This is a genomic window from Streptomyces inusitatus, from assembly GCF_014651115.1.
Taxonomy (GTDB): domain Bacteria; phylum Actinomycetota; class Actinomycetes; order Streptomycetales; family Streptomycetaceae; genus Streptomyces; species Streptomyces amakusaensis.
This window is the reverse complement of the sequence record NZ_BMWG01000016.1, coordinates 51,468-109,138: the sequence shown is the minus strand read 5'-3', so window position 1 is coordinate 109,138 and position 57,671 is coordinate 51,468. Positions and strand designations below refer to the sequence as shown.

Genomic DNA, 57,671 nt, shown 5'->3' with positions numbered 1-57,671 from the left:
CCTCGGGGAGCAGGGTGAGCGCGGCGGAGAAGGTCTGTCCGCTCTCGATGTCCAGGAGCTGGTGGGAGAGCGCGTCGCGGATGGAGGTCAGCCGGACGTCGATCCGGCCCTGCGGGACCTCGCGCAGATCGTGCACGGTCAGCAGCGCGGGGGCGGCGGGCAGCACGGTCTGGCGGCCGTCGGGGGTGACCCGTGAGCGCAGTGTCTCGTGCCGTACGACGAGCGCGTCGAGCGCCGTCTGCAAGGGGGCGGCCTCCAGGCCGCCGCCGTCGAACTCGGCGTAGAGATGGGCCGCGACCCCGCCGAGGCAGTGGTCGGTGGAGCGGCCCGCCCAGTAGGCGTGCTGCATCGGGGCGAGCGGGAAGTCCTCGCCGGCCGGAGGTGCGAGAAGGGGGGCCGAGGGCTCCGGCTCGGCCGCTCCCTCCTCCAGGAGTCCGTACCACTCGCCGACGGTGGGCCGGCCCGCGAGACCGGCGAAGTCGACGTCGGCACCGGCCTTGCGCCACCGCGTGACCAGCCTCATCAGCAGGATGGAGTCGAGGCCCGCCTCGAACAGGTTGGCCTCGTCGGCCAGCCCTGCGGGCTCCTCCTCCAGCAGGACCGCGACGGTCTCGCGCAGCTCGTCCACGGTCGCGTACAGCGCGGTCATCGGTGTATGTGCCCTTCGGTCGGTACGGGTACGGGTTCGGGTACGGGTGTGGCGGACGCGGCGGCGGCCGTCCGGCGGCGGATCAGTTCGGCTCGCAGCCGTGCGGCGACGGACTCCACCTCGCCCAGCTCGATCCGGAAGCCCCGGATCCTGACCTGGTCGTCGGCGCGGCCCACGAAGTCGAGCCCCCCGGCGGTTCCGCGGGCGAGGTCGCCCGTGCGGTAGAGGCGCTGTCCGCCCCCCGCCGGGTCGGCCACGAAGCGGGCGGCGGTGAGCGCGGGGCGGCCGAGATAGCCCCGGGCGACCTGGGGGCCGCTGACGTACAGCTCCCCGGTCTCGCCGTCGGGCACCGCGGACAGGTCCGGGCCGAGCAGTCGCACGGCGGAGCCCGGCAGGCCCTCGCCGACGGGGCTCTCTCCGGCCGCCGCCCGGGCCGGGTCGAGCGGACGGCCGGTGACATGCACGGTCGTCTCGGCGGTCCCGTACCTATTGACCAGCGGCGGTCCCTCCGGGTGCCGTTCGTACCACTCGGCGAGCCGGGACACGTCCAGCGCCTCACCGCCGAGGACCACCAGCCGCAGCGCGGTCGGGGGGTGCCCTTCGGCGGCGCCGGCGAGCCGGAGGAACGCGGACGGGGTGACGCCCTCGGCCGCGAGGAGATCGAGGAAGTCCCCGGCGGACCGGGGCGCCCCGGCGGGGACGACGACCGTGCGGCCTCCGCTGGTGAGCGGTCCCCAGATCTCCCAGACGGAGAAGTCGAAGGCGAAGGAGTGGAAGAAGCTCCAGATGCCCTCGGGGCCGAAGCGGTAGCGCGGTCCCACCGCGTCGAAGAGCGCGGTGACGGCGGAGTGCGGGACGACGACGCCCTTGGGCGCGCCCGTGGAGCCCGAGGTGTAGACGACGTACGCGGGGTGGCCCGGGAGCAGGGGCGCGACGCGCTCCCCATCGGTGACCGGCCCGGCGTCGTCGGCGTCCGGGGCTTCGGTCTCCGCGCCGGGGTCCATCCAGCGGATTCCGGCCTGCTCGGCGGCGGAGCGCGGGCCCGTCGGGTCGGACTCGGCGAGGAGTACGGCGGGCCGGGCGTCGCCCAGGACGTACGCGATCCTCCCGGGCGGGTGACCGGGGTCGACGGGGAGGCAGGCCGCGCCCGACTTCAGCACCGCGAGCAGGGCGACGACGAGTGCGGCGGAGTGGGGCAGCGCGACGCCGACCAGGCGTTCCGGGCCCGCGCCCGCCGCGATGAGCCGTCGGGCGAGACGGTCGGCGCGGCGCTCCAGCGCTCCGTAGGTGAGCCGTTCGCCGTCGGCGACGACCGCGACGGCCGAGGGGTCCCGGCGGGCCGCCGCCTCGAAGCGGGCGACCAGGGTATCCGGGGTATCCGGGGTATCCGGGGTATCCGGGGCGGTCATCGTTCCTCGCCCTCGGTCCCGGGCACCGGGAAGCGGCTGACGCCGCGCGGCTTCTCGCAGGTCTCCTCGAACTCCCTCTCGAACAGGGAGTTCTCCACGATTCCGGCTCCGGCCCCGGCCCCGGCCCCGAGCCAGGTGCGGCCGTCCCGCTGGAACCCGGCCTCCCGTTCGGAGACGATCGGATGCGGCGGACACCCCGGTTCGAACGCGGCCCAGCCGTGGGCCCGCCATTCGGCGATGCCGATTTCCCCCGACAACTCGTGGACCCGTTGGAGCGGTTGGTCCCCGAGCGGCTCCGCGGCCCCTTCGCCCGCGCGCTCGTAGAGCATGTACGAGGCCGGTTCCCTTCGCGCCAGTCCGCCGGTGGGGAGGGTCTCGCGGTGGTACCCGGTGAGTACGGTCATCGTGATACGGCACTCCACTGGTCGTGTGGTCGTGTCCATCCGGCACGGTCCGGTCGGGGTGAGCACACCCCACCCCGACCGGGGGACTTAGGCAAGGCTAACCTAACTCACCCTTGAGGGGCTGGCAACGCCCCGCCTCTTGACACACCCTCAACTCCTTTGTCCCCTCACCTGCTTCAGGCGTGCGAAAGCCCCGGACCGCCGCCAACGGGACGACGGCGGTCCGGGGCCGGAGCCTGCCCGATGGATCCCGGGGCGCGGCCTCAGCCTCGCTCGGCCCCGGTCGCCACCGGCCTCGCCGCGTCCCTCGACCACTCCGACCAGGACCCCGCGTACAGCACCGGCACAAACCCCGCCAGCTCCAGCGCCACCGCCTGCTGGGCGGCGGAGACCCCCGAACCGCAGTACACCCCGACCTCGCCGCCGGGGCGCGCGCCCAGCCCCGCGAACCTCTCGGCGAGCCGCGCCGCGGGCAGGAACCGCCCCCGCTCGTCGAGGTTCTCCCCGGTGGGCGCGGAGACCGCACCCGGAATGTGCCCGGCCACCGCGTCGATCGGCTCGACCTCGCCCCGGTACCGCTCCCCCGCCCGCGCGTCCAGCAGCAGCCCCGAACGGGCCAGCTCCGCCGCCCCGTCCGCGCCGAGCAGCGGCAGCGCGCCGGGCTCGGGCGTGAAATCGCCCTCCGCCGGATCGGGGCTCGCCGTCTCCAGCGGCCCGGTCCACTCCGCGAGACCTCCGTCCAGCACCCGTACCTCACGGTGTCCCGCCCACCGCAGCAGCCACCAGGCCCGCGCCGCCGCCCAGCCCTGGGACCCGTCGTAGACGACGACGGAGGAGTCCGCCGACACCCCGGCCCGCCGCATCGCCGCGCCGAACACCGCCGGATCCGGGAGCGGATGACGGCCGCCGTCCCCCGGCGGGGCCGCCAACTCCGCGTCCAGGTCGACGAAGACGGCCCCGGGGATATGACCGGCGTCGTACTCGGGCCGACCGTGCGGGCCGCCGAGCCGGTAGCGGATGTCGAGGAGGACGGGCGGGCGGGGCCCGGCGAGCGCTTCGGCCAGCCCGGCCGCGGTGATGATCGGCCCATGGCCGCTCAAGGAGGTCATGAGGCCCATCCTCGCGCACGCCCCGCCGCCCGGCAGGGCCGTCGGCACGGATCCGGGAGGGGGCCGGAACCGGATTCACCCCCCGGAAACGGGCTTCGGCCCGTGGGAACCCGCCAATTACGGCGCGGCCGGGGCGCGTGGAACGCCGGGCGCATGGAAGCATTCACACGGGGCGCACGGCCTCCCAAGGGCACGCGCTCCGTCCCCCCGGTACGGCCACCACGATGGTCCGAGGAGAGAGTGACGATGACCGAGGCGACTCGGCACACGCCCGGCACACCCTGCTGGGTGAGTTTGATGGTGCACGGTCTTGACGCGACGCAGATGTTCTACGGCGAGCTGTTCGGCTGGGAGTTCTGTCCAGGGCCGCGACAGCTCGGCCCATATGTCCGCGCGCTGCTCGACGGCAAGGAGGTCGCCGGACTGGGGCGATTGCCCGCCGACCGGCATCTGTCCATCGCGTGGACGCCCTATCTGGCGACCGACGACGCGGACGCCACCGCCGAGACGATCCGGTGCAGCGGCGGCACCGTCGGCGTCGGCCCGCTGGACGCGGGCGACGCCGGCCGGATGGCGATCGTGACCGACCCGGCGGGCGCCGTCTTCGGCCTCTGGCAGCCCGCCGCCCACGCGGGCACCGCCGTCCGCGGCACCCACGGCACCCCGGTCTGGCACGAGCTGCGGACGGCCGACACCTCGGCCGTGAGCAAGTTCTACGAGACCGTCTTCGGCTGCGAGACCGACCCGGTCGACCCGGCCGGCCCCGATCTCACGACCCTGCGGCTGAACGGACGCCCGGTGGCCGAACTGCGGGGCGTCGGCCGGAAACTGCACAGCCAGGCCGGTGCGCACTGGCTGACCTCCTTCGAGGTCGAGGACGCCGACCGGGCGGCGCGCCGGGTGACCGAGCTGGGCGGGGAGGTCCTGACGCCCCCGTCGGACGGCCCCCGGGGGCGGAGCGCGACGGTGGCGGATCCGGAGGGAGCGGTCTTCACGATCGTGCGCTCGCACCGGTGACCGACCGGAAGTGATCGCGCGGGGCGGCCCGTACGCAGTACGTTCCCGGACACCGGTACACCGGACACCGGGGACGTACTGGGTCCGGCGTCCGGCGTACCGCTCAAGGGCTCAGTGGCGTACGGCCGTACCCCGGTCGTCCACCGGCAGGACGTCCGGGGACAGGACCGCCGCCCGGGCGCTGGCGGCGGTCGTCCGCCTGCGGTGGTGACGCCGGCAGAGCACCTCGTAGCCGATCTGGTCCCCCGCGTCGACATCGCCCACCACGACCTGGGCGCCTTCGACCACCATCACTCCGCCGACCGTACGGGCGTTGTGGGTGGCGCGGGCGCCGCACCAGCAGAGAGCCTCGACCTGGAGCACCTCGATGCGGTCGGCGAGTTCCACCAGCCGCTGGGAGCCGGGGAAGAGCTTGGAGCGGAAGTCGGTGGTGATGCCGAAGGCGAAGACGTCCAGTTCGAGATCGTCCACGACGCGGGCCAGTTGGTCGATCTGCTCGGGGGCGAGGAACTGCGCCTCGTCGGCGATGACGTAGTCGCAGCGCCCGCCCTGGGAGAGACGGTCGACCAGATGCCCGTAGAGGTCGAAGCCCTCACCGGCCTCGACCGCGTTGGTGACGAGCCCGAGCCGGGAGGACAGCTTGCCCTCGCCCGCGCGGTCGTCCCGGGTGAAGATGATGCCCTGGAGGCCGCGCGCGGAGCGGTTGTGCTCGATCTGAAGAGCGAGGGTGCTCTTTCCGCAGTCCATGGTTCCGGAGAAGAACACCAGCTCGGGCATGGGAGGTCGGGGGCCTTTCGATGGCGGGACGCTGTCGGGTGGATCGGATGAACATACTGCCGCGAGCGAGCGGACAAGCCGGCGGGCGGGCGCGGCGGCCGTCGGGCGGAGCGGGGCTTACCGGCGCGGTGTCACGTACGCGCGCATCACGCACGCATCATGTACGCACTTCGAGCAGCGGGACCAGCTGCTCGACAGCGGTCATGGAGCCGTGCAGGCCGACCATCGCCGACTCGTGCCGCTCCTGGACGGAGGCGGTGATCGCGACCTCGTCGTGGGCGGCGGCGATCACATCGCCGATCCGTCCCAGGACCCGCTCGTCGACCGAGGGCCCGAACCAGCCGGCGGCGACGGCCTCCGCGCGGCTCGCGACCCAGAATCTGTCGCCCAGCACCTCGCGCCAGACGGCGAGCACATCGGCCTCGGCCCCGGGGACCGCGTAGACATGACGGGCTCTGCCCTCGCCGCCCAGCAGGGCGACCCCGGCCCGCAGCTCCCAGTCCTCGTCGAAGTCGATGCGCGACTCCTCGTCGAAGGGGATGTCGATCATGCCGTGGTCGGCGGTGACATAGAGCGCGGCGCGCGGCGGGAGCTGCTCCGCGAGACGCTGCACCAGCCGGTCCACGTACATCAGCTGGCCGCGCCAGGCGTCGGAGTCCACGCCGAAGCCGTGGCCCTTGCCGTCGACCTCGCTGTAGTACGTGTAGACGAGGGAGCGGTCACCGGCGGCGAGCTGCTCGGCCGCCAGATCCATCCGCTCCTCGCCGCCGAGCCTGCCGTGAAACGTTCCGCCGCTGAGCGCGATCTTGGTCAGCGGGGTCTGCTCGAACATCGGGGACGAGACCTGGGCGGTGTGCACCCCGGCGTCGTGGGCGCGCCCGAAGACGGTCGGGTACGGCTGCCAGGCGCGCGGGTCGGTGTACGGCTTCCAGCGGAGCTGGTTCATCAGCGCGCCGGTGGCGGGGTCGCGGACGGTGTAGCCGGGGAGGCCGTGGGCGCCCGGGGGGAGGCCGGTGCCGACCGAGGCGAGCGAGGTCGCGGTGGTGGCGGGGAAACCGGCGGTGATCGGCCGGCCGGTGCCGCCGCGCGAGGTGGGGAGGAGCGAGGTGAGGTAGGGCGCCTCGTCCGGGTGGTTTCTGATCTGCTCCCAGCCGAGCCCGTCGATCAGGAAGACGCAGTTGCGGTCGGCGGGGGTGAGCTCCTCGATGAGCGGGGTGAAACCCGGCACACCCTGGCCGGCCGCGAGGGTCGGCAGCAGATCGGCGAGCGAGCCCCTGCCGTACTCGGGCACCGGGGCGCTCTCGACGGTGAGGAGTTCGGGTTCGTCGGGCCAGAGGGCCGAGGCGGCGGGCTGGACCATCAGCGGGCGGTGCCGGTGGCCGCGGTCGCCTCGGAGAGCGCCTGGGCGAAGACGAGGGTCTGCCGGACGGTGTCCGGGCCGTCGCCGGCCTCGCTGACCCGGAGGCTGAGATCGTCGGCGGTGGAGTTGCCGGTGTAGCCGTGGTCGGCCTCGCAGTTGGGGTCGCCGCAGGCGGCGGGCTCCAGATCCAGCCGGGAGACCGCGCCCCAGCCGATGGTGAGGACGACCTCGCGGGGCAGGGTGCCGGGGGTGTACGACTCCGGATTGGCGACCACACGGCTGACCACGACCGACGAGATCCGGTCGAGCTTCACCGACTCGGTGGAGGTGGTGGCGTACGGCGTGGGCGAGCTGGAGTCGGCCGTCTGCTCGTCGGTGTGGCTGACGATGAAGCGGTTGCCGGTGAGAACGAGGACCGTGACATGGCGGCGCACTTCATTGGCGTCGAACGTGGTCTCCTGGTGGACCAGGTACGACGAGATCTGCTCTCCGCCGACAGCGGCCTCCACCGCCTCTGCCACGAGAGCCGGGTAGTAGCCGCTGCGCTCGATCGCCGCGCGCAGCCCCTGGGTCGTCGTACCGGTCTTCGCCATGCGGTCCATCCTACGGGGCCTGAGCGGCGCCGAGCGCTCAGTCCGCTCAGTAGCTGGGGAGTCGGCGCGGCCCCAGGTCGGTGAAGGTGGCGGGGGGCGCGAGACGGACGGACGCGCCGAGCACGGAGAGTCCGTGCTGAGCCACGACGACGGGTTCAAGACTGATTCCGACCACTTCCGGGTGGTCGTCCACCAGTCGTGATACTCGCAGCAGCAGCTCTTCGAGGGCCGGGGTGTCCACGGGGGCCGAGCCTCGCCAGCCGAAGAGGAGGGGAGCGGTCCGGATGGCTCTGATCAATTCCGCGGCATCGCGGTCGGTGGCCGGAATGAGCCGGTGGGAGGTGTCCCCGAGCAGTTCGGACGCCGCTCCGGCGAGCCCGAAGGAGAGGACCGCGCCGACGGCGGGGTCGATCACGGCCCGGACGACGGTGTCGACGCCCCGCGCGGCCATCGACTGGACGACGGGCCGCAGCTCGGCCGGTCTGCCGAGCAGCTCGGTCAGTTCGCGGTAGGCGTGGCGCAGCTGCGCCTCGTCCGCGAGGTCGAGCCGTACGCCGCCGAGGTCGGGGCGGTGGCGCAGATGGGGCGCGGTGGTCTTGAGCGCCACGGGGTAGCCGAGGCGGGCCGCCGCGGCGGCGGCCGCTTCGGGCTCGGGGGCGGGGAGGGTGGGCCGGACCGCGATTCCGTACCGCGCGAGCAGCTCGTGCGCGTCGGCGGCGGGGAGGGTGCCGCTGCCGCCCTCGGCGAGCAGCCGCTCGATCCGGTCGGCGGCTCCGCCCTCGTCGATGTCGTCGTACTGCGGAACCTTGCCGGGCTCGGCCGCGCCGCGCCGCCACTGCGCGTATCCGACCGCCTGCGACAGCGCCCGTACGGCCCGCTCGGCGGCGGGGTACGCGGGGATACGGCCCCGGCCGTTGCCGCCGGGGCCCGGATCCGGGGAGCCTGTGCCATCGGGCGGGCCCGGTGGGGTCGGGTTCCCGGCGGTGGACGCGCCGGTTTCCGGGGCGGCCGTCCGGCCGGTCCCGTCACCGGTCCCAAGGGCGGCGCGGCCGGGGGCCCGCGTACCGGGGCGGGGGTCCGCGTGCGCGGACGCGCCGGGGGTGTCGGTGTGCCCGGCCCCCGCCCCGGCGCGCGCGCCCGTGGCGCGGTCCGGTGCGGACGGACTTCCCGCGCCGGACGCTCCGGGCTCAGGGGCCGACGACGTACGGGAACGGGCGTCGGCGGGCTCGGACGGGCCGTCGGGACGGCCGTGGTCGGCGGTGGGCGGGCGGGGGCGGGCGCGGGTCGCGGCGAGGGCGCCGGAGAGGCCGCCCAGCTCCACATGGACCACCGCCACCGGCTTCGCCGGGGCGGGGGCCGCGGCGGCTGCCTCCCGGAGGGCCGCCGCCAGCACCTCGCCGTCGCCGGACTCGGACTCCCCGTTCTCCCCCACCCACGGGATCGCCGTCACCACCACGGCGTCGCAGCCGTCGTCGGCGAGCGCCCGGGCGAGGGCGGCGCGGAAGTCCGCCGGGGTGGCGTCCGTCGTCAGATCGAGCGGGGGCAGCGGGCGGAGCCCCTCCGTCAGGCACGCGTCGTACGTCAGCAGCCCCAGCGACTCGGAGTTCCCGAGGATCGCCACCCGGGGTCCGGCGGGCAGCGGCTGGCCCGCGAGCAGCAGCCCGGCGTCGATCAGCTCGGTGACGGTGTCGACGCGGATCACTCCGGCCTGCCGCAGCAGCGCCCCCACCGCCGCGTCCGGGATCCGGGTCGCCCGGACGGCGTGGCCGGGCGGCTCGCTGCCGCTGTGCCGGGCCCCCTTCACGACGACCACGGGCTTGACGGCGGCCGTGCGCCGGGCGAGCCGGGTGAATTTGCGCGGGTTGCCGATCGACTCCAGATAGAGGAGGACGACATCGGTGTCCGGGTCCTCGTACCAGTACTGGAGGAAGTCGTTGCCGGAGACGTCCGCCCGGTTCCCGGAGGAGATGAAGGTGGAGAGCCCGGCTCCCCTTCGGTGCAGCCCCGACAGCAGCGCGATGCCGATCGCGCCGGACTGGGTGAAGAGCCCGATCCGCCCGGGCTCGGGCATCTGCGGCGCGAGCGAGGCGTTGAGCCGGGCCGGGGCGGCGGTGCTGATGATCCCGAACGAGTTCGGGCCGATGATCCGCATGCCGTACGAGCGGGCCTGGCGGACCAGCTCCCGCTGGCGGCGTCTGCCGTCCACCCCGCTCTCGGCGTATCCGGCGGAGAGCACGACGAGCCCGCGCACTCCGTGCTCGCCGCAGTCGGCGACCGCCTCGGGCACCCGCTCGGCCGGGACCGCGACGATCGCGAGGTCGACCGTCTCCCCGGGCCCGCCGGTGATCCCGCCGGTGATCTCGCCGACGGAGCGGACCGCGGGCACCCCGTCGACCTCGTGCCACGAGGCGGGAAAGGCGCTGTTCACCGCGTAGACGCGGCCCGCGTACCCGCTGGCGACGAGATTGCGGAGCACACTCCGGCCGACCCCGCCCGGGGTGCGTCCGGCGCCGATCACGGCCACCGAGCCGGGTGCGAGGAGCCGCTGTACAGAGCGGGCCTCGGCGCGCTGCTCACGGGCGCGCTGCACGGCGAGGGACTTCTCGGTGGGTTCGAGATCGAGGGTGAGATGGACGGAGCCGTCCTCGAAGCTGCGCCGCTGGGTGAATCCGGCGTCCCGGAACACCTTGATCATCTTGGTGTTCGCGGGCAGCACCTCGGCGGCGAACCGCCGGATCCCGCGCTCCCGGGCCACCGCGGCGATGTGTTCGAGCAGCGCGGAGGCGACCCCGCGCCCCTGGTGGGCGTCCTGGACGAGGAAGGCGACCTCGGCCTGGTCGGCGGGGGCGCTCGCGGGGCGGCCCGCGGCGTCGATCCGGTCGTAGCGGACGGTCGCGATGAACTCCCCGCCCACGGTGACGGCGAGCCCGACCCGGTCCACATAGTCGTGGTGGGTGAAGCGGTGGACGTCCTTGGCGGAGAGCTGGGGGTAGGGCGCGAAGAAGCGGTAGTACTTGGACTCGTCCGAGACCTGTTCGTAGAAGCTGACCAGCCGCCCGGCGTCCTCGGTGGTGATGGGCCTGATGCGCGCGGTGCCCCCGTCGCGCAGCACCACATCTGCTTCCCAGTGATCGGGATAGGTCTGCTCAGCCGCGCTCCGCATGCCGAAAGCGTACGGCGGCCTGCTGGTCCCGTACCATGGCACACTGGTCTAGACAACCGATTTACCCCGAAGGGCAACACTATGGCTGAGCGCCGCGTCACCGTCGGCTGGGCCGAGGGCCTGCACGCCCGACCCGCCTCCATCTTCGTCCGGGCCACGACGGCCTCCGGCGTTCCGGTCACGATCGCCAAGGCCGACGGCAACCCGGTCAACGCGGCCTCCATGCTCGCGGTGCTGGGTCTGGGCGCCCAGGGCGGCGAGGAGATCGTGCTGGCCTCCGACGCCGAGGGCGCCGACGCCGCGCTGGACCGGCTGGCGAAGCTGGTCGCCGAGGGCCTCGAAGAGCTTCCCGAGACGGTCTGACCCGACCCTGACCGCCCCGGGGCGGAGCGAAGCCGTGGTGTCCCGTTCGCGGGACACCACGGCTTCGCTTTTTGTCAGAGGGAGACGCCCCGGGCGCGGAGATAGGCGACCGGGTTGACGTCCGAGCCGTACTCGGAGCCGGTGCGGGCCTCGAAGTGGAGATGCGTCCCGGTGGAGTTGCCGGTGGAGCCCGCGAGGCCTATCTGCTGGCCCGGCACGACGGCCTGGCCCACGGCCACACCGACGGAGGCGAGATGGCCGTACTGGGTGTAGGTGCCGTCGTTCATCCGGATCACGACGTTGTTCCCGTACGCGCCGCCCCAGCCGGCCTCCACGACGGTGCCCGAGCCGACGGAGACCACGGAGGTGCCGTAGGAGGCGTGGAAGTCGATGCCGGAGTGGCTGCCGGAGGACCAGAGCGAGCCGCCGGTCTGGTAGCCGGTGGAGATGTGGGAACCGGCGATGGGGAGCTGGAAGGCGTTGAGCCGCTTGCGCTCGGCCTCACGCTCGGCACGGGCCTCGGCCTCGCGGATCTCCAGGGCGCGGGCCACCGCGCGGCGCTCGGCCTCCTCGGCGGCCTCGACCCGGGCGACGGCCGCGCGCTGCTGGGTGGCGGCCTGGTCGGCGACCTCGTCGGCGAGGGAGTCGGCCTCGGCGTCGGCGGCGAGGATCAGGGTGGTCCCGGTGTCCTCCATGGACGCTGTGGTGCCGGTCTCGGCGGCGACCGCCGGGGTGGCGAGGGTTCCGCAGACCCCGGTGGTGGCGATGGTGGCGGCTCCGGCGATGGTCGCGCTCCGGCGCGTCATACGGCTCGGGGCACGGTGTTTCCCGGTGGGGCGGGTCAACGCCATGGAGAGGCTGATCCTTTCCTTCCTTCTCGCCTACCGGGTTAGCTGACGGGTTCGGAGCAGGAAGGTCTCCTACGCGTCCCTCCGCACGGACGCGAAGGCACACGATTCACCCCTGGGGACGGTGGGTCCCCGGCTCCCCGGGCTCGCGCCCTGTGGGGATTCGGCGATGGCTGCCCGTGCCACGAGTGCGGCGTACAGCGGGCGAACAGCCGGACCGACGCTATGCGCGCGGGCTTTCCTTCGCCAAACAGAGAGCGATTTTTGTTGCACATGCCACAGGGCAGACGGCTAGCTTCCACCTGATCAGCCATCAAAAGGGGCATTTAACTATCAAACGGCGGAACCCCGGCGGGCCGTCACCGCCGGGGTTCCCTCCGCGACCTCAATCAGCCGGTGACAACGGTCACTTCGCCGATGCCGAGCGCCTTGACGGACTCGGCGATCTGCCCGGCGTCCCCGACGAGCACCGTGACCAGCCGGTCCTCGGGGAAGGCGTTGACGACCGCGGCCGTCGCCTCCACGGTGCCGGTCTCGGCCAGCCGGACGTACAACTGGGCCTGGTAGTCGTCGGGGAGGTACTGCTCGACCTGGTCGGCCAGCGTCCCCGCGACGGAGGCGGCCGTCTCGAACCGCAGCGGGGCCACGCCCACCAGATTCTGTACGGCGACATCCCGCTCGGCGTCGGTGAGCCCCTCGGCCGCGAGCGTCCGCAGCACCTTCCAGAGGTCCTCCAGCGCCGGGCCGGTGTTGGGCGTGTCCACCGAGCCGCTGATGCCGAGCAGCGCCGTGCCCGAGCCGTCGGGGGCCGAGCGCAGCACCTGGCCGAAGGCGCGCACACCGTAGGTGTAGCCCTTCTCCTCGCGCAGCACCCGGTCGAGCCGGGAGGTGAGGGTGCCGCCGAGGCAGTACGCGCCGAGCACCTGGGCGGGCCAGACCCGGTCGTGGCGGTCCGCGCCGACCCGGCCGATCAGCAGCTGGGTCTGGACCGCGCCGGGGCGGTCCACGATGACCACCCGGCCGGTGTCGTCGGCGACGGCCGCGGGCACCGGGCGGAGGGCGGCGGTGTCGCCCGTCCACTCGCCGAGGGTCTCGGCGAGCACGGCGTCGAGGTCGACCCCGGTCAGATCGCCGACGATCACGGCGGTGCCGGTGGCGGGCCGGACATGCGCGTCGAAGAAGGCGCGCACGGCGGCGGAGTCGATCCGGGCGACGGTCTCCTCGGTGCCCTGCCGGGGGCGGGAGATCCGCAGGGAGGCCGGGAAGAGCTGGCGGTACAGCTCCTTGGCGGCGCGGCGGCCCGGGTTGGCGCTCTCGTGCGGGATCTCGTCCAGCCGGTTGCGCACCAGCCGCTCGATCTCGCTGTCGAGGAAGGCGGGTGCGCGCAGGGCCTCGGCGAGCAGCCCGAGCGCCTTGGTCAGCCGGGAGACCGGCACCTCCAGCGAGACCCGGACGCCGGCATGGTCGGCGTGGGCGTCGAGGGTGGCCCCGCAGCGCTCCAGCTCGGCCGCGAACTCCTCGGCGGAGCGCTTGTCGGTGCCCTCGGAGAGGGCGCGCGCCATGATGGTCGCGACCCCGTCGAGCCCCTCGGGCTCGGCGTCGAGCGGGGCGTCGAGATTCAGCTCGACGGCCACCACCTGCTGTCCTGGGCGGTGACAGCGCAGCACGGTCAGGCCGTTGTCCAGAGTGCCCCGGTCGGGGGCGGGGAACGCCCAGGGCCTGGCCTGTCCCGCCTGCGGCTGCGGGTGGAACTCCATGGTGGTCAGCGGCTCGGCGGTGTCGGTCACTGGCGCGCCCCTTCCTCGTCGTCGCTCTGCTCGGTCGTGTCGGAGTCCGCCGGGGCCTCCTGGTCGGGCCGGTCGCCCTCGGCGGCGGCGACCGGTTCGTACACCAGCACCGCGCGGTTGTCCGGGCGCAGCCGGGCGGCGGCGACCGCCCTGACCTCGTCGGCGGTGACGTCGAGCACGCGCTCGACCGCGGTCAGCGCGAGCTGGGGGTCGCCGAAGAGCACCGCGTAACGGCACAGTTCGTCGGCGCGGCCGGCGACGGTGGAGAGCCTGTCCAGCCATTCGCGCTCAAGCTGGGCCTGGGCGCGCTCCATCTCCTCGGAGGTGGGGCCCTCCTGGGCGAAGCGGGCCAGCTCCTCGTCGACGGCGGTCTCGATCTGCGGGACCTCGACGCCGCCTGAGGTCTTCACGTCCAGCCAGCCCAGCGAGGGGGCCCCGGCGAGCCGCAGCAGCCCGAACCCGGCGGCCACGGCCGTCCGGTCCCGGCGTACCAGCCGGTTGTGGAGCCGGGAGGACTCGCCGCCGCCGAGGACGGTGAGCGCCAGGTCGACGGCGTCGCACTCGCGGGTGCCGTCCTCGGGCAGCCGGTAGACGGCCATCAGGGCCCTGGCCGGCACGTCCTCCTCGACGACCTCGCGGAGCTGCTCGCCGATGTTCTCCGGGAGGGAGCCGTCGCGCGGGGGCTGCTTGCCGTCGTGGGAGGGGATGGAGCCGAAGTACTTCTCGATCCAGGCGAGCGTCTTCTCCGGGTCGATGTCGCCGACGACCGACAGCACCGCGTTGTTCGGCGCGTAGTAGGTCCTGAAGAAGGCGCGGGCGTCCTCCAGGGTGGCGGCGTCCAGGTCGGCCATGGAGCCGATGGGGGTGTGGTGGTACGGGTGGCCCTCGGGGTAGGCGAGGGCGGTGAGCTTCTCGAACGCGGTGCCGTAAGGAACGTTGTCGTAGCGCTGGCGGCGCTCGTTCTTGACGACGTCGCGCTGGTTCTCCATCGACTCGTCGTCGAGCGCGGCGAGGAGGGAGCCCATCCGGTCCGCCTCCAGCCAGAGTGCCAGCTCCAGCTGATGGGTGGGCATGGTCTCGAAGTAGTTGGTGCGCTCGAAGCTGGTGGTGCCGTTGAGCGAACCACCGGCGCCCTGCACCAGCTCGAAGTGGCCGTTGCCGTGGACCTGCTTGGAGCCCTGGAACATCAGGTGCTCGAAGAGGTGGGCGAGTCCGGTACGGCCCTTGACCTCGTGGCGCGAGCCCACGTCGTACCAGAGGCAGACCGCGGCGACCGGCGTCAGATGGTCTTCGGAGAGCACCACGCGCAGGCCGTTGGCCAGCCGGTGCTCCGTGGCTGTCAGGCCGCCCGATCCGGCCTGCGCTGTGGCCGTGTGACCCATGGGCATGTACGTCCCTTCGATCGCGATGCTTGGGGTGTTGTTTTCCCAGCACCGCCACTGTATGCACGCGGGCTGACAGCTGGCGAAGTTCCCGGGTTCCGGCCGGTCCCTTTCGGCGGCCCGCGGGACCCGTCCGGGCACGTCCGCCCGGGTCGCGTCGGGTGTTGTCAGTGGGACGGGACACAATGGTCCGCGTCAGTTCCCGATCCGGTACGTGAAGGAGCAGCAGCCGCGATGGCCCGCCGCAGCACGAAAACCCCGCCGCCCGAAGATTTCGAGGAGCGGATCCTCGACATCGACGTCGTCGACGAGATGCAGGGCTCCTTCCTTGAGTACGCCTACTCGGTGATCTACTCCCGTGCCCTGCCCGACGCCCGTGACGGTCTGAAGCCGGTGCAGCGCCGGATCGTCTACCAGATGAACGAGATGGGGCTCCGGCCCGACCGGGGCTATGTGAAGTGCGCCCGGGTCGTGGGCGAGGTCATGGGCAAGCTGCATCCGCACGGTGACGCGTCGATCTATGACGCGCTGGTGCGGATGGCCCAGCCGTTCTCGATGCGCGTCCCGCTCGTCGACGGCCACGGCAACTTCGGTTCGCTGGGCAATGACGACCCGCCGGCCGCCATGCGGTACACCGAGTGCCGGATGGCGGACGCCACCTCGCTGATGACCGAGTCGATCGACGAGGACACGGTCGATTTCTCGCCGAACTACGACGGCCAGGAGCGGGAGCCCGTCGCACTCCCCGCCGCCTATCCGAATCTGCTGGTCAACGGCTCGTCCGGGATCGCGGTCGGCATGGCGACCAATATGCCGCCGCACAATCTGGGCGAGGTCGTCGCCGCGGCCCGCCATCTGATCAGGCACCCGGGCGCGGACCTGGAGACGCTGATGCGTTTCATCCCGGGTCCCGATCTGCCGACCGGTGGCCGGATCGTGGGCCTGTCCGGCATCAAGGACGCGTACGCCTCGGGCCGGGGCACCTTCAAGATCCGTGCCACGGTGGCGGTGGAGGACGTCACCGCCCGCCGCAAGGGCCTGGTCGTCACCGAACTGCCGTTCTCGGTGGGCCCCGAGAAGGTGATCGCCAAGATCAAGGACCTGGTCGGCTCGAAGAAGCTCCAGGGCATCGCCGATGTGAAGGACCTCACCGACCGGTCCCACGGGCTCCGTCTGGTCATCGAGATCAAGAACGGCTTCGTGCCGGAGGCCGTGCTGGAGCAGCTCTACAAGCTGACGCCGATGGAGGAGTCCTTCGGCATCAACAATGTGGCGCTGGTGGACGGCCAGCCGCTGACCCTGGGGCTCAAGGAGCTGCTGGAGGTCTATCTCGACCACCGCTTCACCGTGGTCCGCCGCCGCAGCGAGTTCCGGCGCGGCAAGCGTCGCGACCGGCTGCATCTGGTGGAGGGCCTGCTCGTCGCGCTGATCGACATCGACGAGGTGATCCGGCTCATCCGCTCCAGCGAGAATTCGGCGCAGGCCAAGGAGCGGCTGATCGAGCGCTTCTCCCTCAGCGACATCCAGACCCAGTACATCCTGGACACCCCGCTGCGCCGGCTGACCCGGTTCGACCGGATCGAGCTGGAGAGCGAGCGCGACCGGCTGACCGAGGAGATCGAGGCGCTGACCCGGATCCTGGAGTCGGACGCCGAGCTGCGCAAGCTGGTCTCGGGGGAACTGGCGGCGGTCGCGAAGAAGTTCGCCACCGAGCGGCGCACCGTGCTGCTGGAGTCGGGGGCGGCCCCGGTCGCCGCGGTGGCCCTGGAGGTCGCGGACGACCCGTGCCGGGTGCTGCTCTCCTCGACCGGGCTGCTGGCGCGCACGGCGACGGGCGAGCCCCTCCCGGAGCCCGGGGCCGGGCGCGCCAAGCACGATCTGATCGTCTCGGCGGTGCTGGCGACCGCGCGGGCCGATGTGGGCGCGGTGACCTCGGCCGGGCGGCTGCTGCGGCTGGCGGTGATCGACCTTCCTCAGCTGCCCCAGACCGCGACCGCGCCGAATCTCTCCGGCGGCGCGCCGCTCTCCGAGTTCCTCTCGCTGGAGGCGGGCGAGAGCGTGATCTGTCTGACCACGCTCTCCGAGACCTCGCCCGGGCTGGCGCTCGGCACGCTCCAGGGTGTGGTGAAGCGGGTGGTGCCGGACTATCCGGCGAACAAGGAGGAGCTGGAGGTCATCACCCTCAAGGACGGTGACCGGATCGTCGGCGGCGCGGAGCTGCGCACCGGCGAGGAGGATCTGGTCTTCATCACCTCCGACGCCCAGTTGCTGCGCTATCCGGCCTCGCAGGTCCGGCCGCAGGGCCGGGCGGCGGGCGGCATGGCGGGCATCAAGCTGGCCGACGGGGCCCGGGTGCTCTCGTTCACTGCGGTGGATCCGGCGGCGGACGCGGCGGTGTTCACCGCGGCGGGCTCGACGGGCGCGCTTGACGCCTCGGTGACCTCGGTGAAGCTCACTCCCTTCGATCAGTATCCGCGCAAGGGCCGGGCCACCGGCGGGGTGCGCTGCCAGCGCTTCCTGAAGGGCGAGGACATCCTGCTGCTGGCCTGGGCGGGTCCCGCCCCGGCCCGCGCGGCACAGAAGAACGGCACCCCCTCGCGGCTCCCCGAGCCGGATCCGCGCCGGGACGGCTCGGGCACACCGCCGCTGTCGGACGTGGCGGTGCTGGCGGGGCCGGCGAGCTGAGTCCCGTACCACCGGTGCGCGCCCGACGGCGGCGCGCACCGGCGTACCGGGGTGGCGTACCGGCGTACCGGGGTGGGACGGCTAGAAAGCCTCGGGGTCCATGTCGTTCTCGGGATCCTCGGCGTCCGCGCCGTCCCCCGGTCGGGGCACATACCGCAGGACGCCCCAGAGGCTCCGTTCGTCGGGCTGGTCCGCCGGGGAGGTGACCCGGGCGGCGTCGAGGCCTTTGAGCAGGCCGGGGCCGTCGATCCCGGAGCCGATCAGCACCAGCCGGGAGAGGCGTTCGGCACCGGCCGGCCAGGGCTCGGGGTAGAAGCGCAGAAACCGCCCGACGGCGTGGACGGCGTACCGGTTGCGCGGATCGGCCGGGCCGAAGCCGACGAATCCCTTGATCCGGTAGAGCCCTTCGGGGCGGGCGTCGAGGAACTCCAGCAGCCGCCGCGGATGCAGCGGTTCCGGCGTGGTGAAGGAGACGCTCTCGTATCCGGTGTGCAGGTGGGAAGCGTGGCTGCCGCGGACCCCGCAGCCGTCGCCCTCGCCGTCACCGCCGTTGTCGTCCTCGTCCAGCAGATCTTCTTCGAAGGCGAGCTGTCCCACCCGCTCGGCGGCCGGTCTGCGGTCGAAGAACAGTTCAGGGTCGACCCGGCCGTGGACGGCCTCGACGACCGCCGTCCCGGTGCCGAGCGCCGTGCGCAGCCGGTCGAGTCCGGCCGCGCCGACCCGGTCGGTCTTGTTGAGGACGATCAGATCGGCGACGGCGAGATGGCGGTCGATCTCGGGGTGCCGCTCGCGGGTGGACTCGTACTCGGCCGCGTCGACGACCTCGACGAGCCCGCCGTACACGATCCGCTCGTTCTCGCTGGCGAGCACCATCCGGACGAGTTCCTGCGGCTCGGCGAGTCCGCTCGCCTCGATCACGATCACATCGAGGCGGGCGGCGGGGCGGGCGAGCTTCTCCAGGAAGACGTCGAGTTCACTGGCGTCGACGGCGCAGCACAGACAGCCGTTGCCGAGGGAGACCGTGGAGTCGCCGAGCTGTCCGGCCACGGTCATGGCGTCGATCTCGATGGAGCCGAAGTCATTGACGATCGCGCCGATCCGGGTGCCGCGGGAGGCCCTCAGGAGATGGTTGAGCAAGGTGGTCTTGCCCGATCCGAGGAAGCCCGTCAGGACGATGACGGGGATCTGGTCGCTCGGCGCGGGGACGGGGCTCACCTGTGGCCTCTCTCAGACTGCGGGTACGGGCTGCGGCGGGGGCGGTCCGCTGTAGCGGGCCGCCGGACGGATGATCTTCGAGTCCGCCGACTGCTCCAGGATATGGGCGCTCCAGCCGACCGTGCGGGCCGCGCAGAAGGTGGGGGTGAACATCTGGCGCGGCAGTCCGCACAGCTCCATGACCACCCCGGCGTAGAACTCCACATTGGTGTGCAGCTCCCGGCCCGGCTTGAGTTCCGCGAGGATCGCGACGACCTCCCGCTCCACCTGGACGGCCAGCTCCACCAGCGGGCCGCCGAAGCTCTCGGCGATGGAGCGCAGCATCCGTGAGCGCGGGTCCTCGGTGCGGTAGACGGGGTGGCCGAAGCCCATGATCCGCTCGCCCGCGAGGACGCGTTCGGTGATCCAGGGCCGGATCCGGTCGGGGGTGCCGATGGCGTCGAGGGTGTCCAGGGCGCGGCTGGGCGCGCCGCCGTGCAGGGGCCCGGAGAGCGCCCCGATCGCGCCGGTCAGCGCGGCGGCGACGTCCGCGCCGGTGGAGGCGATCACCCGTGCGGTGAAGGTGGAGGCGTTGAAGCCGTGGTCGACGGTGGAGATGAGGTACCGCTCGATCGCCCGGGCCCGGTCGGGGTCCGGCTCGGCGCCGGTGAGCATGTACAGGTAGTTGGCGGCGTACGGCAGGTCCTCGCGGGGACGGACCGGCTCCAGGCCCCGGCCGAGCCGGTGGAGCGCGGTGAGCAGGGTGGGTACGAGGGCGCAGAGGGCGAGGGCGTCGGCGCCGCGGGCCTCGGCGTCGAGGTCGTACACGGGGCGCATCCCGGCGGAGGCCCCGAGCAGCGAGAGGGCTGTCCGCAGCCCGGCGAGCGGGCCGGAGGGGGCGCTCGCCCGGGCGATGGCGGGGAGGGCGTCGCGGATCTCCGCCGGGGCCTCGCGCAGGGCGGCGGTGCGGGCGAGGAAGGCGTCGCGCTCGGCCGCGTCCGGGAGCCGTCCGTGGTGCATCAGATGCCAGACGTCCTCGAATCCCCTGCTCCGCGCGAGGTCGACGGCCGAGTACTGGCGGTAGTGGTAGAAGCCCTCACGGCCCCTGACGTCCCCCAGGGCGGTGTCGGTGACGACGACGCCGGCGAGCCCCCGGGGCACGGCGGCCACGGCGGTGGCCACGGCGGTGCTGCTGTCGATGGCGTTCACGGAGTTCTCCTCACTCAAAAGTTGATTCGACTCTCCACTCTTGACTCATGGAGTGTCAATATTGATTGAATCAATATGAAGAGGGAGTGTGTACGGTGTGCACATGACGGATCATGGTGCGGCGGCGGGCGGCACGGAGCGGCTGACCACCCGCGAGGCGGCCGAACGGCTGGGGGTGAAGCCCGCGACGCTGTACGCCTATGTCAGCCGGGGGCAGCTCACCAGCCACCGCGAGCCGGGCGGGCGGGGCAGCACCTTCGACGGCCGGGAGGTCGACGCGCTCGCCCGCAGGGGCCGCCGGGAGCCCCCGGCGGGCGGCGAGGCCGGCGGCCGGATCCGTACGGGCATCACGCTGATCGACCGGGACCGGTACTACTTCCGCGGGGTGGACGCCACCGAGCTGGCCCGGCGGCACCACTACGAGGAGATCGCCGACTGGCTCTGGACCGGCACGCTGACACCCGGCACCCGCTTCACCGCCCCTCCGGAGGCGCTCGCGGCGGCCCGCCGCGCGATGGCCGCGCTGCCCCGGGGCAGCGGCTCGGCCGACCGGCTGCGGGCGGCGGTGATCGCCGCCGCGATCACCGATCCGGTCCGCTTCGACCTCGGCCGGGACGCGGTGCTCGGCAGCGCCAGAATGCTGATCCCGACGCTCGTCGACGCGCTCCCGGAGGCCGTCGGCCGCCCGGGCGCCCCCGAGCCCGGCGACGACAGGGAGCGGCTCATCGCCTTCCGCCTCTGGCCCCGGCTGACCGCCGAGGACCCCGACGAGGCCTCCCTGGCGGCGCTCGACATGGCGCTGGCCCTGCTCATCGACCACGACCTGGCCGCGTCGACGCTGGCCGTCCGGGTGGCGGCGTCCACCAGGGCCCATCCGTACGCCGTGGTCTCGGCCGGGCTCGGCGCGCTCGACGGACCCCTGCACGGAGCCGCCAGCGGACTGGCGCACCGAATGCTCGCGGAGGTGCTGGAGCGGGGCGGCGCGGGCCCCGTGGTCGCGGACCATCTGCGGGCCGGACGGCGGGTGCCGGGGCTCGGGCACGGCCTCTATCCGGGCCGGGACCCGCGCGCGGAGGCCCTCTTCACCGTGCTGGAGCGGATCCCGTCCGCCCGGGCCGCGCTGGAGGCCGCCCGCGAGGTGGAGGCGGTGGCCGCACGCCAGACGGAGCTGAACGCCAATGTGGATCTGGCGCTCGCGGTGCTGTCGGCCGCCTCGGGGATGAAGCCCGAGGCCGGCGAGACGATCTTCGCCGTCGCGCGCACGGCGGGCTGGATCGCCCACGCCCTGGAGGAGTACGGGGAACGCTCCCTCCGCCTCCGGGTCAGCGGCCACTACACCGGCCGCCGCCCCCCGGTGCCGCCGCCCTCCGGCACGGATCCCCGCCCCTGATTCGAAGACATCTTCGAAGGTCGAATTTCGGAAAGGCCTCGGAGCCGTTTACCGTTCTTAAGCATGAGACCCGAACCCACAGCCCCGCCCAGACGCCTGCGCCTGGGCTGGCCCCAGCGGGTCTTCTCGCAGGTCCTGCTGATGCAGCTGGCCATCGCCACCGGGGTCACCGTGCTGGCGACCGGCTTCTTCCTCGCGCCGCTCAGCGCCCAGCTGGACGATCAGGCCATGCGCCGGGCGCTCGCCATCGCCCAGACCGCCTCCTCCCCGGAGATCGTCAACGGGCTCACCCACACCCGTCCCACCGCCACGGGCCCCGTCCAGGCCGAGGCCGAACGGATCCGCCGGGCCACCGACGCCGAGTATGTCGTGGTCATGGACACCAGCGGAGTCCGCTGGTCGCACACCTCCCTGGACCAGATCGGCAAGGTGGTCTCCACCGACCCCAGCGCCGCTCTCGCGGGCCGCGAGGTGATGGAGATCGACAGCGGCACCCTCGGCCGCTCCGCCCGGGGGAAGGTCCCGCTCCACGACGACGAGGGCCGGATCATCGGCGCGGTCTCCGTCGGCATCGAGTACGACAGCGTCCGCGACCGGCTGTTCTCCGCCATCCCCGGACTGCTGCTGTACGCGGGCGGCGCACTGGCCGCCGGCGCGATCGCCGCCTATCTGATCTCCCGCCGACTCCAGCGGCAGACCCATGACCTGGCGTTCTCCGATATCTCCGCACTGCTCGCCGAGCGTGAGGCGATGCTGCACGGGATCCGCGAGGGCGTCGTCGCGCTCGACCCCAAGGGCCGGATCCGGCTGATGAACGACGAGGCGCAGCGGCTGCTCGGGCTGGAGTCCAACGGCCGGGGGCTGCCGCTCGAACAGCTGCTGGGCGAGGGCCGCACCACCGACGTACTGACGGGCCGGGTCACCGGCGAGGACCTGGTGACCGTGCGCGGCCACCGGGTGCTGATCGCCAACCGGATGCCCACGCACGACGGCGGCGCGGTCGCCACCCTGCGCGACCGCACCGAGCTGGAGCAGCTCGGCCGGGAGCTGGACTCCACCCACGGCCTGATCGACGCCCTGCGCGCCCAGGACCACGAGCACGCCAACCGGCTGCACACCCTGCTCGGGCTGCTGGAGCTGGAGATGCACGAGGAGGCCGTCGACTTCGTCACCGAGGTGGTCGGGGTGCACCGGGCCACCGCCGAGCAGGTCACCGAGAAGGTCCACGACCCGCTGCTGGCCTCCCTGCTGGTCGGCAAGGCGACGGTGGCCGCCGAGCGCGGCGTCTCCCTGCGGCTCGCCCCGGAGACCCTGCTGCCGGACCGGCTGGTGGACCCGCGCGGACTGGTCACGGTCGTGGGCAATCTCGTGGACAACGCCATGGACGCGGCCTGCGGGTCCGCCGACCCGAGGATCGAGGTCGAGATGCACTCCGAGGGCCGCACCGCCGTGCTCCGGGTCGCCGACAGCGGCCCCGGCGTCCCGGCCGAACAGCGCGAACTGATCTTCACCGAGGGCTGGACCACCAAGGAGCTGCCGGCCCACGGCAAGCGCGGCCTCGGTCTGGCGCTGGTGCGACGGCTCGCGGAGCGCCAGGGCGGCAGCGCCCGGGTCCGCGAGGCCGAGGGCGGCGGCGCGGAGTTCGTCGTGGTGCTCCCCGAGGCCCTGAGCGATCTGACCGGGACCGAGCCGGACCCCGAGCCCGAGCCCGCCGGCACCGCGGAGGCACGATGAACGACGGATGGACGCGAGGACTGGCCCCGGCCCGTCCCCAGCAGGCCGGCGGGGCCGCGGCGGCCCATGAGGTGATCGACGTCCTGGTCGTGGACGACGACGTCCGTGTCGCGGGAATCAACGCGGCCTATGTCGCCAAAGTGCCCGGTTTCCGGGTCTCCGCCGTGGCCCACTCGGCCGCCGAAGCGCTCGCCCGGATCGCCGACTCCCCCGCCGATCTGATCCTCATGGACCACTATCTGCCGGACGGAAACGGCCTCGCGGTCGTCCGGGAGCTGCGCGGGCTCGGCCACCACACCGATGTGATCATGGTGACGGCCGCTCGCGACGTGGCCACCGTCCAGGCCGCGATGCGCCACGGCGCTCTCCAGTACCTGGTGAAACCGTTCAACTTCGCCGGGCTGCGCACCAAACTGGAGGCGTACGCGGGACTCCGCCGCACCCTGGGCCGGGGCGGCGAGGCGGAACAGGCCGAGGTGGACCGCATCTTCGGCGCGCTGTCGGCCGGTTCGATCACCCCGGACCTGCCCAAGGGGCACTCCCCCACCACCGCCGAGGTGGTGCGGCAGGTACTGCTGGCGGCCGAGGGGCCGCTGTCCACCCAGGAGATCGCCGAGCGCTCCGGGGTGAGCCGGCAGACCGCCCAGCGCTATCTGAAGCTGCTGGAGCGCACGGGCAGGGTCCGGCTCAGCCTCAAGTACGGCGAGACCGGCCGGCCCGAACACCGCTATCTCTGGTCGGCGAGCGGCTGAGCCGAGGTCCGAGGTCACGCCCCGGGGGCCGTGACCTCGGGCCGTGACCTCGAACGTCCTGGCCTCGGCGTCCCGCCCTCGGCTCAGGCGTCGATGCGGGAGCGGTCCAGCGTCGCGGCGGAGCTGGTGATGAACTCCTTGCGGGGAGCGACCTCATTGCCCATCAGCAGGTCGAAGACGCCCTCGGCGGACTCCAGATCACCGATGTTGATCCGGCGCAGGGTGCGGTGGCGCGGGTCCATCGTCGTCTCGGCCAGCTGGTCGGCGTCCATCTCGCCGAGGCCCTTGTAGCGCTGGATGGAGTCCTTGAAGCGGACCCCCTTGCGCTGGTACTCCAGCAGCGTCCGCCGCAGCTCGCTGTCGGAGTAGGTGTAGACGTACTTGTCCTGGCCCTTCTTGGGCTGGACCAGCTCGATCCGGTGCAGCGGCGGCACGGCGGCGAAGACCCGGCCCGCCTCCACCATGGGCCGCATGTACCGCTGGAAGAGCGTGAGCAGCAGACAGCGGATGTGAGCGCCGTCGACATCGGCGTCGACCAGAAGGACGATCTTGCCGTAGCGCGCGGCGTCGAGATCGAAGGTACGGCCGGAGCCGGCCCCTATGACCTGGATGATCGCACCGCACTCGGCGTTCTTCAGCATGTCCGAGACCGAGGACTTCTGAACGTTGAGGATCTTGCCGCGAATCGGCAGCAGCGCCTGGAACTCGCTGTTCCGCGCGAGCTTGGCGGTACCGAGCGCGGAGTCTCCCTCGACGATGAACAGCTCGCTGCGCTCCACGTCGTCGCTGCGGCAGTCGGCGAGCTTGGCGGGGAGCGAGGAGGACTCCAGAGCCGTCTTGCGGCGCTGCGCCTCCTTGTGCTGACGGGCCGCGATCCGGGTGCGCGCGGCGGCGACGGCCTTCTCCAGCACGGCGCGGGCCTGGGCCTTGGCGTCCCGCTTGGTGGAGGTCAGAAAGGCCTTGAGCTCCTTGGCGACGACATTGGCGACGATCCTGTTCGCCGCCGAGGTGCCCAGCACCTCCTTGGTCTGCCCCTCGAACTGGGGCTCGGCCAGCCGGACGGTGACGACCGCGGTGAGGCCCTCCAGGGCGTCGTCCTTGACGATGTCGTCCTCGGCGACCCGGAGCAGCTTGGCGGAGCGGAGCACTTCGTTCACCGTTTTGGTGATCGAACGCTCGAAGCCGGTGACATGGGTGCCGCCCTTGGGGGTGGCGATGATGTTCACAAACGACTTGATCTTGCTCTCGTACCCGGTGCCCCAGCGCAGGGCGATGTCGACGCCCAGCTCACGGGTGACCTCGGTGGGGGTCATGTGGCCGCGGTCGTCGAGGACGGGGACGGTCTCCTTGAAGGTGCCCTGTCCGGTCAGCCGGAGCACGTCGCAGACGGCCCGGTCCTGGGCCAGATACTCGCAGAACTCGCTGATGCCGCCGTCGAAGCGGAAGATCTCCTGGCTCTTGCCCTGGCCCTCCAAATCCCGCTCGTCGTTGACCACGATGGTCAGGCCGGGCACCAGGAAGGCGGTCTGGCGGGCGCGCTGGTAGAGCGTCTCCAGGGAGAGCTTGGCCTCCTTGAGGAAGATCTGGCGGTCCGCCCAGTACCTCACCCGGGTGCCGGTGCGGGTCCTGGGCACCCGCTTGCCCTTCCGGGGCCCGTTGGCCGGGGAGAAGGCGCTCTCGGGGTCCGGGCCGGCGAAGCTGCCGGGGACGCCCCGGCGGAAGCTGATCGCGTGGGTCGCGCCGCTCCGGTCGACCTCGACGTCGAGCCGGGCGGAGAGGGCGTTGACCACGGAGGCCCCGACGCCGTGCAGACCGCCGGAGGCGGCGTAGGAGCCGCCGCCGAACTTGCCGCCGGCGTGCAGCTTGGTCATGACGACCTCGATGCCGGAGAGGCCGGTCTTGGGCTCCACGTCGACCGGGATGCCCCGGCCGTTGTCCCGGACCTCGACGGAGCCGTCGTCGTGGAGGATGACCTCGATGTGGTCGCAGTAGCCGCCCAGGGCCTCGTCGACGGAGTTGTCGATGATCTCCCAGAGGCAGTGCATCAGACCGCGGCTGTCGGTGGAGCCGATGTACATGCCGGGGCGCTTGCGGACCGCTTCGAGACCTTCAAGGACGAGCAGGTGCCGCGCGGTGTAGTTGGAGCCGTCACGCTCTGCGGTCAGCAGCGCTGTGGACGGCACGGACGTTTCGGCGGTCACGCGGTTCGCTCCTCGCTGAATTTCAGATGTGGCCTCGTGGGGTAAGGCCCCGGCGTCGGTCGCCGGGTCAGAGGGTACCGAGGCCTGGTAGAGCCGATGTAACGCCACCCTGATGATTCCTTATGCTAGTCCAGCGTCGTATGCCTGTTCGATCCCTCGATGGAGTGACGCGAACATCACGTTCCCTTCGAGGCATGAACCATTTAGGCTCCGGGCACGTCCTCAACAACAACCGGCAAGCCAGCCGGGAGGGCTAAATGAGACAAACGACGCGAAACCCGTAGAGCACAGCAATACGGCTCATTCGCCGCCACCCGGTAGCAGACAGCCTCCCCGGAAGAAGTTTTCAGGGAAAAGCCCCGAGCGGGAACGTTTTGGGACTGGTTGGATGTTGACCCTGGTACGACAGCTCGTCGAGCTAGAGAAGAGGCGACGTGACTACTGTTCTGACCCCCGCGAGCCCCCTGACGGCCGCTGACCGCTGCGACCGGTGCGGCGCCCAGGCGTACCTGCGCGTCGTCCTGACCAGCGGCGGTGAACTGCTCTTCTGCGCTCACCACGGGCGCAAGTTCGAGCCGGAACTCAAGAAGATCGCCGCGGAAATACAGGATGAGACCGACCGACTCACGGCCGTTCCGGCCGGTGCCGGCCAAGAGGAACACTGACGCCTCTGCATCCACGACGAGCTAAGGCCGGTCCCGGACCGGCTGACGGGCGGCGCCCCTGAGAGATCAGGGGCGACCGCCCGCTCTCGTACCGCGGCCACCGCACGTACCGCGGTCAGCGCCTTCACCCGCTGTCACCGACCCCCCGGCCCGGCCTCCCGGGCCCGGCCCGCGGCCCTTCCGGCCCCGGTACGCCGATGAGTGCAGCGCCCCGTACCGCCCCCGCCGTACCCCCGCGGCATCACCGCCGGAGCGCGCCGGAGCCCCGGGGCCCCGTACCGGCTACGTCCGTACAGGCCGTGCGGCGACTACGGCACCGCGAGGGCCGACACCCGGGTGTAGACGCCCGGGCTGTCCGCCCGGCCGCAGCCGCTGCCCCAGGAGACCAGGCCGATGAGTCTGCCGTCGGCCACCAGAGGCCCTCCGCTGTCCCCCTGGCAGGCGTCGTGGCCGCCCCGGGCATCTCCCGCACAGAGCATCGTGGAGGCCGTGTAGCGGCCGCCCAGGCCCCCTGGATAGGCCCTCTCACAGTCCGCGTCGGGCAGCACGCTCACCGGGGCCGCGCGCAGCGAGGTCGCGTAGTCGCCCTCGCCGGTCGTGTCGCCCCAGCCGTAGACCGTGGCGCCGGTGCCCGGTCTGTGCACGGGGTCGGCCGCTTCGGCCACCGGGATCACCTGGGACGCGGGCAGCGCCTCGGCGAGGGTGAGCACCGCCAGGTCCGAGCCGTTGGTGGCCGGGTCGTAGTCCGGCGAGACCCAGCTGCCGGCGATCCCGGTCTCCCTGCCCTCGTCGCTCGCCAGCTCGGTGCGCCCGCTGACGACCCGGAGATCCGGCAGATCGCCCACCTCGCCGCCCAGGACGGTCCGGCTCAGACAGTGGGCGGCGGTCATCACTTTGGTCGGGGCGACCAGGACCCCGCCGCAGAACTGGCCCCCGCGCGTTCCCCCGAACCGGTCACGGCTGGAGAGCGCGACCACCCAGGGGGTGTCGGCGGCCCGTGCCGCGAAGCCGCCCACGACGATGCTGTCGGCGGCGGCCGGGGCGGGCGATGCCAGCGGCGCCAGGGCCCCCGCTGGGATCAGGGCCAGTGCCCCGGTCAGGGCTCGGACGAGAGGACGGCGCATGGGTTCTCCTGACTCTGCGCGAACGGAGGCACACTCAGAGTCAGACAGCATCTCGCGGTCCGCACGCCCGGACACGGCGAAGGCCCGGATTCCTGGCGGAATCCGGGCCCTGTGACGACCGATTTCACATGGTTCAGTCGGTCATGACGCTTTGGTGACCCCTGGTCGGGGCCACCGGGCGCCGCTAGTCCAGGTAGTCGCGGAGCACCTGCGAACGCGACGGGTGGCGCAGCTTGGACATGGTCTTGGACTCGATCTGACGGATGCGCTCGCGCGTCACGCCGTAGACCTTGCCGATCTCGTCCAGGGTCTTCGGCTGGCCGTCGGTGAGGCCGAAGCGCATGGAGACCACGCCCGCCTCACGCTCGGACAGGGTGTCGAGCACGGAGTGGAGCTGCTCCTGGAGGAGGGTGAAGCTGACCGCGTCGGCCGGTACGACCGCCTCGGAGTCCTCGATCAGGTCGCCGAACTCGCTGTCTCCGTCCTCACCCAGGGGGGTGTGGAGGGAGATCGGCTCACGGCCGTACTTCTGGACCTCGATGACCTTCTCCGGGGTCATGTCGAGTTCCTTGGCCAGCTCCTCCGGGGTGGGCTCGCGGCCCAGGTCCTGGAGCATCTGGCGCTGCACACGGGCGAGCTTGTTGATGACCTCGACCATGTGCACCGGGATACGGATGGTGCGGGCCTGGTCGGCCATGGCGCGGGTGATCGCCTGACGGATCCACCAGGTGGCGTACGTGGAGAACTTGTAGCCCTTGGTGTAGTCGAACTTCTCCACGGCGCGGATCAGACCCAGGTTGCCCTCCTGGATCAGGTCCAGGAAGAGCATGCCGCGGCCGGTGTAGCGCTTGGCCAGCGAGACCACGAGGCGGAGGTTGGCCTCCAGCAGGTGGTTCTTGGCGCGGCGGCCGTCCTCGGCGATGATCTCCAGCTCGCGCTTGAGCTTCGGCGCGAGCTTGTCGGCGTTGGCGAGCTTGTCCTCGGCGAAGAGGCCGGCCTCGATGCGCTTGGCCAGCTCGACCTCCTGCTCCGCGTTGAGCAGGGGGACCTTGCCGATCTGCTTCAGATAGTCCTTGACCGGGTCGGCGGTGGCGCCGGCGACCGCGACCTGCTGCGCGGGAGCGTCGTCCTCGTCCTCGTCGGACAGGACAAAGCCCTTGTTCTCGCCCTCGGACTCCTCTTCGTCGCCCTTGGCGCCGGGCTGGACGTCGTCGAGCAGCTCCTCGCCCTCGCCGGCCTCGTCCAGGTCCTTCTTGGACCCCTTCTTGGCCACGGCCTTCTTCGCCACGGTCTTCTTGGCCGCGGTCTTCCTGACCGCCGTCTTCTTGGCGGCGGCCTTCTTGGCAGGCGCTGTCGCCGTGCCGTCGTCGCCGGCCGACGCGTCGACGGAGTCGCCCGTCGACGCGGTGGAGGCCGCGACCGTCCTCGTCGTCGTCTTGGCAGCGACGGTCCTGGTGGCGGTGCGCTTCGCCGGGCTCTTCGCCGCGACGCTCTTGCGTGAGCGCTTGGGCGATTCCGCGGCACTGACCATCAGCGTCACACCCTCTTCCTCGAGGATCTGGTTGAGGCTGCGCAGAACGTTCTTCCACTGGGTTGACGGAATCTGGTCGGCCTCGAAGGCTCGACGCACGTCATCGCCGGCGATCTGCCCATCAGCCTTTCCCCGCTCGATGAGCGCCATCACAGACTCGGACTCGGCGATCTCCGGCGGGAGCGTACGGGATGTGCTGGCCGACACGAACAACCTCTCGGAACGATGGATACGGCTTCCGGCCCCACCCATGATCGGGCCGGAGCCGACGACCACCGGGCTACGGATGTGCCGGTGGCGCGGGCGGAACCTCAGCTGGAACAAGACAGCGCCATGAACGGCTGCTGTATTCCCTCCTCGGCTGTCACCTCTTAGGTCATCGCCCTGTTTCGAGGAGTGTTACGTCGAATCGGCGTGGCCCGAGTCACACCCGATTCGCGGCGAAACCCTCATATGGGGCGATCAGCACACAATCGTGCCGCCGGACCCCGCGGGATGCCCGGCGACACTCGGTGCTTACGGCTCCGCACCCCTCGGCGCCCCGGCCGTCCGGCCGGGGGAGGGTCTCAGTGCTCGCGGGGGGCGGGCACCGACCGCTCGACATCCGGGTGGACGGTGAGCAGCTGCCGCATCGCGGACTCGGCGGCGTACGAGTCGCCCGCGGCGAGGGCGTCGACGATCCGTCCGTGGTGGGCGAGCGAGACCTCGTTGGGGCGGTCACAGCCGGTGACCGGGGAGCCGGAGACCTGGAGGGCGGAGGAGACGATGCCGGAGAGGTGCTCCAGCATCCGGTTGCCCGCGAGCTGGATGAGCAGGGCGTGGAACTCGGTGTCGGCGCGGGAGAGGGTGATCCCGTCGCCCTGGGCGAGCGCGTGGCCCATGATCTCGACCATGTCGCCGAGCCGCTGCTGGACGTCCTCGCGGCCGTGGCCGGCGGCGAGCCGGGCGGCGAGGGGCTCGATGGTCCACCGCAGCTCGGAGAGTTCGCGGCGCTGGTCGTCGCGCTGCGGGCCGAAGGCCCGCCATTCGATGATGTCGGGGTCGAGCAGGTTCCAGTCGCTGACCGGGCGGACCCGGGTGCCGACATTGGGGCGGGCGCTGACCAGGCCCTTGGCCTCCAGGACGCGGAGGGACTCGCGCACGACGGTGCGGGAGACCTCGAAGCGCTGGCCGATCTCCTCGGGGACGAGCGGGCGGTCCGCTCCCAGGTCGCCCGAGACGATCATCTGGCCGAGCTGCTGGACGAGTTGGCCGTGCAGCCCGCGGCCCCGGCTGCCTGCCGCCCGGCGGCCGACCCGTCCCAGCTCCACGTCGGAGCCGTCCCACACGGGAGGGCCGACGCGGTCGGCTCCGGGCGATTCCGCGTAGGGGTATCGGTCGAGTTCGCCCGGGCCGGCGAGGCCGGAGTCGGCGGGGCGGGCGGCGGTCATCATGGTGTGCGCAAGGGTACTCACGCATCCTTTGTCGGCCCGGCTCCCGCACCCCTTGAGGTCTTTGGTGAAAAGCACACGAAAGGGTGATCGGCGCTTCCCCCACAATTGACGCCTTATCGGAAAGAAACGGGCGTACTCAAGGGAGTTATGAGCAGATCGCCAATCGCCGGTCGATCATGCTCACCAAGGGGTACCGCGACGACGGCCGATGAACATGTACGCGCAGATGAGAACAGACAGCGACAACATCAGCGCCACACCGACAGGTTGGGCGAACGCGTGTACCCCGGCCGAGAGCCAGTCGTCCGCCTGCCGGGGCAGCCGTGTCCAGGCCAGTTCCCGGAGTCTGCCGGGCAGACCGTCGGCCGGCCGGGCCGAGGGGACGGCCAGGGCCCCTCGTACCAGGGGGGCCACCAGGACCGGCACGGCGAGAACGGCGGCCACCCCGGCCGCCGTGAGACGGAAGACCCCGGCCGCGAGCAGCCCGGCCCAGGCGCAGCCGACCGACAGGGCGCACCAGCCGGCGAGCAGGGCGGGCCAGCCGTCGGGCAGCGCGGCCGCCTCGCTCCCGTACACGAGACGCAGCGCCCAGGCCCCGGCGGCGGCGGCGACCACCGCGACCAGGAGGGCGACGGCCGCCGTCACCGCGAGCTTGGCCGCCAGCGGACCGGCCCGGCGGGGTGTGGTGCCGAGGGCGGCGGCGAGCGCGGGGTGGCGGAACTCCTCGCCGAAGGAGAGCGCCCCGATCACGCCCGCGCCAAAGGCGGCGGGCGGCAGCGGAAGGAGGTCGGGCCAGGCGGCGAGCGCGGTGGTCAGATCGGTGCCCCGGGAGCGGGCGAGCAGTACGCAGCAGACGGGCGAGGCGGCGACCGCCGCGGCGGCGATCAGGGCGGCGGTACGGACTCCGAGGAGCCGGAGCAGCTCGTAGCGGAACGGGCGCGCGGGACCGGCCGCGACGGGCGCCGGGGCCTGGGCCTGGGCCGGGAGCGCCGCCCGGCCGGGGTGGGGGGCGGGCGGTCGCGGCGGCCCGTCCGGAGCCGGGACCGGAGCCGGGGCGGCGGTGCCGGGTTCGTCGGCGAGCAGATGGACGGGGACTCCGTGGCGGAAGGCGGTCTCGCCGACCTCGGCGCAGCTGCTGCCGTAGACGGAGAGGAGGCCGCCGTCCTCGGTGACCGCCTCCACCGGGCGGCGGGCGGCGCGCGCCTCGCGCCGGACGAGGTCGGCGAGGCGGGCGGCGTGCGGGGTGCGGACGGCGACGCGGGGCCGCCGTCTGGTCCGGGCGAATTCGCCGGCGGTCTGGTCGGCGACGAGGCGGCCCGCCTCGACGGTGACGACGCGGTCGGCGAACCGGGGCGCGTCCCGGGGGTCGTCGGTGGTGCACAGGACCGTGCCGCCGCGGTCGGCGTGGGCCCTGAGCAGCCCGTGCCACCACTGGAGCTCGGCCGGGGGCAGACCGGCGGCGGGCTGGTCGAGGATGAGTGCGTGGGGGTCTCCGAGGAGGGCGCAGGCGGCTCCGAGTCTGCGGTCCGCGCCGAGGGAGAGCGTGTCGAGCCGCCGGTGGGCGAGGCCCGCGATGCCGGTGGCTTCGAGCACCTCGTCCGCGCGGGCCGGGGGCGCCCCGACGGCGGCGCAGAGCATGCGCAGATGGCCCCGGACCGTCCGCGCCGGATGGCCGGGGACGTCTCCGAGGAGCGCGCCGACCTCGCGGGCGGGGTGGGCGACGCGGTGGAGGGGGCTGCCCCGGAAGTAGGTCTCGCCCCGGCCGGGTTCGATGCCGAGCATCAGGCGCAGCGCCGTGGACTTGCCGGAGCCGGGAGCGCCGAGGAGGGCGGTGACCCGGCCGGGCGGCGCGTCGAAGGTGAGGTCGTGGACGGCGGGCGGGAGGTCCCGCCGGGGGGCGCTGGTCAGTCCGATGGCCTGGAGCATCGCTTCTCTCGCAAAGGTGCGGACGGGTGACCGCTCGGCGGCAGGCGGGTACCGCAGCAAGATAACGCGACATTTCGGACTTCTGGCGCAGCCGAGCGCACCCGGGTGTCAGACCCGGCCCGGGGCGCCCGGCCCCGGGCGGCTCAGACCTCGGGGCGCAGCATCGGCGGGTTGAGCACGGTGGCCCCGCCCGCCCGGAAGAGCTGCGCGGGACGGCCGCCCTGGCGGGTGGTCGTCCCGCCGGACGGGACGAGGAACCCGGGCGTGCCGGTGACCTTGCGGTGGAAGTTGCGCGGGTCCAGGGCCACGCCCCAGACCGCTTCGTACACCCGCCGCAGCTCGCCGACCGTGAATTCGGGCGGGCAGAACGCGGTGGCCAGCGAGGAGTACTCGATCTTGGAGCGGGCGCGCTCCACGCCGTCGGCCAGGATCACCGCGTGGTCGAAGGCCAGCGGCTCGGCCTCCTCCCCCGCCCGGCCCGCCGGGTCCTCCCGGCCGAGCAGGTCGGTCACGGACGCCCACCGCGCGCCGTTCGCGTCGCCGCCCGCCCGAGGGGCCGGCAGATCGGGGGCCAGCACCAGATGGGCGACACTGACGACCCGCATCCGGGGATCCCGCCGGGGGTCGCCGTAGGTGGCGAGCTGCTCCAGGTGCGCGCCGTTGCCCGGCGCCGGGGAGGCGGGGTCGTGGGCGCAGAGGCCGGTCTCCTCCACGAGCTCCCGCGCGGCGGCGGTCGCGAGGTCCTCGTCGTCCCTGACGAAGCCGCCGGGCAGCGCCCACCGGCCCTGGAAGGGCGGTTCCCCCCGGCGGACGACCAGCGCGCACAGGGCGTGACGGCGCACGGTGAGCACGACCAGGTCGACGGTGACGGCGAAGGGCGGGAAGGCCGACGGGTCGTAGGGAGACATGCCGTGATCATAGTCGTCTGCCTGACGATAAACACTCCTTTCGTCACCCTTGGGCCCTCCTTTCTCGGGCCGCCCGCCGGACTCCGCCGGCCTGCCGGGGCGGCACCGCGCCGCCCCGGCCGGGACGAGCGCGGGGGTCGCGGCGAGCGCCCGCTCATCGGTGGCTCCTCCCCTCCTCCCGCCGGGTCTCGCGGCCGCTCCCCCGCCCCGCGCGCCCCGGCGGGCGCGCCGTGCCCCGGGCCCTCGGCCGCGCCGCCCCGCGCGGCCTTCGCGCCCCCGCGGGCCCGGCGGGCGCCCCGCGCCGCCGGACGCCGGGCCGGCCGCCGCCGCGACGGGCGGTGGGATCCGGGGCGGCCGCCGCCTCCCGGGCCTCCCTCTCCTGGCGAAGGCACTCGCGGAGCGTCTCCGGATCCAGATCCTCGTTGCACGCCTGGTGCAGCAGCCGGGCGAAGACGTACTCGGGATCCCTGCTCAGGGCCAGCCCGAGGGCGACCCGCGCGGCGGGCTCGTCGCCGGTGGACCAGGAGACCCAGCCGGCGAGGGTGAGCGGGGCCACCGCGTGCTCGGCGTAGGGGCCGACGCAGCGGCGGGAGAGCGCCCGCCAGAGCCTGAGCGCGGACCGGGCCTCCGCCCCCTCCATCCACTCCGCCGCCCTGTCCCTGGTCTCCCGGTCCTGCAAGCCGATGATCATCGCGGCCGCCTCGCCGGGGCTGACGAGACCGTCGTCCGCCAGATCCGCCTCCGGCCCGCCGGGCGGTCCCGGCGACTTCGCCATGCGCTCCATCACGGTGCGGGCCAGGTCGATGGTCTCCCGGGCGACCTCCCGCCGCCGCTTCCCGTCGAGGATCCTCGGCACCAGCGCCAGGGCCGCCCCGTCCAGCGCCCGCCGCTGCTCGGCGGCGGCGGCCGGAGTCGTCAGCGGTTCGAGTCCGGCCTCCATGTCGCGCAGCGAGCCGCGCACCCGGATCCCCGCGTAGGCGGCCGTCGCCGCCATCACCGAAGTCCCGGGAACGGCCAGCGGATTCCCCTCCGGCGGGCAGCAGCGCTCGTCGGGGCAGCAGTAGGACCAGAAGCGGCCGCCGGAGACGCACAGCGCCTCGTACACCGGTACGTCGAGCCCGCCGCAGGCGGTGCGGAGCGACTGCGCGAGCGGCCTCAGCCGCTCCATGACCCGGTGCCCGGTCTCCCCCTCGGCGGGGTCCTGGCAGAGAAAGAGAACGATGCCGTCGGGACGGCCGCCCCGCCGCTCGCTCCCCTCGATCAGACACTCCGCGAGCTGTCGCGCCACGGGCGGCCACTCCTTCTCCGCGCGGGGGATGCCCAGTCTCACCCGCCCGCCGAAGCGGCCCCGGCTGCCGTGCAGCGCGACCATCACCACGGAGTCGGTCGGGTGATAGCCGAGCATGTACGGCAGCGCGTCGGCCAGTTCGGCGGGGCCCCGCAGGGTGATCCGGGGGTCGTCGGCACGTCCGGTGGGTTCATGGTGCTTGTTCATGACCCGACGGTCTCGCGCTCCGGAGAAGCCCGCGACCCCCTGTGGATAACTCGCTCCCGGCCGACTTCTGTCCGACGAGGTTGTCCACAGGCTCGGACGCCGCGTTGGCGCGCTGTCGGCGGCATCGGGTTGCATGGGGACATGACCTGCGCGGAACGTGATCGGCTGTGTCACCCGGGCGGCGCGGACTCCCCGCCCGTCGACCGCTCCGGCGCGGCGGCGGTCAGACGCGCCGGAGCGGTCGGGAGCCGTGTCGAGCGCGACAAGCGTCCCGGGGTCCGCGATACCCGGGAGCACATGGCGGTGGAACGCGCCGGCCATGGCCTCCAGATCCTCCGGCCTGCCGGTGATCCGAGTCATGAGGTTGATGCCCGCGTAACCCCCACGACGATCCTCGCGGTCTCCTCCACCTCGACATGGGGCAGCACCTCACCGTGCTCCCGCGCCTCGTCATACGCCTCCCGCTCCCGGAAGCGGGCCTCGCGCGGCACGGGCGCGGGCCGGGAAACGGCGGGTCCGCCGCCGCTCCCCGGCGCCCGGGGAAGCCGCTCGGCCGTCACCGGGGAAGCCGCTCGGCCGTCAGCCGGCGTCCGGGACGAGAACCACCTTGCCCGTCGTCTCCCGCGCCTCAAGGGCGGCGTGCGCCTCGGCGGCCCGCGACAGCGGGAAGGCCTGGACCGAGGGCACCATGGTCCCGTCGGCGGCCGCGGCCAGCGCGCGGGCCTCGTCGGCGGGCGCGTCCTGCCCCTCCAGCAGCAGGGCCAGGGCGTCGATGAAGGTCACCCTCCGCGCCTTCAGCTCCGCCTCGTCCGGCAGGAAGTCCTCGCGCGACGACGCCCCGATGCTGACGTACCGCCCGCCCTCGGCCAGCAGCTCGAAGGCGGCCCGGCCCTTCTCGCCCGCGACTCCGTCCAGCACGGCGGTGACCCGTCGCTCGCCCAGCCCCGCGCGGACGGCGTCCGGCCAGTCGGGGCGGTTGTAGTCGACGGCCAGATCGGCCCCCAGCTCCCGTACCGCCGCCGTCTTCTCCGGTCCGCCGGCCGCGCCGACGACCGTGGCGCCGCGATGGCGGGCGAACTGCACGACCAGGCGTCCGACGCCGCCGGCGGCGGAGGTGACCAGGACGACGTCGTCGCGGGTGAGGGCGGCGACGCCGAGGAGGCCCACGGCGGTGGCGCCGGTGACGACCATGGCGACGGCGGCCTCATGATCCAGCCCGGCCGGAACGCGGTGCAGCGACGGCACATAAGCGACGACCCGCTCCGCGTAGCCCCCCGGGCCGCTGTGCGCGGTGACCACCTCGGCACCCACCCAGGCCGCGTCCACATCCGGCCCGACCGACGCCACCACACCGGACACCTCTCCTCCGAGGACCGCCGGGAGCTCCGGAAGCGGCGGTCCGATGTCCAGCCCCTGTCTCATCGCCGTCTCGATCAGATGAACACCCGCCGCCCTCACCTCGATGAGAACCTGACCGCCGCCCGGAACGGGATCGGGCACGGTCTCGAAACGGAGGTTCTCGGGGGCACCGAACTGATGCAGCACGACAGCACGCATGGTCGTTCCTTCCGAATTCACTCGCGGGAAGGACCACTGTTCAACCTCAACATTGATTGAGGTCAAGCCGGGCCGCGGCGATAACGCCCGTCGTGCCGCCGGATCAGCCCGCCGCGGCGAGGACCAGCGGAAGGACCCGCTCGCCGCCCGCCCTGCGAATGAGCCGGGCGGCGACCGCGAGGGTCCAGCCCGAGTCGGTGTAGTCGTCCACGAGCAGTACGGGGCCGGGAGAGCCCGCCAGCGCGCCGGCCAGCTCCTCGGAGACGGCGAAGGTCCCCGACAGCGCCTTGAGGCGCTGGGCCGAATTGCTGCGGCGCGCCGTGTGCGCGCCGTCCGGCCCGGTGTACGTCAGGGTGCCCAGCAGCGGGAGACGTCCGACGGTCGCGATCCCCCCGGCCAGGGAGCCGACCAGCCGCGGACGGGTCAGGGACGGCACGGCGACGATCCCCACCGGCCGGGCGGAGGCGTCCGGGACGCCGGGGGCCCAGCCGCCCGGAGAGCGCGCCCAGTCGGCGAGGACGGCCACGGCGGCCCGCAGAACGTCGTCGGGGACCGGCGCGTCCGGCGCGTTCTCCGCCAGCAGGGGGCGCAGCCGGTTCCCCCAGCCGATGTCCGACAGCCGTCCCAGGGCACGCCCGGTGGAGCACTGCTCCCCGGCGGGGATGCGCCCCTTGAGGTCGATGCCGAGCGCGGGCATCCCCGTGGGCCACATCCGGCGCGGCTCGATCTCCACACCCGGGCGGTCCAGCTCCTTCGCCGCCCCGGTCAGCGTCTCCGCCGAGACGGAGGCGTCGGCCCAGACTCCCGCGCAGTTGTCGCAGCGGCCGCACGGGGCCGCCCCCTCGTCGTCCAGCTGACGGCGGAGGAACTCCATCCGGCACCGGGTCGTGCTGACGTAGTCGCGCATGGCCTGCTGCTCGGCGGCGCGCTGGCGGGCGACCCAGGCGTAGCGCTCGGAGTCGTAGGCCCACTCCCGGCCGGTGGAGGTCCAGCCGCCCTTCACCCGCTTGACGGCCCCGTCCACGTCGAGGACCTTCAGCATGGTCTCCAGACGGGTGCGCCGGAGCTCCACCGCCGCCTCCAGGGCCGGCACGGACAGCGGCCGTCCCGCGTCGGCGAGGGCCGTCAGGGTCTGGCGCACCTGCGCCTCGGGCGGGAAGGCGGTGTCGGCGAAGTAGCGCCAGATGGCCTCGTCCTCCTTGCCCGGCAGCAGCAGCACATCGGCGTGCTCGACGCCTCGGCCGGCGCGGCCGACCTGCTGGTAGTAGGCGATGGGCGAGGACGGCGAGCCGAGATGGATCACGAAGCCCAGGTCGGGCTTGTCGAAGCCCATGCCCAGCGCCGAGGTGGCGACCAGCGCCTTGACGCGGTTCTCCTGGAGGTCGACCTCGGCCTGGAGCCGGTCGGCGTTCTCCGTCTTGCCGGTGTAGGAGGCCACGTTGAAGCCGCGCTGCCGCAGAAAGGCGGTGGCCTCCTCGGCGGCGGCGACGGTGAGGGTGTAGATGATCCCGGAGCCCTGGAGCCCGCCCAGGTGCTCGGCGAGCCAGGCCAGCCGGTGCGCGGCGTCCGGCAGCCGGACGACTCCGAGGCGGAGGCTCTCCCGCTCCAGCGGGCCGCGCAGCACCAGGGCCTCACCCGCGCCGGTGCCGAGCTGCTCGGCCACGTCCGCGGTCACCCGCGCGTTGGCGGTCGCGGTGGTGGCGAGCACCGGTACACCGGGGGCGAGCTCCGCCAGCATCGCCCGCAGCCGGCGGTAGTCGGGGCGGAAGTCATGGCCCCAGTCGGAGATGCAGTGCGCCTCGTCGACCACCAGCAGGCCGGTCGTGGCCGCGAGCTTGGGGAGCACCTGTTCGCGGAAATCGACGGAATTGAGGCGCTCCGGGCTGACGAGGAGGACATCGGTCTCGCCGCGCTCGACCTCCTCGTAGATCGTTTCCCACTCCTCCGGGTTGGCCGAGTTGATGGTGCGCGCCTGGATACCGGCCCGCGCCGCCGCGTCCACCTGGTTGCGCATCAGCGCCAGCAGCGGCGAGATGATCACTGTGGGGCCGGAGCCGCGGCGGCGCAGCAGCGCGGTGGCGACGAAGTACACCGCCGACTTGCCCCAGCCGGTGCGCTGCACCACCAGGGCGCGGCGGCGCTCCTCCACCAGGGCCGCCACGGCCTGCCACTGGTCCTCCCGCAGCCGCGCCGCCCCCGCCGGGGCGCCGACCAGCTCGGCGAGGATGGCATCGGCTTCGGCGCGGAGCTCCAGGTTTTCCATACCCCCATGCAACCCGATGGCACTGACAATCGCCCAATTCACCCAGCGTGACACCGGCTCACGAACGGCCGCCGGAGCCGCCGGGCCGGGGCGGGCGCAGGAGGGCGGCACGGGGCCGGGAGTCACGGGAGGGAGTGCGGAGAAGAATGAGGGGAAGGGATATCAGGGTCATACCCGGCTATTTCTGCCAGTGACGTCAAATTGCTCGTTGCCGCATGCCGGTGGGACAGCGAGAATTGAAACGCTCCCCGCACGGCCCGTTCGCGGTCGGAAGGGCTGTTCGCGGTGCGCCCTCACCCGACCCTGCCCGCACTGTGGGCGCGTATGCGAAGGGAGGACTGTGACCTTCGGATTCGCCTCGTCCGCAGCCACCTCGATGACCCATTCGGCGAACTCCGCCAGCCGACTCGCCAGGATGCTCCAGCCTGCCGAGTGGGCCTCGGCGGGGATCCCCCTGCTGCGCAACCCCCGAGAGGTGGTCAGCGGACTGCACTCCCGCCACCGTCCGACTCCGACGACAGCGGTCGTCGCGGTGCTCGACCACGAAGAACGCCTCGCGGCGAGCGCCTCGTTCACCCGGCGCTCCGCGCTCGCCGACGGCTGGGAGTTCCGCAACGCGCTGCTGGCCCATCTACGCCGGGTGATCCCGCACGATCTGCGCCGCCGCACTCCGGTGCGTACCGCCGTACTGCTCTACTGCCGCGAGGGGGACGAGCGGTGGACGGAGGAGGACGGCGCGTGGATGTGGGGGCTGAGGGACGCGTGCACCCTGCACGGCCTGCGGTGCGGCGCTTACATCACGCTGACCCGCGGCGGCTGGCAGGTGCTGGGAGAGGGACGGGGCGGCCGCCAGCCGAATCTGACCTCGACTCCCGGCGATCTGGCCGAGGCCTCGGCGGCTGCCGAGCCGCTGGAGCTGCGCACGGCCAGCGGCGCTCCGGAAGCACTGCGCCGCACCGCCGCCCGCTGAATCCCCCCGGGCTCCTCGGGGCCCGGGGATCCGTCGTACCCCGTACTCCGAACGCCGTCGGCGACGCCCCTCGGGCCGAGCGCCGTCCTGTGGTCCGTCCGGCTGCCCGTCGGGCGGGCAGCCGGAGCACCGGATCGCTCGGGAGCCCCGAGGGGCGTCGCCGAGGGGCTTGTGGAGCCGTACGGCTCAGACCGCCGCGCCGAGCACGGCGTTGACCCGCTGGGCGTCGCCGCACACGATCAGCAGCGCACCCGCCTTCGCCAGCGCCGCGGGCAGCGCCACGGCGTCGTTCCCACCGTCGTCGCCGAGGGCGACGACGACCACGGGCCGGGAGGCGATCCGCTCCAGGGCCTCCGCGTCCGCGTAGAAGACATCGTCGGCGGCGTCGTGCTGGGCCCAGTAGGCGGCCTCGCCGAAGGACAGCTCGTGCGCGGCCCACGGGTGGGCCTCGCCGGTGGTGAGCACCAGCACGTCGGCCGGCGCGCGGCCCGTGTCGAGCAGCAGATCGACCGCCTCGTCGGCGGCGTCCAGAGCGGCGTCGGCCGCCACGGGGATCAGCTGGATCTGCGGCTGGGAACGCTTCTCCGCGGCGGGGGCGGCCTGCGGCTTCCCTGCGGGGGCGGGGGGCGTTCGCTGAGCCGGCGGTGCGGGCCGGGCCGGGCCGGGGCCCGGGCTTCCGGGACGCGGCGTGGCCATGGAACGCGGACCGGGTACGGGACGGGGGGTCGACGCGGTACGGCCGGTGGCCGGAGTGACGCGGGGACCCTGGGCGCTCTCGTGAATCTGAGGCTCCTCGGGGAAGAGAGGCATGGGTGACTGTCTATCAAATGCCGGTTCGAACGGCATCGGCGGGTGGGCATCTGCGTACGACTGCCCTGCGGGAGGGGGCGGTTCAGAAATCGAAGCCGAGCTGGCCCCCGCTCTCCAGCTCCGACGCCGCGGTGGGGATCCGGGTCTTCTTGAGATGCCGCCACCGGGGCAGGGCGTCGAGATAGGCCCAGGAGAGCCGGTGGTAGGGCGTGGGGCCCCGCTCCGCGAGAACCGCCTGGTGCACCGGCGAGGGGTAGCCCGCGTTGGCGGCGAAGGCGAAATCCGCGTACTCCCCCGGAAGTTCGGCCATCATCGCGTCCCGGCGCACCTTGGCGATCACCGAGGCGGCCGCGACGGCGATACAGGACTGGTCGCCCTTGATGACCGTGCGGACGCGCCAGGGGTCTCCGAGATAGTCGTGCTTGCCGTCGAGGATGACGGCGTCCGGGCGGACCGGGAGCGCCTCCAGCGCGCGGCGGGCGGCGAGCCGCAGGGCGGCGGTCATTCCCAGGGCGTCGATCTCCTCGGGCGTGGCGTGCCCGAGCGCGTACGCCGTCACCCACTTCTCCAGCTCGGCGGCGAGTTCCTCGCGACGCCTGGGGCTGATCAGTTTGGAGTCGGTGAGACCGGCGGGGGGTCTGCGCAGTCCGGTGATCGCGGCGCACACCGTGACCGGTCCGGCCCACGCTCCGCGGCCGACCTCGTCGACGCCGGCGACGATCCTGGCGCCGGTGGTGGCTCGGATCGAGCGCTCGACTCTGTGGGTGGGAGGTTCGTACGGCATGGCGCCAGCAAGGTTACGCCGCCCCACCCCGGCGGTGGCAACCGGATTCCCCTCCGGCTTCCGGACCCGCTCCCCCGGCGTCCCCCGCACACCGCCGGAGCGGGCGTTTTCCGGCCATTCACGTACCGCGGAAAGGCCCCGGCCCCGGCGGGCGGCGGGCGGCAAGCGGCGGGTCAGCCCGCCCGGCGCGGGGTCCACTCCGGGAGGGCCTCGGTGCGCCGGAGCCAGTCGGCGGGGGGCGCTCCCGCCGTCCCCGCCGCGACCACTCCGCAGGCGATCGCGCAGGTGGTGTCCACATCGCCGCCCACCCGCGCGGTCGTCCAGAACGCCCGCTCGAAGTCGTCCAGCGAGCGGGCGGCCGACCACAGCGCGAACGGCACGGTGTCGTGCGCGCTGGTCCGCCGGCCGCTGCCGAGGACGGCGGCGACGGTGGTGGCGTCGTCGTAGTCGAGCATGTCCCGCGCCCGGCGCAGCCCGGCCGTCACGGCGCTGCGCGGTACGAGCGCGATCACCCCGTCGAGCAGCTCGCCGGGGGCCGGGGGGCCGCCGGGAGCGGCGGCCAGCGCGGCGGCGGCGGCCACCGCCATGGCTCCGACCACGGCCTCACGGTGCTGATGCGTGGTGTACGAGGAGATCTCGGCCTGATGGGTGGCCTGCTCCGGGTCGTCCCCGTACCAGGCGCCGAGCGGGGCGATGCGCATGGCGGAGCCGTTGCCCCACGATCCCTGGCCGTTGAAGAGCGCGGCGGCGAGTTCTCGCCAGTCGCCGCCCTCCCTGATCAGCCGGAGCATGCGGTTCACCGCCGGGCCGTAGCCGCGGTCGAAGTCGTGGTGGTCGGCGAAGGAGCGGGCGAGGGCGTCCTGGTCGACGCGGCCGTGGGCCGCGAGGACGGCCAGTACCGAGCAGGCCATCTCGGTGTCGTCGGTCCACTGCCAGCGGCCGTCGGGCAGTTCGCGGCGGTGCAGGAGGGGGTAGTTCACGGGTACGAAGAACTGGGAGCCCAGGGCGTCTCCCACGGACAGTCCGAGCAGGCTGCCCAGGGCGCGTTCGAAGCGCCGTTCGTCAGCGGATTCAGCGATCATCTTCCCGCCACTCTATCCGGTGACACCGTACGGCTCGGGGGTCCGCCAGCGTTCGAACGGCCGGTCAAGCGTGTAGCGCTCGTCGTCACCGATTTCCAGTACACGCATCTCGCCGTTGCCCGGATTGGAGAGCGATTCGAACTCCGCGACCGTCCAGTGGAACCAGCGCATGCAGAACAGCCGCATGGTCAGCCCATGGGTCACCAGAAGCACATTCGGCGGGTGGTCCGGGGACTCGAAACTGCGGTGCAGGCTCTCCAGGAACGCGCCGACCCGGTCGTACACATCCGCGCCCGACTCTCCCTGGGCGAATCGGTAGAAGAAGTGCCCATAAGCGTCCCGATACGCCTTCTGAAGGCGTACGTCATCGGTGTCCTGCCAGTTCCCCCAGTCCTGCTCGCGCAGCCGGGGCTCCTCGCGGACCCTGACGAGCGCCGAGTCGAAGGCGAAGGCGCGAAAAGTCTCATGAGTGCGTCGATAGGGCGAGACATAGGCGCTGACCTGCTCGTTTCCAAACAGCTCACGGAGCCGGACACCGGCCTCCGTCGCCTGGACCAGCCCGGTGGGGGTCAGTCTCAGCGCATGGTCGGGCTCGCGTTCGTACACGGTGTCATCGGCATTGCCCTCCGACTCGCCGTGCCGGACGAGGACGATACGTCGCGGTCGCGCCATACCCCGACCCTAGATCGGGCGGCGCGGCCCCGGGCGGGCGGGGCGAGTCCATCCGGCGTATCGACGCGATGACCTGCGACGCGATGAAGACACGATGAGGACGCCAGGAAACGGACTGCCCGGTCATACCGTCCACGAGGGTTCGAGCCGCACCACGTCCCCCGAGAGCACCGCCACATCCGCCTCGGTCTGGGTGCGGAGCAGCAGCCGCTCTATTCGCTCTCTGCGGTATTTTCCGTGTTCGGCCTCCGACAGCCACATCGACATCACCAGGAATTCATTCTCCGGCGCCTCGCCGAACAGACCTCTTATCATTCCGGGAGACCCGGCCATCGCCGGATTCCAGACCTTCTCCTGCATCGTCGCGTAGTGCTCGGAGCGGTCTTCCCTGACCTTGGAATGGGCCACTCTCACCACATCGGCGTCGGTGAATTTCGGCTCGAACCCGGTCTTCACATCAAATCGGTGGTCGAACAGCTTGACCTGCATATCACGGTACGCCCCGGCCTGTCCGGCGGCCAGCCGGTCGTGGGAACGGGCCATGAACGAGTCGTACAGCGCGCGGCTCTCCCAGAAGGCGAAGACATGGGCGACGTCGGGACGTCCCCTGCTCCACCCGCCGCCCTGTCCCCGGAATCCCGGCTCACCCAGCAGCCCCGCCCACTTTCGCTGTCCCCGCTCGAACCGACGACGGTCCACCACGGTGCAGCGAATCCACTTGACCAGCACCGCGCCATCGTAACCGGCATACAGCGGTCAGCTACTCGCCGTGACCCCCGCCGAGCGGATACGGTCGACCGACGGAGAAGTTCTGGCGGTCGCGCGAAAGGGACATCTGGTGAGCAGCCTGAACAAGGGCGTCAGCAAGGCCGAAGTGAGTCTGCGGTGGGATCCGAGTCCCATGGGCGCGCCGTCCCATGATCTCGACATAGTCGCGGCGACCTACCGGGCGGACGCCCCGCACGGCGATCCCGCGTATGTCGTGCACTTCGACAGCAGGTCGCCCGACGGCACGATCCTGCTGGCCAGGGACAGCAAGACCGGTCAGGGTTTCGGCTCCGACGAGGTCATGACGCTGGAGTTCGAGCGGCTGGCGGCGGTCTACGGGCGGGTGGTCGTGGGCGTGGTCATCCAGCAGCGCGACGGCCGCCGGGTGTTCGGCGAGGTCGCGAAGACCCTGGTCAGGGTCGCCGAGGGACACACCGAGCTGTGGAAGAGCGATCTCGCGGCCGTCGCGGGGTCCACGGCGGCGGTGGTCGCGGAATTCGTCCGTGACGAGAAGGGCGGCTGGCGGTACCGCGAGACGCTCCGGGGCTTCGACACCGACCCCGAGGCGTTCGCCAGGCTCATGGGCGGCGCCTGAGCCGCCGGCCGGCGGCGATAAGTACGACCGTAGGACCGCACGGCGAAGGGGACCGATCAGTGGATCGGTCCCCTTCATGTCTCCGCAGGTCAGCCGGTGGTCCGGCCTGAAGCGGAGGTTACGTCACACGGATGTCGGCGGATGCCGTACGGATCAGCTGCAACCGCTGGTGGAGCCGCAGCCCTCGCAGATGTAGCAGGAACCCGCCCGCTGCATCTTCGTACCGCAGGAGAAGCAGAGCGGCGCGTCGGCGCTGATGCCGAGCTGCATCTCGACCAGCTCCGCCGAGGTGTGCACCTGGACGGCGGCCTGCGGCTCCTGCTGGGCAGGGGCGGCGGGCCGGGTCAGGACCTCGACGTCGGGCTCCTCGTCGAAGGGCTGCTCGTACGATCCCGTGTCCAGGTGGCGCTGACGCTCCTCGGCCGAGTGGATGCCGAGGGCCGAGCGGGTCTCGAACGGCAGGAAGTCCAGCGCCAGGCGGCGGAAGATGTAGTCGACGATCGACTGCGCCATCCGCACGTCCGGGTCGTCCGTCATACCGGCCGGCTCGAAGCGCATGTTGGTGAACTTGGAGACGTAGGTCTCCAGCGGAACGCCGTACTGGAGACCGACCGAGACGGCGATCGAGAAGGCGTCCATCATGCCCGAGAGGGTGGAACCCTGCTTGGACATCTTCAGGAAGACCTCGCCGAGACCGTCGTCCGGGTAGGAGTTGGCGGTCATGTACCCCTCGGCCCCGCCGACCGTGAAGGAGGTGGTGATCCCCGGACGTCCCTTGGGGAGACGCTTGCGGACGGGGCGGTACTCGACCACCTTCTCGACCGCGGCCCGGATGGTCTCCTCGGTCTTCTCGGTGATCTCGGCCTTCTCCTTCTCCTTGGTCTTCGCGGAGAGGGGCTGGCCGACCTTGCAGTTGTCGCGGTAGATCGCGAGCGCCTTGACGCCCATCTTCCACGCCTTGAAGTAGATCTCCTCGACCTCTTCGACGGTCGCCGACTCCGGCATGTTGACCGTCTTGGAGAGCGCGCCGGAGATCCAGGGCTGGATCGCCGCCATCATGCGGACGTGGCCCATCGCGGAGATGGAACGCTCGCCCATGGCGCAGTCGAAGACCTCGTAGTGCTCGGTCTTCAGGGCCGGGGCGTCGATCACATTGCCGTGCTCGGCGATGTGGGCGACGATCGCCTCGATCTGCTCCGGCTGGTAGCCGAGGCGGCGCAGCGCCTGCGGAACCGTGCCATTGACGATCTGCATCGAGCCGCCGCCGACCAGCTTCTTGAACTTGACCAGGGCGAGGTCGGGCTCAAGGCCGGTGGTGTCGCAGGACATCGCGAGACCGATGGTGCCGGTGGGAGCGATCACGGACGCCTGGGCGTTGCGGAAACCGTTCTTCTCACCGAGGCGGATCACGTCCTGCCAGGCCTCCGTCGCGGCGGCCCAGATCGAGGAGTCCAGCTCGTCCACGCGGACGGCCTTGGCGTTCTCGTCGGAGTGCTGACGCATGACGCGCTGGTGCGGAGCCGCGTTCAGCGCGTAGCCGTCGTACGGGCCGACGACCGCGGCCAGCTCGGCGGAGCGCCGGTAGGACGTGCCCGTCATCAGGGAGGTGATGGCGCCGGCCAGGGCGCGGCCGCCGTCGCTGTCGTACGCGTGGCCCGTGGCCATCAGCAGGGCGCCGAGGTTGGCGTAGCCGATGCCGAGCTGGCGGAAGGCGCGGGTGTTCTCGCCGATCTTCTGGGTGGGGAAGTCGGCGAAGCAGATGGAGACGTCCATCGCCGTGATGACCAGCTCGACGACCTTGGAGAAGCGCCCGGCGTCGAAGGACTGGTTGCCCTCGCCGTCGTCCTTGAGGAACTTCATCAGGTTCAGCGAGGCGAGGTTGCAGGACGTGTTGTCCAGGTGCATGTACTCGCTGCACGGGTTCGAGCCGTTGATCCGGCCGGACTCGGGGCAGGTGTGCCAGTGGTTGATCGTGTCGTCGTACTGGATCCCCGGGTCGGCGCAGGCCCAGGCCGCCTCGGCCATCTTGCGGAAGAGCGACTTGGCATCGACCTCCTCGATGACCTCTCCGGTCATCCGGGCGCGCAGGCCGAACTTGCCGCCGGTCTCCACGGCGGTCATGAACTCGTCGTTCACCCGGACCGAGTTGTTGGCGTTCTGGTACTGGACGGACGTGATGTCGTCGCCGCCCAGGTCCATGTCGAAGCCCGCGTCCCGCAGGGCGCGGATCTTCTCCTCCTCCTTCACCTTGGTCTCGATGAAGCCCTCGATGTCGGGGTGGTCGACATCGAGGATGACCATCTTGGCCGCGCGGCGGGTGGCACCGCCGGACTTGATGGTTCCGGCGGAGGCGTCCGCTCCGCGCATGAAGGAGACCGGGCCGGAGGCGTTGCCGCCGGAGGAGAGCAGTTCCTTGGAGGAACGGATCCGGGAGAGGTTCAGGCCGGCGCCGGAGCCGCCCTTGAAGATCATGCCCTCTTCCTTGTACCAGTCGAGGATCGACTCCATGGAGTCGTCGACGGCCAGGATGAAGCAGGCGGAGACCTGCTGCGGCTGGGGCGTGCCGACGTTGAACCAGACCGGCGAGTTGAAGCTGAAGATCTGGTGCAGAAGCGCGTAGGCCAGCTCGTGTTCAAAGATCTCGGCGTCGGCGGGCGAAGCGAAGTAGCTGTAGTCCTCCCCGGCCTTCCGGTACGTCTTCACGATCCGGTCGATCAGCTGCTTGAGACCGGTCTCTCGCTGGGGAGTGCCGACCGCCCCGCGGAAGTACTTGCTGGTGACGATGTTGACCGCGTTCACCGACCAGAAGTCGGGGAACTCGACGCCACGCTGCTCGAAGTTGACCGAGCCGTCGCGCCAATTGGTCATGACGACGTCACGGCGCTCCCAGACCACCTCGTCGTACGGATGCACGCCGGGGGTGGTGTGGATGCGCTCGATACGCAGCCCCTTGCTGGCCTTGGTCCCCTTGGCGCGGGACCCTCGTGCCGGGCCGCTCGTCGTCTCTGTCATGCCGCCTCCCATATACGGGCAAAAACATCGTGAAGTGCCCAGATCTTCCCGGAGCACAGTCTTGGTGTGGTGTCACGGGCGCAGCTCGGCGCCCATGACGGATCTTGTCGCCGCCCTGCGGCCGACCGGCCGGCCGATCAGTCGATCAGCCGGTCGCACGGGCCCGGCGGCCCCGCTCGGCGGCGCTCAGCCGGCGGCGGGGGCGGGAACGGGGACCCCGGGGGTCCCGCCGGTCCCGTTCTCTTCCGGCGGCCGTTGTTCACGGAGTTCCGTGATGGCCGCCTCGAAGTCCTCAAGCGAATCGAACGCCCGGTACACGGACGCGAAGCGCAGGTAGGCGACAAGGTCGAGTTCCTGCAAAGGGCCGAGTATGGCCAGTCCCACATCGTGGGTGGTCAGCTCGGCACTGCCGGTGGCACGCACCGCTTCCTCGACACGCTGGCCGAGCTGAGCGAGAGCGTCCTCGGTGACCGGTCGTCCCTGGCACGCCTTGCGCACCCCGGAAATGACCTTGATACGGCTGAAGGGTTCGGTAACCCCGCTGCGCTTGATCACCATCAGTGAGGCGGTTTCCACCGTCGTGAAACGGCGGGAGCAGTCGGGGCACTGCCGACGGCGTCGGATGGACGTCCCGTCGTCGGTGGTGCGGCTGTCGACGACCCGGCTGTCGGGGTGCCTGCAGAAGGGGCAGTGCATGGATCCCAACCCTTCCTTCATGGCACGACTGAATCGCTGCGACGGGCTGTCCCAGCCCTTCGAAGCAGCCCCCAGCATAGGCGATGGCCATGACCCCGAGAGACCAGGGACCACAACTTCTGGGCGGCGGACACAATCCAACCACTACATCTGGGGTTTGACCGCGTTTCACTCCCCCGGCGCGTGTCGCGTGACAAGCGATGATCGCGGAGGGCGTACGCCCGGTGACGCCACGGCACGGAACGGTCCGGACCGACGCCGGACGGAGGTCCGGCGGTGGGCGCGAGGAGGAGGCGGGGCGGCCGGGAACGAGCGTACGGGAAGGATCCGGCGTGCGACATTCCGGGTCCGGCCGACGGCTTTCCGGCCCTCCGAATGCGAGACTGGAACCACCCCCCGACAACCGAATCGGCGGGTAACGCTACCGTAATGAGCCAAATCCACTTACCGTCGACTTACCGTCGGCGAGCGGTATTACCCGGCCGTATCGTTCGGCGATTGCGGAGCCCATTGCCCGCCGGTGCGGAGTAGTCGCACATACACCCAATCACCTGCACACGTAAAGCAATCCACAATTTTTCACTCGAACGTGTGTTTGGCGCAACCTTTCGAAACCAACTACCGTTGTCCAGCTAGGGAGACCATTCGAGAGGGGCCGACGTGACCACCACCGCTGACAGTGCCGCCATCACTGCCCAGGACCGCTCCCAGAACCGATTCGAGCCGATGCATGCCATGACAGACGCAGCCACGAGCCCCGAGGGGGCAGACCCTTCCAGGGCCGCGCGTTCTCTGCCCGGGCGACCCCCGGGAATCAGGGCGGACAGCTCCGGACTCACGGATCGGCAGCGGCGCGTCATCGAGGTGATCCGTGACTCAGTGCAGCGCCGAGGCTACCCGCCGTCCATGCGGGAGATCGGCCAGGCCGTGGGACTCTCCAGCACCTCGTCCGTCGCCCATCAGCTGATGGCCCTCGAACGCAAGGGCTTCCTGCGGCGAGACCCGCACCGCCCCCGCGCCTACGAGGTGCGCGGCTCCGACCAGCCCAGCACCCAGCCCACCGACACCACGGGCAAGCCCGCCGCCTCCTATGTGCCGCTGGTCGGCCGGATCGCGGCAGGCGGACCCATCCTCGCCGAGGAATCCGTCGAAGACGTCTTCCCACTCCCCCGGCAGCTCGTCGGCGACGGCGAGCTGTTCGTCCTCAAAGTCGTCGGCGACTCAATGATCGAAGCAGCCATCTGCGACGGCGACTGGGTCACCGTCCGCCGCCAGCCCGTCGCGGAGAACGGCGACATCGTCGCCGCCATGCTCGACGGCGAAGCCACCGTCAAACGCTTCAAGCGCGAGAGCGGACACGTCTGGCTGCTCCCGCACAACGCGGCCTACCAGCCGATCCCCGGCGACGAGGCCACCATCCTCGGCAAAGTGGTGGCGGTGCTGCGGCGGGTCTGAGACATCCGCCGCCCCTGACCGGGCCCCGGGACCCACTGCGCCGGTCCCGGGGCCCTGCCGCGTCCACACAGAGCCCCACACCCAGCCCACCGGCACCGCCTGCCCGGCTACCCGGCCCGCCGGGCAGCCTGCTACGAACCGTCCGCCTTCGCGGTGGCGTCAATGGCGGCCAGCGAACGGCGCACCTGATTCCGGTCCGTCGTGTACCAGAAGTCGGGCAGGGAAGCCCGCAGAAAGCTGCCGTACCGCGCGTTGGCGAGCCGGGGATCCAGCACCGCCACCACACCCCGGTCCCCCGTCGCACGGACCAGACGGCCCGCTCCCTGCGCCATCAGCAGCGCGGCATGCGTCGCGGCGACCGCCATGAAGCCATTGCCACCCGCCTCCTCCACCGCCTTCTGCCGGGCGCTCATCAGAGGGTCGTCGGGCCGGGGGAACGGAATCCGGTCCATCACCACCAGCTGACAGCTCGGGCCCGGCACATCCACCCCCTGCCAGAGCGAGAGCGTGCCGAAGAGACAGGTCTCGGGATCGGCCGCGAAATTCTTGATCAGCTCCCCGAGCGTCTCCTCGCCCTGAAGCAGAATCCGGTTCCCCAGCCGGCCGCGCAGCTCCTCGGCCGCCGCCTGCGCCGCGCGCATCGAGGAGAACAGCCCGAGCGTACGGCCGCCGGCCGCCTCCACCAGCTCCGCGAGCTCGTCCATCATGTCGCCGCGGGAACCCTCCCGGCCCGGGGTCGCCAGATGGCGGGCGACATACAGAATGCCCTGCTTCGGATAGTCGAAGGGCGAGCCGACATCCAGGCCCTTCCACTGGGGAACATCATCGCCCTCGGTCCCCTCGGGGGAGAGCCCCAGAGACGCGCCCACCCCGTTGAAATCACCGCCGAGCTTCAGTGTCGCGGAGGTCAGCACCACCGAACGGTCGGTGAACAGCTTCTCCCGGAGCAGCCCCGACACATTCATCGGCGCGACCCGCAGCGAGGCCCCGAAGCGGTCGTGGCGCTCGTACCAGACGACGTCGTACTCCGAGCCCTGGACGATGCGCTCGGCCACGTCATGGATGTTCTCCACCGAGGCCAGGGCCTGCTTGCGGACGGCGTCCTCGTCCTGGAGGGACTTGTCCCGGCTCGAACCCAGGCCCGAGATCGCGGTGCGCGCGGCGTCGCGCAGGATCTGGAGCGCGTAGCCGAGATCCTCCGGGATCTCCTCCAGCCTGCCGGGGAGGGCCAGCTCCATCAGCCGCTCGAATGTCTCGGCGGCGGTCTGGAGCGAGTCCGCCGACTTCTCGTCGAGGAGCTTGGCCGCCCGGCGCACCGCACGGTTGACCTGGCCGGGAGTGAGCTCTCCGGTGGCCGCGCCGGTGACCCGGGAGACCAGCTCATGAGCCTCGTCGATGACCAGGACCTCATGGGGCGGCAGAACCGGCGCCCCCTCGATCGCGTCGATGGCGAGCAGCGCGTGGTTGGTGACGACCACGTCGGAGAGCTTGGCCCGCTCCCTGGCCATCTCGGCGAAGCACTCCGCGCCGTACGCGCACTTGCTCGCGCTCAGGCACTCCCGGGAGGAGACCGAGACCTGTGCCCACGCCCGGTCGGAGACGCCGGGTGTCAGCGCGTCGCGATCGCCCGTCTCCGTCTCGTCGGCCCAGTCCCGCATCCGCAGCAGATCCTGGCCGAGTTTGCTGCTCGGGGCGGCCGCCTCGAACGGGTCGAAGAGGCCGTCCTCCTCGTCCTGCGGCACTCCTTCGTGCAGACGGTGGAGGCACAGGTAGTTCGAGCGCCCCTTGAGCATCGCGAACTCCGGACGGCGGCGCAGCAGCGGATGCAGCGCGTCGACCGTGCGGGGCAGATCACGCTCGACGAGCTGGCGCTGGAGGGCGAGCGTCGCCGTGGCGATGACGACCCGCTCGCCGTGGGCCACCGAGGGCACGAGATAGCCGAGGGACTTTCCGGTGCCGGTGCCGGCCTGGACGAGAAGGTGCGAACCGTCGTCGACAGCCTCGGCGACGGCTTCGGCCATGGCGATCTGACCAGGCCTTTCCATGCCGCCGACGGCGGTGACGGCGGCATGGAGGAGTTCGGGGAGGGATGGCTTCGTCATAGGCGGACCACCCTACGGCTCCCCTCTGACATCCCGATCCGATCCCGCCAGAATGCGGTCGGGCCGTGACCCGCGCGCTTCGTCGGCGGTGTCATTCACAGCACGCTTCGAAGCGCCCGGTCGCGGACCATCAGAGCGGCGCGCTTCCCGGGAAGATCGGCTTCGGAGTAGAAGCGGAAACCCCCGCTGAGGAAGGCGGAGACGGAGGGCGTGTTCCGCAGATCGGGTTCCGCGATGACGCGCGAACATCGCGGACGGTTGTCCAGCACAAGATCGGCGACGGCTCTGAGCAAGGTGGAGCCGAGGCCTCGCCCCCGGTCGGCGACGGTGCCGATCAGGACGTGGATGCCCGTGTCGTGGGGGCGGGCGGGGTAGTGGCGTGCCAGCGGGTCGAGATCGGCGCGGTAGATCTCGAAGTAGCTCATGGGTACGGAGTCGAGCACGCCGAGACAGGGGACGCTGCGGCCGTCCCCGTCGAGGTGGGCGCGCAGATGGTCGGCGGTGACGGAGTCGGGGCCCGCCAGCTCCCAGAACGGGGCGACGGCGGGGTCGTTCATCCAGTGGCTGATCAGTGCGAGATCACGGTCGACGCTCGCGGGGACGAGCTGGAAGGTGCCTTCCGATGTGACGGTCGGCCCCCACGCGGCGAGGTTGTCGAGCAGCGGACCGCCGGCCCCGCCGTCCGCGCGCCGGAGCTGGTCGGCCTCTTTGAACAGGGTGAGCAGCTCGTCCGGGATCCGTAGCTCCAGGGTGTCCTCGACGCCTTCGCCCGGGGGGTGCTCCGCGCCCCCGGCGAGCCGGGGGGCGAGGGGATCGGTGCCGGTTCTCGCATCGGTGGGAGGCACGGTGGCGCTCCTCTCACAGTTCGGTCGGTGCTGCTCGGACAGGGGGACATTCGCACAGGGCGGCGGGGAGACGCAGGAATGGGGGGAACGGGCGGAGGGGGCGGTTCAGCGGTGGAGGGGGTTGGTGAGGGCGGCGTAGACGGACTGGTCGGCGACCGGGCCGACGAGTTCGTCGAGACCGTGTGCGCGGGTGAGCAGATTGGCCTTGGTACGGAGGGTGCGGGCGTCGAGGAGTTGTGACGGCAGGGGGGAGCCGAGGGCGGTGGCGGAGGCGAGGAAGCGGCGGAAGGCGGCGATGAGGACGTCCTCGTCGGCCAGGCGCTGCGAGCCGAGGGCCCCGATCAGTCCGAGGACGTTGTTGATGCCGAGGTAGTAGGCGAAGCGCTCGTCGGTGACCTCGTCGGAGACGAAGGTGTCACTGAGCGAGCCGATGCCGGGAAGGCGGTGTTCGAGTTCGGCGCGGCGGGACTCGCGGAAGTAGTAGCCCTGGTTGTCGCGGTAGCGGCCACCGGCGGGCCAGCCTTCGGCGTCGAGGACGACCAGGGTGTTCTGCTGGTGCGCTTCGAGGGCGATGCCCGCAGCGCCGTCCAGCCAGAGCACCGGGCGGACCACCTGGTCGAGATAGCGCAGGAACCACTCGGTGGCGACCACGTCGGCGCGTCGGCCGCCGACGGCGGTCAGCCGGGCGACGATGTCGGCGAGCCGGGAGCGCATGCCGGTGTCGCCGGGCCAGGGGCGGAGGGCGGTGAGCGCGGCGACGCAGACGACGTCGTCCCGGGGGGCGAAGGGCTGGTGCCGCATCAGGACGTCGAATCCGGGGACGGGGCCGCCGTGCGCCGGGTCGATGCGGGCGGTGGTGACGGCGAGCCAGGCGGGGTCGCGCACGATGTCGAAGCCCGGGTGGGCGGCCCGCCACCGGGCGGCGAGGCCGGTGAGGAGGAGCCGGTGGACCTCGACGCCCCGGTGGAGTTCCTTGTGGAGGTTCTCCCGGCGGGAGTTGGTGATGCGAAGACCGAGGGAGAGCTTCAGCATGACCGGGGTGCCGGGGCGGTGCACGGTCCGGACGGACGACGTCGGGTGCCAGGCCGCGCCGTGGGGGCCGAGATCGTGCAGCAGGCCGTCGTCGAGAAGGGAGACGACATCGGGGCGCCGGACGAGCTCGCGGGCCTGCCAGGGGTGCAGGGGGAGGGCGACGGTGTCTTCGGGCAGCGGGAGGCCTTCGCCGAGCCGGGCGGTGAGCCGCTCCGCCGTCAGGGGCCGCCGCTGTTCGGTCCAGGCGGAGTCACCGGTGGCCACGGACCGGTGGACGGCCATCCAGTGCAGGGGGAAGGAGCCGCGCGACTCGGGCGAGTACCGCAGCGTCTCGGCGTCGGAGAGCCCGTCACGGCTCTTGGGGGTGGGGTGCAGCGGGTGCCCGAGGATCAGGGACTGCTCCCCGGCGTGGAAGAGGCCCGTGCCGGGGGCCGGGGCGGGACGAGCCCGGCGTTCCGCGATGAAGACGGCGGTGTGGCGCACCGAGCCCGCGACCCGCTCCACCAGGTCGCTCCCCTCGGCAGAGCCCGCTTCCCGGCCGAGGAGGGCCGCGAGCGTCACCGCGTCGACAGCGGGCGCGCCGGGGGGCGCTCCCTCCGGGACGGGCGCGGCGAAGCGGTGGGTTCCGCTCGGTGACCAGTAGCGGACGGGGACCAGGAGGGCGGTGCCGGTGGCGGGCAGGGGGATGCGCAGGACGGGTCCGGCGGGCCGGGCGATGTCGTGTTCCCGGACCCAGCAGCGCAGCAGATTCTCGACCCCCGCCGCGTCGGCGGCCCGCCGGGGGTCCGGATCGTCGAGGGGGTCGGCGCCGGGGCGGACCGTGAGAGGCGGGGGCACGGGGGCACGGGACGCGAGGGGCGTGGGGGCGGCGCTCACCGCGGAGCCTCGGGACGGCGGGTGGTGCGCTGGGTGCGCTCCGCCGCCTCCAGCGCGTCGGCGAAGCGGTCCAGGACGGCCACGGCCTGTTCGTCGGTGAGCGTGAGCGGGGGCAGAAGGCGTACGACGGCCGAGTGACGGCCGCCCAGTTCGATGATGAGCCCCCGCTCCAGGCACTCCTGCCGGACGGCGAGGGCGAGTTCGGGGGCGGGCGGCGGGGTCGGGGCATCGGCGGCCGTGGCGTCGGGGTCCACGAGCTCGACGCCGATCATCAGGCCCCGGCCCCGCACCTCGCCGACGCGGGGATGGGCGGCGGCCAGTTCCCGCAGCCGTCCGAGCATCCGGTCGCCGAGAGCCGCCGCGCGGGCGGCGAGCCCGTTCTCGCGGACGAAGGCGAGCGTGGCCGCGCCCGCCGCCATGGCGAGCTGATTGCCGCGGCAGGCGCCCGGGCCGGTGTCCGGCCTCCGGCCGTCGAGCGCGGAGCGGTAGACGATCACGGCCAGCGGGAGGGAACCGCCGATCGCCTTGGAGAGGACCATCACATCGGGCACGACACCGCTGTGCTCCACGGCCCAGAAGGCTCCGGTCCGCCCGACGCCCGTCCACACCTCGTCGGCGACCAGAGGGATCGAACGAGCCTCGGTGATCTTCCGTATCCTGCGCATCCAGAGGTCGGGGGCGGGGAACACACCGCCTTCCCCCTGCACGGGTTCCACGATCATCCCGGCCGGTGCGGGCACCCCGCTGCCGGGGTCGTCGAGCAGGCTCTCGGTCCACCGCGCGCCCAGTTCCGCGCCGCGCTCCCCGCCGACGCCGAAGGGGCAGCGGTAGCTCTGCGGGAAGGGCAGCCGGGTGATCCGGCCCCCGGTCGCCCCGCCGAGGGCTTCCGGCGCTCCGGCCGTCGTGCCGCGGTGCGCGCCGGTGAACGCGCCGGTGAAGGCGAACAGACCGTCGCGGCCGGTCGCCGCGCGGACGAGTTCGATCGCCGCTGCGACCGCGTCGGCGCCGGCGGGCCCGCAGAACCGGATCCGCGCGTCGTCGGCGAACTCGCGCGGGAGGGTGGCGTACAGCTCGGTGGTGAAGGCGTCCTTGACCGGTGTGGCGAGATCGGGCGCGTGCAGCGGGGCCCCTGAGTCGATGACCTTCCTGACCGCTTCGAGGACCACGGGGTGGTTGTGCCCGAGCGCCAGGGCGCCCGCCCCGGAGAGACAGTCCAGATAGCGGCGGCCGTCCGCGCCCTCGATGGTGAGCCCCCGCGCCCGCACGGGCACGATGGGCAGCGATCGGGCGTAGGTGCGCGCCGAGGGCTCGCGCAGCGACTGCCGGCGCAGAATCCCCTCGTGTCCGGCCGACGGCGCGGAAGCGGGTTGGGTCAGGGCCACGGCTGTCGGTCCTCCAGCGGTCACTGTCGCGCCGACACGGGCACGTCCGGCGTCACAGGGATACGTCCGGGGCCCGCTCACGCCGGGGCGCGCCTCCCGTGTTCCCCGTCCGTACCAACGACGCGGCGGGCCCCGGATCACGGGCAGCCCGAAGATCCTTGCGGCAGCGGAACCATGGACCCGCCGGGTGCCGTCCCCATCGGCACCGGCATCCTGGGGCCGTGTCATGAGCGGACGCCGCTGTGCGCGGGGTTCGCGGCGGTACCGGGGAAGCCCGGTACCGCGGTTCAGCGGCACGGAAACCTATGAAACTCCCAGGGGGATTCACGACATGCGACCCATTCGCCCGACGATGACGGCGGCCTCGATCGCCGCGGTGCTCGCGCTGGCGGCCACCGCCTGCGGTCCGAGCGAGAACAGCGCGGGCGACAAGCCGAGCGCCTCGGCCTCCCGGGGCGGCGAGGACAGGATCACCATCCCGGAGGAGCTGAAGGACAGGCTCAAGGAACACGGGATAGACGTCGACAAGTGGCGGAACGGCGAGTGGAAGAACTGGGACAAGGACACCTGGCTGCGCGAGGCCCAGGACTTCGTCAATCCGATCATCGAGGATCTGTGGGACCCGGACCGGATGCGTGAGGCGGAGACCCCGCCGGAGCGGCCGGTGGACAAGGACATCTCGGGCGACGACGGCGTCACCGACCCCACGCCCGCCCCTGTGAAGGCGCGAACGGTGAGCGCCCCCTACCGGGCGAACGCCCCCGAGGCCGGGAAGGTCTTCTTCGACGGCCCCGAGGGTTCGATGGTCTGCTCGGCGACCGTGGTCCAGGACCCGGCCAACCCCGGCAAGTCCAATCTGGTGTGGACGGCGGGGCACTGTGTCCACGCCGGGAAGAAGGGCGGCTGGTACCGCAACATCGCCTTCGTCCCCTCGTACAACGACAACGCCAGGTCCACCGCCGAATTGCAGGGCACGCCGAAGGCGGAAGTCGCTCCGCACGGGGTGTGGTGGGGCGACTGGGTGAAGACCTCCGAGCAGTGGATCGCGCAGGGCGCCAAGACCGGCGGCCAGGGCGCTCCCTTCGACTTCGCGGTCATCCACGTCACCCCGGAGAAGGGCCGCTCGGGCGCTTCGCTGGAGGAGACCGTGGGCTCCGCGCTGCCGGTCGAGTTCGAGGCCCCGGCCGTCTCGGAGATCGCGAAAATGACGGCGACCGGCTACCCGGCCGCCGCGCCGTTCGACGGCGAGCGGATGTTCCAGTGCCCGGACCGGCCGGGACGGCTCTCGGTGAAGGCGGACGAGCCGACGATGTACCGCATCGGCTGCACCATGACCGGCGGTTCGTCCGGCGGCGGCTGGGTGGCCGAGGGCCGGGACGGGGAACCGGCCCTGGTGTCCAACACCTCGATCGGCCCCCTCGCCGCCGGCTGGCTGGCCGGCCCCAGGCTCGGCGACGAGGCGAAGGCGGTCTACCGGGCGGTCAGCGAGAAGTTCGCCGGACGGTAGAGCCCGGCGACGCCGCGCGACGGCGAACGAGAAACGGCGCCCCCCCCCCCGGGGGGGGGGGGGGGGCCCCCTGCCCTTCTACGGGGGCGCGCGGGCTCTGGGCGGGCCGGGGGGAACGGGGGCGCGGCGCCCCCCGGCCCCTCCGGGCGCCCGCC

43 protein-coding genes, 1 pseudogene and 1 riboswitch (1 of these 45 only partly in view) are annotated in these 57,671 nt (G+C 72.3%); of the genes and pseudogenes, 11 read left to right on the top strand and 33 right to left on the bottom strand.

What is annotated here, in order from left to right; genetic code table 11:
- The 4 genes and pseudogenes from IE247_RS22770 to IE247_RS22755 form a co-directional block, all read right to left on the bottom strand.
- Nucleotides 1-649 carry the 5' portion of a condensation domain-containing protein gene (locus IE247_RS22770; RefSeq protein WP_190125092.1) on the bottom strand. The gene continues 1,442 nt to the left of window position 1, outside the view, so 649 of the gene's 2,091 nt are visible here — the first part of the coding sequence; it begins with the start codon at nucleotides 647-649; its stop codon lies beyond the left edge, outside the window.
- Between the two features lie 101 nt (nucleotides 650-750).
- Nucleotides 751-2,058, bottom strand: a pseudogene (locus IE247_RS22765) (amino acid adenylation domain-containing protein); the annotation flags it as partial.
- Nucleotides 2,055-2,462, bottom strand: coding sequence for a hypothetical protein (locus IE247_RS34905; protein ID WP_308433255.1), 408 nt, complete (start codon nucleotides 2,460-2,462; stop codon nucleotides 2,055-2,057). The pseudogene IE247_RS22765 and the gene IE247_RS34905, both read right to left, overlap by 4 nt.
- Nucleotides 2,463-2,725: 263 nt before the next feature.
- Complete coding sequence (locus tag IE247_RS22755) at nucleotides 2,726-3,571, bottom strand: sulfurtransferase (protein WP_190125090.1); 846 nt, start codon at nucleotides 3,569-3,571, stop codon at nucleotides 2,726-2,728.
- Between the two features lie 246 nt (nucleotides 3,572-3,817).
- On the opposite strand from IE247_RS22755, the gene IE247_RS22750 reads away from it, so the two are divergent.
- Nucleotides 3,818-4,588 (top strand): VOC family protein, encoded by a 771-nt coding sequence (locus tag IE247_RS22750; protein WP_190125089.1) that lies wholly within the window; start codon nucleotides 3,818-3,820, stop codon nucleotides 4,586-4,588.
- Between the two features lie 111 nt (nucleotides 4,589-4,699).
- Here the strand turns inward: IE247_RS22750 and IE247_RS22745 are convergent, their stop codons facing one another.
- The 4 genes from IE247_RS22745 to IE247_RS22730 all read right to left on the bottom strand — a co-directional run bounded on the left by IE247_RS22745 (nucleotide 4,700) and on the right by IE247_RS22730 (nucleotide 10,481).
- On the bottom strand, nucleotides 4,700-5,365 hold the full coding sequence (locus IE247_RS22745; RefSeq protein ID WP_190125088.1) for a thymidine kinase: 666 nt from the start codon (nucleotides 5,363-5,365) through the stop codon (nucleotides 4,700-4,702).
- A gap of 157 nt (nucleotides 5,366-5,522) precedes the next feature.
- Nucleotides 5,523-6,725: an alkaline phosphatase family protein gene (locus IE247_RS22740; RefSeq protein ID WP_190125087.1), complete on the bottom strand. Its 1,203-nt coding sequence runs from the start codon at nucleotides 6,723-6,725 to the stop codon at nucleotides 5,523-5,525.
- On the bottom strand, nucleotides 6,725-7,318 hold the full coding sequence (locus tag IE247_RS22735; RefSeq protein ID WP_190125086.1) for a DUF5998 family protein: 594 nt from the start codon (nucleotides 7,316-7,318) through the stop codon (nucleotides 6,725-6,727). The genes IE247_RS22740 and IE247_RS22735 overlap by 1 nt, the downstream gene beginning before the upstream one ends.
- 46 nt (nucleotides 7,319-7,364) lie before the next feature.
- The gene (locus IE247_RS22730) at nucleotides 7,365-10,481 is read right to left on the bottom strand and encodes a bifunctional acetate--CoA ligase family protein/GNAT family N-acetyltransferase (RefSeq protein ID WP_190125085.1); all 3,117 of its coding nucleotides are present in this window, start codon (nucleotides 10,479-10,481) and stop codon (nucleotides 7,365-7,367) included.
- 81 nt (nucleotides 10,482-10,562) lie between these two features.
- On the opposite strand from IE247_RS22730, the gene IE247_RS22725 reads away from it, so the two are divergent.
- Nucleotides 10,563-10,844 carry an HPr family phosphocarrier protein gene (locus tag IE247_RS22725; RefSeq protein WP_190125084.1) on the top strand — a complete coding sequence of 94 codons (282 nt, stop codon included), beginning with the start codon at nucleotides 10,563-10,565 and terminating at the stop codon, nucleotides 10,842-10,844.
- A 74-nt stretch (nucleotides 10,845-10,918) separates the two neighbouring features.
- On the opposite strand, the gene IE247_RS22720 is transcribed toward IE247_RS22725, so the two are convergent.
- From IE247_RS22720 to IE247_RS22710, 3 genes are all read right to left on the bottom strand, one after another.
- Nucleotides 10,919-11,695 (bottom strand): M23 family metallopeptidase, encoded by a 777-nt coding sequence (locus IE247_RS22720; protein ID WP_190125083.1) that lies wholly within the window; start codon nucleotides 11,693-11,695, stop codon nucleotides 10,919-10,921.
- A gap of 13 nt (nucleotides 11,696-11,708) precedes the next feature.
- Nucleotides 11,709-11,871, bottom strand: a riboswitch (cyclic di-AMP (ydaO/yuaA leader).
- Between the two features lie 210 nt (nucleotides 11,872-12,081).
- On the bottom strand, nucleotides 12,082-13,449 hold the full coding sequence (locus IE247_RS22715; protein ID WP_190125139.1) for a M16 family metallopeptidase: 1,368 nt from the start codon (nucleotides 13,447-13,449) through the stop codon (nucleotides 12,082-12,084).
- Between the two features lie 26 nt (nucleotides 13,450-13,475).
- The gene (locus IE247_RS22710) at nucleotides 13,476-14,861 is read right to left on the bottom strand and encodes a M16 family metallopeptidase (RefSeq protein ID WP_190125138.1); all 1,386 of its coding nucleotides are present in this window, start codon (nucleotides 14,859-14,861) and stop codon (nucleotides 13,476-13,478) included.
- Nucleotides 14,862-15,095: 234 nt separating this feature from the next.
- On the opposite strand from IE247_RS22710, the gene IE247_RS22705 reads away from it, so the two are divergent.
- Entirely contained in the window at nucleotides 15,096-17,546 is a 2,451-nt protein-coding gene (locus IE247_RS22705; protein ID WP_190125082.1) for a DNA gyrase/topoisomerase IV subunit A, read from the top strand.
- 81 nt (nucleotides 17,547-17,627) lie between these two features.
- Here the strand turns inward: IE247_RS22705 and IE247_RS22700 are convergent, their stop codons facing one another.
- Complete coding sequence (locus IE247_RS22700) at nucleotides 17,628-18,761, bottom strand: CobW family GTP-binding protein (protein WP_190125081.1); 1,134 nt, start codon at nucleotides 18,759-18,761, stop codon at nucleotides 17,628-17,630.
- 12 nt (nucleotides 18,762-18,773) lie between these two features.
- Nucleotides 18,774-19,949 (bottom strand): citrate synthase/methylcitrate synthase, encoded by a 1,176-nt coding sequence (locus tag IE247_RS22695; protein WP_373305600.1) that lies wholly within the window; start codon nucleotides 19,947-19,949, stop codon nucleotides 18,774-18,776.
- A 103-nt stretch (nucleotides 19,950-20,052) separates the two neighbouring features.
- Here IE247_RS22695 and IE247_RS22690 point away from each other — a divergent pair, with 103 nt between their 5' ends.
- From IE247_RS22690 to IE247_RS22680, 3 genes are all read left to right on the top strand, one after another.
- A complete protein-coding gene (locus IE247_RS22690) occupies nucleotides 20,053-21,339 on the top strand; it encodes a citrate synthase (protein WP_190125080.1) in 1,287 nt (428 codons plus the stop codon).
- A 63-nt stretch (nucleotides 21,340-21,402) separates the two neighbouring features.
- Nucleotides 21,403-23,073: an ATP-binding protein gene (locus tag IE247_RS22685; protein ID WP_190125079.1), complete on the top strand. Its 1,671-nt coding sequence runs from the start codon at nucleotides 21,403-21,405 to the stop codon at nucleotides 23,071-23,073.
- A 71-nt stretch (nucleotides 23,074-23,144) separates the two neighbouring features.
- Nucleotides 23,145-23,825, top strand: a complete 681-nt coding sequence (locus IE247_RS22680) for a DUF7342 family protein (protein ID WP_190125136.1) — start codon at nucleotides 23,145-23,147, stop codon at nucleotides 23,823-23,825.
- Nucleotides 23,826-23,908: 83 nt separating this feature from the next.
- On the opposite strand, the gene IE247_RS22675 is transcribed toward IE247_RS22680, so the two are convergent.
- Nucleotides 23,909-26,026 carry a DNA gyrase/topoisomerase IV subunit B gene (locus IE247_RS22675; protein WP_190125078.1) on the bottom strand — a complete coding sequence of 706 codons (2,118 nt, stop codon included), beginning with the start codon at nucleotides 26,024-26,026 and terminating at the stop codon, nucleotides 23,909-23,911.
- A gap of 434 nt (nucleotides 26,027-26,460) precedes the next feature.
- Between IE247_RS22675 and IE247_RS22670 the strand changes: the two genes are divergently transcribed.
- Nucleotides 26,461-26,691, top strand: coding sequence for a DUF7455 domain-containing protein (locus tag IE247_RS22670; protein ID WP_190125077.1), 231 nt, complete (start codon nucleotides 26,461-26,463; stop codon nucleotides 26,689-26,691).
- A gap of 308 nt (nucleotides 26,692-26,999) precedes the next feature.
- Here the strand turns inward: IE247_RS22670 and IE247_RS22665 are convergent, their stop codons facing one another.
- The 8 genes from IE247_RS22665 to IE247_RS22630 form a co-directional block, all read right to left on the bottom strand.
- Entirely contained in the window at nucleotides 27,000-27,815 is an 816-nt protein-coding gene (locus IE247_RS22665; RefSeq protein WP_190125076.1) for a S1 family serine peptidase, read from the bottom strand.
- Nucleotides 27,816-27,999: 184 nt separating this feature from the next.
- On the bottom strand, nucleotides 28,000-29,553 hold the full coding sequence (locus IE247_RS22660) for an RNA polymerase sigma factor (protein WP_190125075.1): 1,554 nt from the start codon (nucleotides 29,551-29,553) through the stop codon (nucleotides 28,000-28,002).
- 359 nt (nucleotides 29,554-29,912) lie between these two features.
- The gene (locus tag IE247_RS22655; RefSeq protein ID WP_190125074.1) at nucleotides 29,913-30,800 is read right to left on the bottom strand and encodes a FadR/GntR family transcriptional regulator; all 888 of its coding nucleotides are present in this window, start codon (nucleotides 30,798-30,800) and stop codon (nucleotides 29,913-29,915) included.
- 159 nt (nucleotides 30,801-30,959) lie between these two features.
- Nucleotides 30,960-32,705, bottom strand: coding sequence for an ATP-binding cassette domain-containing protein (locus tag IE247_RS22650; RefSeq protein WP_190125073.1), 1,746 nt, complete (start codon nucleotides 32,703-32,705; stop codon nucleotides 30,960-30,962).
- Between the two features lie 143 nt (nucleotides 32,706-32,848).
- A complete protein-coding gene (locus tag IE247_RS22645) occupies nucleotides 32,849-33,613 on the bottom strand; it encodes an NUDIX hydrolase (protein WP_190125072.1) in 765 nt (254 codons plus the stop codon).
- A gap of 154 nt (nucleotides 33,614-33,767) precedes the next feature.
- A complete protein-coding gene (locus IE247_RS22640) occupies nucleotides 33,768-35,108 on the bottom strand; it encodes a DUF4192 domain-containing protein (protein ID WP_190125071.1) in 1,341 nt (446 codons plus the stop codon).
- Nucleotides 35,109-35,687: 579 nt separating this feature from the next.
- A complete protein-coding gene (locus IE247_RS22635) occupies nucleotides 35,688-36,665 on the bottom strand; it encodes a zinc-binding dehydrogenase (RefSeq protein WP_190125070.1) in 978 nt (325 codons plus the stop codon).
- 103 nt (nucleotides 36,666-36,768) lie between these two features.
- Complete coding sequence (locus IE247_RS22630; protein ID WP_190125069.1) at nucleotides 36,769-38,928, bottom strand: RecQ family ATP-dependent DNA helicase; 2,160 nt, start codon at nucleotides 38,926-38,928, stop codon at nucleotides 36,769-36,771.
- A gap of 340 nt (nucleotides 38,929-39,268) precedes the next feature.
- Here IE247_RS22630 and IE247_RS22625 point away from each other — a divergent pair, with 340 nt between their 5' ends.
- The gene (locus IE247_RS22625) at nucleotides 39,269-39,898 is read left to right on the top strand and encodes a hypothetical protein (RefSeq protein WP_190125068.1); all 630 of its coding nucleotides are present in this window, start codon (nucleotides 39,269-39,271) and stop codon (nucleotides 39,896-39,898) included.
- A gap of 186 nt (nucleotides 39,899-40,084) precedes the next feature.
- Here the strand turns inward: IE247_RS22625 and IE247_RS22620 are convergent, their stop codons facing one another.
- The 5 genes from IE247_RS22620 to IE247_RS22600 all read right to left on the bottom strand — a co-directional run bounded on the left by IE247_RS22620 (nucleotide 40,085) and on the right by IE247_RS22600 (nucleotide 43,975).
- The gene (locus IE247_RS22620; RefSeq protein WP_190125067.1) at nucleotides 40,085-40,708 is read right to left on the bottom strand and encodes a hypothetical protein; all 624 of its coding nucleotides are present in this window, start codon (nucleotides 40,706-40,708) and stop codon (nucleotides 40,085-40,087) included.
- An 82-nt stretch (nucleotides 40,709-40,790) separates the two neighbouring features.
- Complete coding sequence (rnhB, locus tag IE247_RS22615) at nucleotides 40,791-41,492, bottom strand: ribonuclease HII (RefSeq protein ID WP_190125066.1); 702 nt, start codon at nucleotides 41,490-41,492, stop codon at nucleotides 40,791-40,793.
- A 173-nt stretch (nucleotides 41,493-41,665) separates the two neighbouring features.
- Nucleotides 41,666-42,574, bottom strand: coding sequence for an ADP-ribosylglycohydrolase family protein (locus IE247_RS22610; protein ID WP_190125065.1), 909 nt, complete (start codon nucleotides 42,572-42,574; stop codon nucleotides 41,666-41,668).
- A gap of 12 nt (nucleotides 42,575-42,586) precedes the next feature.
- Nucleotides 42,587-43,246 carry a histidine phosphatase family protein gene (locus IE247_RS22605; RefSeq protein WP_190125064.1) on the bottom strand — a complete coding sequence of 220 codons (660 nt, stop codon included), beginning with the start codon at nucleotides 43,244-43,246 and terminating at the stop codon, nucleotides 42,587-42,589.
- Nucleotides 43,247-43,369: 123 nt separating this feature from the next.
- Nucleotides 43,370-43,975 carry a YdbC family protein gene (locus IE247_RS22600; RefSeq protein ID WP_190125063.1) on the bottom strand — a complete coding sequence of 202 codons (606 nt, stop codon included), beginning with the start codon at nucleotides 43,973-43,975 and terminating at the stop codon, nucleotides 43,370-43,372.
- 109 nt (nucleotides 43,976-44,084) lie between these two features.
- Here IE247_RS22600 and IE247_RS22595 point away from each other — a divergent pair, with 109 nt between their 5' ends.
- A complete protein-coding gene (locus IE247_RS22595) occupies nucleotides 44,085-44,609 on the top strand; it encodes a TerD family protein (protein ID WP_190125062.1) in 525 nt (174 codons plus the stop codon).
- A gap of 153 nt (nucleotides 44,610-44,762) precedes the next feature.
- Here IE247_RS22595 and IE247_RS22590 read toward each other — a convergent pair whose 3' ends face one another.
- Nucleotides 44,763-47,621 (bottom strand): vitamin B12-dependent ribonucleotide reductase, encoded by a 2,859-nt coding sequence (locus tag IE247_RS22590; RefSeq protein ID WP_190125061.1) that lies wholly within the window; start codon nucleotides 47,619-47,621, stop codon nucleotides 44,763-44,765.
- A 186-nt stretch (nucleotides 47,622-47,807) separates the two neighbouring features.
- A complete protein-coding gene (gene nrdR / locus IE247_RS22585; RefSeq protein ID WP_190125135.1) occupies nucleotides 47,808-48,317 on the bottom strand; it encodes a transcriptional regulator NrdR in 510 nt (169 codons plus the stop codon).
- 660 nt (nucleotides 48,318-48,977) lie between these two features.
- Here nrdR and lexA point away from each other — a divergent pair.
- Nucleotides 48,978-49,772 (top strand): transcriptional repressor LexA, encoded by a 795-nt coding sequence (lexA, locus tag IE247_RS22580; protein WP_190125060.1) that lies wholly within the window; start codon nucleotides 48,978-48,980, stop codon nucleotides 49,770-49,772.
- Between the two features lie 131 nt (nucleotides 49,773-49,903).
- Here lexA and IE247_RS22575 read toward each other — a convergent pair whose 3' ends face one another.
- The 4 genes from IE247_RS22575 to IE247_RS22560 form a co-directional block, all read right to left on the bottom strand.
- Nucleotides 49,904-51,874: an ATP-dependent DNA helicase gene (locus tag IE247_RS22575; RefSeq protein ID WP_190125059.1), complete on the bottom strand. Its 1,971-nt coding sequence runs from the start codon at nucleotides 51,872-51,874 to the stop codon at nucleotides 49,904-49,906.
- 95 nt (nucleotides 51,875-51,969) lie between these two features.
- Nucleotides 51,970-52,719, bottom strand: a complete 750-nt coding sequence (locus IE247_RS22570; protein ID WP_190125058.1) for a GNAT family N-acetyltransferase — start codon at nucleotides 52,717-52,719, stop codon at nucleotides 51,970-51,972.
- Nucleotides 52,720-52,824: 105 nt separating this feature from the next.
- Nucleotides 52,825-54,588 carry an IucA/IucC family protein gene (locus IE247_RS22565; protein WP_229869286.1) on the bottom strand — a complete coding sequence of 588 codons (1,764 nt, stop codon included), beginning with the start codon at nucleotides 54,586-54,588 and terminating at the stop codon, nucleotides 52,825-52,827.
- A gap of 35 nt (nucleotides 54,589-54,623) precedes the next feature.
- Nucleotides 54,624-56,009: a diaminobutyrate--2-oxoglutarate transaminase family protein gene (locus IE247_RS22560; protein WP_190125056.1), complete on the bottom strand. Its 1,386-nt coding sequence runs from the start codon at nucleotides 56,007-56,009 to the stop codon at nucleotides 54,624-54,626.
- A gap of 331 nt (nucleotides 56,010-56,340) precedes the next feature.
- On the opposite strand from IE247_RS22560, the gene IE247_RS22555 reads away from it, so the two are divergent.
- Complete coding sequence (locus tag IE247_RS22555; RefSeq protein ID WP_190125055.1) at nucleotides 56,341-57,516, top strand: trypsin-like serine peptidase; 1,176 nt, start codon at nucleotides 56,341-56,343, stop codon at nucleotides 57,514-57,516.
- Nucleotides 57,517-57,671 lie beyond the last annotated feature (155 nt).

Coding starts and splice junctions, on each gene's coding strand:
- IE247_RS34905 (WP_308433255.1), bottom strand. CDS start 2,462: ATGACCGTACTCACCGGGTACCACCGCGAGACCCTCCCCACCGGCGGA.
- IE247_RS22755 (WP_190125090.1), bottom strand. CDS start 3,571: ATGACCTCCTTGAGCGGCCATGGGCCGATCATCACCGCGGCCGGGCTG.
- IE247_RS22750 (WP_190125089.1), top strand. CDS start 3,818: ATGACCGAGGCGACTCGGCACACGCCCGGCACACCCTGCTGGGTGAGT.
- IE247_RS22745 (WP_190125088.1), bottom strand. CDS start 5,365: ATGCCCGAGCTGGTGTTCTTCTCCGGAACCATGGACTGCGGAAAGAGC.
- IE247_RS22740 (WP_190125087.1), bottom strand. CDS start 6,725: ATGGTCCAGCCCGCCGCCTCGGCCCTCTGGCCCGACGAACCCGAACTC.
- IE247_RS22735 (WP_190125086.1), bottom strand. CDS start 7,318: ATGGCGAAGACCGGTACGACGACCCAGGGGCTGCGCGCGGCGATCGAG.
- IE247_RS22730 (WP_190125085.1), bottom strand. CDS start 10,481: ATGCGGAGCGCGGCTGAGCAGACCTATCCCGATCACTGGGAAGCAGAT.
- IE247_RS22725 (WP_190125084.1), top strand. CDS start 10,563: ATGGCTGAGCGCCGCGTCACCGTCGGCTGGGCCGAGGGCCTGCACGCC.
- IE247_RS22720 (WP_190125083.1), bottom strand. CDS start 11,695: ATGGCGTTGACCCGCCCCACCGGGAAACACCGTGCCCCGAGCCGTATG.
- IE247_RS22715 (WP_190125139.1), bottom strand. CDS start 13,449: ATGGAGTTCCACCCGCAGCCGCAGGCGGGACAGGCCAGGCCCTGGGCG.
- IE247_RS22710 (WP_190125138.1), bottom strand. CDS start 14,861: ATGGGTCACACGGCCACAGCGCAGGCCGGATCGGGCGGCCTGACAGCC.
- IE247_RS22705 (WP_190125082.1), top strand. CDS start 15,096: ATGGCCCGCCGCAGCACGAAAACCCCGCCGCCCGAAGATTTCGAGGAG.
- IE247_RS22690 (WP_190125080.1), top strand. CDS start 20,053: ATGACGGATCATGGTGCGGCGGCGGGCGGCACGGAGCGGCTGACCACC.
- IE247_RS22685 (WP_190125079.1), top strand. CDS start 21,403: ATGAGACCCGAACCCACAGCCCCGCCCAGACGCCTGCGCCTGGGCTGG.
- IE247_RS22665 (WP_190125076.1), bottom strand. CDS start 27,815: ATGCGCCGTCCTCTCGTCCGAGCCCTGACCGGGGCACTGGCCCTGATC.
- IE247_RS22650 (WP_190125073.1), bottom strand. CDS start 32,705: ATGCTCCAGGCCATCGGACTGACCAGCGCCCCCCGGCGGGACCTCCCG.
- IE247_RS22645 (WP_190125072.1), bottom strand. CDS start 33,613: ATGTCTCCCTACGACCCGTCGGCCTTCCCGCCCTTCGCCGTCACCGTC.
- IE247_RS22640 (WP_190125071.1), bottom strand. CDS start 35,108: ATGAACAAGCACCATGAACCCACCGGACGTGCCGACGACCCCCGGATC.
- IE247_RS22635 (WP_190125070.1), bottom strand. CDS start 36,665: ATGCGTGCTGTCGTGCTGCATCAGTTCGGTGCCCCCGAGAACCTCCGT.
- IE247_RS22630 (WP_190125069.1), bottom strand. CDS start 38,928: ATGGAAAACCTGGAGCTCCGCGCCGAAGCCGATGCCATCCTCGCCGAG.
- IE247_RS22620 (WP_190125067.1), bottom strand. CDS start 40,708: ATGCCTCTCTTCCCCGAGGAGCCTCAGATTCACGAGAGCGCCCAGGGT.
- rnhB (WP_190125066.1), bottom strand. CDS start 41,492: ATGCCGTACGAACCTCCCACCCACAGAGTCGAGCGCTCGATCCGAGCC.
- IE247_RS22610 (WP_190125065.1), bottom strand. CDS start 42,574: ATGATCGCTGAATCCGCTGACGAACGGCGCTTCGAACGCGCCCTGGGC.
- IE247_RS22605 (WP_190125064.1), bottom strand. CDS start 43,246: ATGGCGCGACCGCGACGTATCGTCCTCGTCCGGCACGGCGAGTCGGAG.
- IE247_RS22590 (WP_190125061.1), bottom strand. CDS start 47,621: ATGACAGAGACGACGAGCGGCCCGGCACGAGGGTCCCGCGCCAAGGGG.
- nrdR (WP_190125135.1), bottom strand. CDS start 48,317: ATGCACTGCCCCTTCTGCAGGCACCCCGACAGCCGGGTCGTCGACAGC.
- IE247_RS22575 (WP_190125059.1), bottom strand. CDS start 51,874: ATGACGAAGCCATCCCTCCCCGAACTCCTCCATGCCGCCGTCACCGCC.
- IE247_RS22555 (WP_190125055.1), top strand. CDS start 56,341: ATGCGACCCATTCGCCCGACGATGACGGCGGCCTCGATCGCCGCGGTG.